This is a genomic window from Carboxylicivirga sediminis (genome assembly GCF_018156225.1).
In the GTDB taxonomy this organism is placed as follows: Bacteria; Bacteroidota; Bacteroidia; order Bacteroidales; family Marinilabiliaceae; genus Carboxylicivirga; species Carboxylicivirga sediminis.
Genome location: NZ_JAGTAR010000036.1, coordinates 1 through 55,452 on the forward strand (window position 1 = coordinate 1; position 55,452 = coordinate 55,452).

Genomic DNA, 55,452 nt, shown 5'->3' on the forward strand with positions numbered 1-55,452 from the left:
TTGTCTTCCCATTGCACTTCCTCTCCGCCTAACTGCAATGATGTTAATTTGTATCCGGCATCTGGTGTGATAGTAAATTCATCACTGCTTTCATTAATTAAGACTTCAGAAGTAGGTGGTGTTATAGCTCCTCCGGTACCTGCCGTCGCAGTTACAGTAAAGTACTCTGTAAACGCTGCAACTAAAGATGCATCTGCTGTAACCGTAGAAATGGTATAAGTTAAAACACCTGCATTGTCTTCCCATTGCACTTCCTCTCCATCCAATAGCAAGGATGTTAATTTATAGCCAGCATCTGGTGTGATAGTGAATTCATCACTACTTCTTCCTTCAAGAATAACCGATGTTAACGGAGAAATACTACCACCATCTACAGCCGTAGCAGTCACTGTATAATAGGGCAAGAATGTTACATTAACAGCCTTATCTTCCCCAATGGCACTAATAGTATAACTAAATGTTCCATCACCATTGTCAATCATTTGGTCGTAAACACTTTCGCTATTTACAACTACATCAGAAACTCCGTTCCCTTCAACCGGCGTCATAATAATCTCTAAATCATCACCTGGCAAAACTGATAAATCAGTTGCAGGAGAAGTTGCCCCCAAACCAGTGGACGCTATTGTCACATCATAATAAACGTTTTCAATTGCCCCCATATCAACACGTGTCTTATAAACCCTGCCATTGCCAAGTAAATCATTCTCTGGCAGTTCAAGACCTGTAATATCAGGCGTACCTCCATTAAAACATGGTGATAATAGAGTTAATCGCCAATCTGCCGTTTCAAACTCAGCTTCTTCTTCAGGCGTTGAAGCTGCACCAGCAAACGTGGTTGGCATTACAAATACCTCTGCAGACGGATCTAACTCAACATTACTTTCTCCGCTGTTTGCATTACTTTCAACAGCTGTGTATTGAAATGTTGCTGTCACATCAGGAGCATAATCAATCTCGGTGCCTGAAGGATTACTTCCCTCATTGCTGCATATAATTGAATTAACAAATTCACCAGATCCAGATGGGGTACTTGGTGCATTACACAAAACACCTTGACCTAACCCAGTAACGCTAAGCACTTTGTTGCGGGTTACTGTTGTATTAATAACAGCAACTACTCCATTAATATATAATCCACCTCCGCTTAACTCAGCAGTATTGTTATTTATTAATGAGTTAACTATTAAAGCGCCATCATTGGCATACACTCCCCCGCCTCTCTCGCTCTCATTATCATAAACGTGACAAGTATTCAGTTCTGCAGCCCCAGACATAAGCACACCAGATCCGGTACTGGCACCATAGTTACCTTTGATTATTGTCTTTTTAGCTACTCCTCCATCCAAAAACACTCCAGTACCGTTGTTATTTTCTATTGTACAGCCATCAATAAGACCTCCCACATTATAAACCCCGGCATGCGAGGTAACTACAGTATTTTCAAATATGGTAGAACTTAATAGAGAAGCACCAGTATTTAAATAAACACCACCACCTCTGTTGGCATTGTTTTCACTAATCATACAGTCATCAAAAGAGCCACCTCCTGGCAATGCATAAATAGCACCTCCATTACCATCGGCTGAATTATTGATAAACGTACAAGTCGTATAAACACCTCCATTATAAGTTGCACCATCAGCATAGGTACAGATAGCTCCCCCATTATTACCTGCTGTATTTCCACTAAAAGTAATATTTGTAAAACTACTTCCACTGGAGAATATGCCTCCACCATCGTTATCGGCAAGGTTACCAATAAATTCACAATTAGTTATTAGCGACTCTTCATGCACATAAAGACCACCTCCTTTACCATTGTATTCAGATGATGAGTACCATCCTCGGTTATTGACAAAGTTGCATTTATCAAATACCGAAGAAACACAATAAGCACCTCCACCTAAACCACCTCGATTGTCGATCAAAGTACATTCAATAAAGGTTCCTCCATTTCTGGCGTATATACCTCCACCAAAATAATTAGAATCCTCGAAACCGACCTCGGCGCTTGCTGCATTTGCAATTCCGTTGCGGACTATAACACCTTCCAGTACGGCAGTTTCATTCGACAGGTTACCCAAAAACACAACATGATAAGAACGCTCTGAGCCCAAATCTCCATCAAGAATAGTTGCATTCTCTCCAATGGTCTCTCCAACCAGATCATATGTAAAATTAGAACGCTGATCTTCATCTGTTTCTGTACCAGCAAAACCACCAACAACTCTAACATTGTTTTTTAGGATAAACGACTTGTTTCGATTATCTGATGCATCTCCATTGAATATCTCTGTTGGAAAATAAATGCCTTTAGCTACCCAAACCTCTCGTATATCTTCAGTACCCTCGGCTGCTAATGCATTTATAGCTGCTTGCAAATCGTGCGTAGCTACATTCCAATCAGCGTGTTCTGCGATTGAACTATAAGGAACACCGTCAGTTTTTACATAAATGCGCTGAGCAAATGCGCTGGTTGAAAGCAATAGTAGACCAACTACTGCTGTTGATTTAATAATGTGTAAAAGTTTAATCATGGCTAGTAAGTTAAAATGTGTTAATGAAGATAACACAATTCTAAGTGCCTGAAGAATTCTTTACACCAACAGTAGATTATTAATGATAAAAGTAAGTAATTGATTAATAAACGATACACCTAAGTTAGACAAAAGGCTTCTAGACTGATAAAGTGCGATAATCAGCATTTACTTTACCATTTTGCAGGTTAAGCAGCTGCCGCTTCAACATTACTTTTGTCAGCCAATTGAGTTCATCAATAAATAGCTTCCCTTCCAGATGGTCGTATTCATGTTGAATAACGCGCGCTGCAAAACCGGCATACTCCTCTGTTATATGATTAAAAGCCTCATCCTGGTAGTGGATGCAAATCCTGTCTGGACGCTTTACTTTCTTATGAATACCAGGCAGGCTTAGACACCCCTCAGATAACTTGATTTTTTTTGAGCTGTAAAATTCTATGCGAGGATTGATAAAGGTTTTTTTAAAACCTTTCAATTCGGGATGTTCATCCTTAAACACATCTAAATCGATGACGAATACTCTAATAGAATGCGCAACCTGAGGAGCTGCTAATCCAATCCCATCCGTACGATACATCGTAGCCCATAAATCATTAATAAACTGCTGCAGATTTGGATAATCAGGCTCAATGGTATTAGCAACCTGCCTCAAAACCGGGTGGCCATACACAGCTATAGGTAAAATCATATATGCTTCTGTTCAAGGTATGTTTGCAAAATGATGGTGGCACTCACCTTATCAATCAAAGCTTTATTCTGACGAGCTTTTTTCTTCAATCCGCCATCAATCATCGCCTGGAAGGCTATTTTAGAAGTGAAACGCTCATCGACCCACTCCACCGGTAATTCCGGAAAATTCTTCTTCAATCGATTCACAAAGGGTTCAATGTACTTCATGGACTCAGATACCTCTCCGGTTGTTTGCGTCGGATAGCCCATCACAATTTTTTCAACCTCTTCATCTTGCATATATTTAACTATAAAATCAAATAGTTCATGCGAAGATACTGTGGTCAACCCATTGGCTATAATTTGCATTGGATCTGTTACTGCTACACCACTTTTCTTTCGACCATAATCGATTGCCAGAATTCTGCCCACGCTTTTTTTTCTACAAAGATAGAATTTACATTATAATTGCAGTCATCCAATTATACGAGACGAGCTATTAAGCAGTGATCAAAAAAAACAAAACTATTTTGTAACTAATTCATCGTTTGGCTTACTAATAGATAGAACAAACTAACAAAACATTGAAAAAGGAAGAACTATTTAACACCATTGTAGATGCTAACCAGAATCGGATACGGCGAATCTGTGCATATTACAATGAGAATGAAAATGACCAGCAAGATATGTTTCAGGAAATACTGATCAACATATGGAAGAGCCTGGACAACTTTAAAAACAAATCATCGATTAATACATGGGTCTATCGCGTTGCTGTCAATACAGCTTTAAGCTTTAACGGCAAATCATATAAATACATGCGGCTCATTGTGACTGCTGATATGGAAAACCTAAACGTCATAACTGATGACTCGGGCAAAGAAAAAAAGCTTCTTGAAGAACAACAATTAGAGCAATTACAAAATGAGTTGAACATCTTATCTGTAATTGACAAAGCACTTGTTTCATTAATGCTTGAAGGACTTAGCATGAAAGAAATCAGCGACATTATTGGCATTACCGAAGCCAATGTAAAGGTGAAAATACACCGCATTAAAGACGCCTTAAAAAGCAAACTAAATACCAAAAGATGAAAGAACATACAAATACAAGCGACAACAAAATATCGGGTTTAATAAAGCAACTTAAAGCAAAAGACACCAACTACTCTGCGATAAGTAAACGAATGCAATTGATATATTGGACGTTATGCCCATTATATCTTTTTATAATTATCATGCAAATTGTGGAGCATAGCCCATCAAAAGAGATTATCAGCAGTTTCTGCTTCTTATTCGCCATGGTTACTTTTGCCTTACTTTTTAGGAAATACCAAAAGGAATACGCCGAAGTTGATTATTCACAACCAACCCTGCTCATGCTAAAAAAAGCAGTGAACCGCTACGAACCATTCTCTTCCAGAACAATAGGCATAATACCCGGTATTCTGCTGGTTGATATTGGCTTGACCATTAAAGTAAGTGACCAAACAGATGCTCTTTTGACTCAATTGGTATTTATTGGTGCAGTTGGGATTGGTCTAGTTGCAGGTATGATATGGTGGTATATTCAATACAAACCACTAAGAGACCATGCGCAGCAACTCATTGATGATATAGAATCTGCCTGAGCATAAACACTTATTTTACTACTTGAGTAAAAACTTAGAAAGGTCGCCCAAATGAGCGACCTTTCTTATATTAATTCGTTATTGTATATAATTAACGAAGATTAGCTTGTGCTGCAGCCAAACGTGCGATAGGCACACGGAAAGGCGAACATGACACATAGTCTAAACCGGTACGGTGACAGAACTCAACTGACGATGGTTCACCACCGTGCTCACCACAGATACCTAACTTCAACTCAGGACGAGCTGCACGACCCTTCTGACAACCCATTTCCACTAACTGGCCAACACCTGTTTGGTCAAGCGCCTGGAATGGATCTTGCTTCAGGATACCTTTTTCGATGTAGATAGGTAAGAATTTACCAGCATCATCACGAGAGTATCCGAAAGTCATCTGAGTCAAGTCATTTGTACCGAATGAGAAGAATTCTGCTACTTCAGCTACTTCATTAGCAGTTAATGCAGCACGAGGAATCTCAATCATTGTACCTACCATGTAGTCAACTTCAACTCCTTTCTCTTCGAATACTTTAGCAGCAGTTGAACGAATCAACTCTTCCTGCATCTTAAGCTCTTTTACAGTACCAATTAATGGAACCATAATTTCGGGCTTCGGATCTAAACCTTCTTTCTTCAAATCACAAGCAGCTTCGATGATAGCACGAGCCTGCATTACAGTAATTTCAGGATAAGTGTTACCTAAACGACAACCACGGTGACCTAACATTGGGTTGAATTCGTGTAAGCCTTCTACTTTTTCAGTAACAACTTTTACATCAACACCCAATTTCTCAGCCATCTCTTTTTGAGATTCCAAATCGTTAGGAGTAAACTCATGTAATGGAGGATCCAGTAGACGAATAGTTACGCCAAATCCGTCCATCGCTTTCAAAATACCGTAGAAATCTTCACGCTGAATAGGTAATAACTTAGCTAAAGCTTCTTCACGACCTTCAACTGTTTCAGCCAAGATCATTTCACGCATTTTCCAGATACGGTCGCCTTCGAAGAACATGTGCTCTGTACGGCAAAGACCAATACCTTTAGCACCAAACTCACGAGCAGTTTGTGCATCAGCTGGAGAATCAGCGTTTGTACGAACGTACATACGAGTATTCTTCTCAGCTAAATCCATCATCTTACCGAAGTCACCGTCTAATGAAGGCGTGATAGTAGCAACTTTACCTTCATAAACAATACCTGTAGTACCGTTCAATGAAATAAAGTCACCTTCTTTATATTCAACACCATTGATAGACATTGATGAGCCTGTTACAGTTAAGCCTGCAGCAGAAGAAATACAACATTTACCCATACCACGAGCTACAACAGCAGCGTGAGACGTCATACCACCACGCTCAGTTAAGATACCCTCAGCCGCGTACATACCTTTTAAGTCTTCTGGAGATGTTTCGCGACGAACAAGAATTACTTTCTTACCATCAGCAGCCCACTTTTCAGCAGCATCAGCCGAGAATACAACCTGACCTGTTGCAGCACCCGGAGATGCAGGAAGACCTTTAGACAATTCTTTAGCAGCATCTAAAGCAGCCTGGTCGAATACAGGGTGTAATAACTCATCTAATTTGTTTGGCTCCTGACGTAAGATAGCTGTTTTCTCATCGATACGTCCTTCCTCCAACATATCGATAGCCATCTTAACCATAGCAGCACCTGTACGCTTACCGCTACGAGTTTGCAACATCCAAAGCTTACCATCCTGAACGGTGAACTCCATATCCTGCATATCACTGTAGTGATCTTCAAGCTTCTGCTGCACCTCATTTAATTCAGCATATAGCTCAGGCATAGCTTCTTCCATAGACAAGAAGTTTTTCTGACGCTCTTCTTCCGAAGTACCATTACGCTCTGCCCAACGCTGAGAACCAATTTTTGTAATTTCAAGAGGTGTACGTACACCAGCTACAACGTCTTCACCCTGAGCATTGATTAGGTATTCACCGTTGAATAAGTCTTCACCAGTAGCTGCATCACGTGAGAAACATACTCCTGTTGCAGAAGTCTCGCCCATGTTACCGTATACCATTGCCTGCACGTTTACTGCTGTTCCCCACTCGTCAGGAATCTGCTCCATACGACGGTAAAGAATAGCACGCTCAGTGTTCCAAGAATCAAATACTGCACAAACAGCACCCCATAGCTGATCCCAAGGATTTGTTGGGAAATCAACACCAGCATGCTCACGTACAACAGCTTTATACTTTTCTACAAGCTCTTTAAGATCTTCAGCTGTTAATTCTGTATCTAATTTATATCCTTTTGCTTCTTTTAACTCATCTAATACAACTTCAAAAGGGTTGTGCTCACCTTCTTCAGCCTCAACACCCATTACAACATCGCCATACATGTGGATGAAACGACGGTATGAGTCATATGCAAATTTCTCGTTTCCTGATTTCTCAGCAACAATTTTTACTGCATCGTCGTTCATACCCAAGTTAAGTACAGTGTTCATCATACCTGGCATAGAAGCACGCGCGCCTGAACGAACAGATAATAACAATGGGAAAGCCTCACCTGTAGAACCAAACTTAGCATTCATTACTTTTTCAGTAGCAGCTACACCAGCTTCTACTTCAGCTCTCATTAATTCAACAACAGCTTCTTTTCCTTTTAGATTGTACTCTGTACACACCTCAGTTGTAATGGTAAAACCGGCTGGTACAGGAACCCCGATAAGGTTCATTTCAGCAAGGTTAGCACCTTTACCACCAAGTAGATTTCTCATATCAGCCTTACCCTCAGCTTGTCCGTTACCGAAGGTATAAACGCGTTTATTGCTCATACTTAGATTATTAAGAATTTATTATAAAATAGTAGTTATCAATGCATTCTAGATGTTCTGAAGCAAAACTTCAAAAACCATACAAATAAACAAAAAATTTGGGAAAGTCACTAGTTTATGGGGTTTTCGTATGCGTTAATAAATAATAAATTACCTATGAGCCAGATACAAAAAAAAGCAGTCTAAAACAGACTGCTTTCATCATATTAATATCAAAAATTTTCGTTAACCAACGGGATACTTTTTCAGGTATTCTTTAGCATTCATTAAGTAATCAACATACTGTCCACGACGGTATGCATGCGGATCGTCCACATTCTTTTTACACAGTTTGCCTTTAAAATCATCTATTTTATCATAGCCCTTTTCTTTCATCCAGGCTGAAATATCCTCCAGCATTCGGGTGATTTGCACCACACCATTTTTATATACGGTACTCACTACCTGAACAGCATTGGCACCTGCCAACAGCATAGTTATTACATCTTCTCCATCATGTATACCAGTATTGCTGCAAATACTGCCATTAAGGTTACATGATAATAAGCCTGCAAAACGCAGTGCCAACCGGTTATCGCCTTTATGGCTTAAGTTATATGGCACACGCAGCTTTTCCTCTTTAATATCAATATCAGGCTGGAAAAGTCTGTTAAACAAAACAAAACCATCAGCGCCATTGTGATCCATCCGGTATACCACATTCATCATATTGGTATAAAACGGGCTAAGTTTAACACTTACTGGTATTTTCACAGCCGCCTTTACCTTTTTCAACACCTCAATTCTTTCATTCTCCACATCTGCAGGCGATTTCTCCACATCCGAAATGGTTGAGTAAAAGTTTAGTTCCAAACCATCTACTCCTGTTTCCTCAAGATACTTGGCATATTCCACCCAACTTACATCGTAGGTGCAATTTAAGCTGGCAAAAACCGGAATTGAAACAGTCTCCTTCAGTTTCTTCAAAGCCAAGAGATGCGCTTTGGGCCCTGAATGCTCAATATTTGGAAAAAGCGTCGTCATTTCGGCATGAATGTCATCAAACTCATGCAATTCCTCTTCCAGCTCGGCTGCTTCGAGATGAAGCTGTTCCTCAAATAGCGATTTATAGACAATCGCAGCTGCACCAGCCTCTTCTAACTTCTTGGCCATGTTCAAATCCAGTACCAAGTTGCTGGCTCCGATAATAATGGGGTTCTTAAGTTCAATCCCCATGTAAGTTGTTTTTAAATCCATATTAAAGGTGATATTAAAGGGTTATTTAATTTCTTTCATATTAACAACAAGCAGCTGAAATCAATTGTTTTACATTAAAGATAAATTAGTCTTTTTAAAAGAGCACGCACATATCAATGTACGTCCTTTATCTGGCAAAAGCAATTCTGTGAATAGCTATATAAAAGTGAAATAAGGGCATAAAAAAGCCGCTCCCAAACGGAAGCGGCTCTCATTATATCTGAAATTGAACAATTATTATTCAATCACTTCATATTCCAAATCATTCAAACGCTTATAAGAGCTGTAACGCCATTTAGCATTCTTTTCTGATTCTGCAAACAACACTTTTGCATCCTCAGGGAATGACTTAGCAAGAGCTGTATAACGAACTTCGTTCATTAAGAAGCTCTGGAATTTATCCCATTGTGGAGGCTTAGAATCTAAAGTAAATGGATTTTTACCTTCGTTCTCCAACATTGGGTTATAACGATACAAATGCCAGTATCCGCACTCAACTGCAGCCTTACCTTCGGCTTGTGTTTTACCCATACCAGTCTTTAATCCGTGAGCAATACATGGTGAGTAAGCAATGATTAATGATGGACCTGGGTAAGCTTCAGCCTCTTTAAGTGCTTTGAAGTACTGCGCCTGGTTAGCTCCAATAGCTACCTGAGCAACGTATACATAACCATAAGTAGTAGCCATCAGACCAAGGTCTTTTTTGCGAATACGCTTACCTGAAGCAGCAAACTTAGCTACAGCACCAACTGGTGTTGATTTAGATGACTGACCTCCTGTGTTAGAGTATACCTCAGTATCCATTACTAAGATGTTTACATCTTCACCAGAAGCAATTACGTGATCCAAACCACCGTAACCGATGTCATAAGCCCATCCGTCACCACCAAAGATCCAAACTGACTTCTTAGATAAGTAGTCTTTAAGCGCAAGAATTTCTTTAGCAACAGCATGGGACTCGTTTCCAAGAGCTACAACAACAGCTTTAGAAGCAGCAACATTTTCGTTACCATTATCCTTGGTTTCCAACCACTTTTCGAAAGCAGCTTTAGTCTCAGCATTAACTTCGGCCATTGACTCATTCATCTTACGCTCGATACGCTCGCGTAGTTTCTTCACACCAGTAGCCATACCTAAACCATACTCAGCGTTATCTTCGAACAATGAGTTAGCCCATGCAGGACCTTTACCTTCTTTGTTGGCACAATAAGGAGTAGCAGGAGCCGAACCACCATAGATTGAAGAACAACCTGTAGCGTTGGCAATCATCATGCGATCACCGTATAATTGAGTGATTAGCTTGATATATGGTGTTTCTCCACAACCAGCACAAGCACCTGAAAACTCGAATAATGGCTGAGCGAACTGAGAAGCTTTCACATTCATATCCTTAGGCATGATGCTGTCCTTAATAGACACTTCTTCTACCATATAGTCCCAACGTGTAATTTCAGCCTGTTGAGTTTCAAGAGGCTTCATCTCAAGAGCTTTTGTCTTAGCCGGACAAACATCCGCACAGTTACCACAACCGGTACAATCTAATGCACTTACCTGGATCCGGTACTGTAATCCGTCAAACCCTTTACCGTTAGCTTTCTTAGTAGCCGTTCCTTCAGGAGCTCCAGCTAATTCTTTTTCGTCTAATAAGTAAGGACGAATAGCAGCGTGAGGACAAACATAAGCACACTGGTTACACTGGATACAGTTATCTGAAATCCACTCAGGAACATCCACAGCAATACCACGCTTCTCGTAAGCCGTAGTACCAGCAGGCAATGTACCATCTTCGCGACCTTTAAAGATACTTACAGGCAGGTCATCACCTTTTTGTCCGTTAACCGGGAATACAAAGTCTTTGATGAACTGAGGTGCTTTCTCGTTGGTTGGAAGAACCACTTCAGCTCCTTCATTAGCCCAAGATGCAGGAATAGTGATTTCGTTTACTTCACCACCTTTATCAACAGCCTGGTAGTTCATATTAACGATGTTTTCACCTTTCATACCAAACGACTTTACAATTGCTTTCTTCATCTGCTCAACAGCTTGCTCGTAAGGTATTACGTTAGCAATCTTGAAGAAAGCAGACTGCATAATGGTGTTGGTGCGGTTACCTAAACCAATTTCCTTGGCAATGTGCGTTGCATCAATAGTATAGAATTTAATCTTGTGGTCGGCAATGTAACGCTTCACATGAGCTGGCAGATGCTCTTCTAACTCGGCCTCGCTCCATGAACAGTTTAATAAGAAGGTACCACCATCTTTCAAGCCCTTAAGCATGTCGTACATGTTCAAATAAGCAGGTACGTGACAAGCTACAAAATCAGGCGTATTTACCAAATATGGCGAACGGATTGGCGTATCACCAAAGCGTAAGTGTGAAATAGTGATACCACCCGACTTCTTAGAGTCATAAGCAAAGTAAGCCTGAGCATACTTATCTGTATTATCACCAATAATCTTAATCGAGTTCTTGTTGGCACCAACAGTACCGTCAGAACCTAAACCGTAGAATTTACCTTCAAAAGTACCTTCAGCAGCCAATGAAAATTCAGGTAATAAAGGAAGTGATGTATGAGTTACATCATCAACAATACCTACAGTAAACTGATTCTTAGGCTCTTCTTGCTTTAGATTTTCGAATACGCTCAACATCATAGCTGGCGTAGTATCTTTTGAAGATAAACCATAACGACCACCCACCACAATAGGGGCATTTTCTTTTCCATAGAACAGGTCGCGGATATCCAGGTATAAAGGATCGCCGTTTGCTCCTGGTTCTTTTGTACGGTCAAGTACTGCAATTTTCTTAACTGAAGTTGGGAATGCCTCGAAGAAATATTTAGCTGAGAAAGGACGATACAAATGTACCGCAATCAAACCAACTTTTTCACCTTTTGCAACCAAGTCATCAATTACCTCGCGGATGGTTTCTGTGATAGAACCCATAGCTACAATAATATTCTCAGCATCAGCAGCTCCGTAGTAATCAAATGGACGATACTTACGACCAGTGATTTCACTAATCTTATCCATGTAATCAGCCACCATATCAGGTAATGCAGCGTAGAATGGATTAGCAGCCTCACGCGCCTGGAAATATACATCAGGATTTTGAGCTGTACCACGAGTAACAGGATGCTCTGGGTTCAGTGAATTATCACGGAAAGCCTGCAACGCTTCCTGATCTACTAATGGTGCTAAGTCATCATTGTCTAATACTTCAATCTTCTGAATCTCGTGTGATGTACGGAAACCATCGAAGAAATGAAGGAAAGGAACGCGTGACTTAATTGAAGTTAAGTGAGCCACACCAGCCAGGTCCATTACTTCCTGTACCGAACCGGTTGCCAACATAGCAAAACCAGATTGGCGTGTTGACATCACATCAGAGTGGTCACCAAAAATAGATAATGCCTGAGCAGCCAAACTACGTGCACTTACGTGGAATACACCAGGCAGCAGCTCACCGGCAATTTTATACATGTTAGGAATCATTAATAACAATCCCTGAGAAGCTGTAAATGTTGAAGTCAATGCTCCAGCCTGTAACGAACCGTGAACAGCACCAGCTGCACCAGCTTCTGACTGCATCTCCTCTACCTTAACTGTCTCACCGAAGATATTTTTTCTTCCGGCCGCAGCCCATTCATCCACATTTTCCGCCATGTTCGACGATGGCGTAATTGGATAGATAGCAGCCACTTCACTGAACATATACGCGATATGAGCAGCGGCATGATTACCATCACATGTAATAAACTTTTTTTCTTTAGCCATTTTATATACTCCTAATAATTAATTGGTTATTTTAATTATATCGTTTCAAAATTAAAACTCTTAATACAGAAACCCGAACAACCACAATGGTATCCGATTGCCTTCGCCTACTTCAAGCATGTGATGTGCCAGGTACTCATTGGCGCCTAAAGGCTTTTTCAACATCGCATCATCACCTATATAAAATTCGAGTGCATTATTCACCTTAAAATCACTCACCTTCGACACATTAACTTCGTGACGATAACCTAACTGGTTAAGAAAGAACGTGCGATTCATGTTCAACTGACTCACATTACCATGCGTTACTGAATGGTACACATTCGGATTCTGAATATAAATCCTCGATGGCTTCTTGGTTGATTCATTATCCTCATACAGCATATTAATCAAACGCCCGTTCTTCAGGTAGTTCAGATAATTCATCACAGTAGCCCTTGACGTTTCAATCTCCTGGCTCAAACGGCTGACATTGGGTTGCAATGGAGCCGTTTTGGCAATGGAGTAGAGTAATTTACGCAATTTGGGCAAATACTTCAATTCAATTTGTTCAAGGTACGATATATCAATCTCAAGAATCAAATTGACATTCTTCACTACATTTTCAAGATAATTGCGTTTTTCCAAAAAGAATGGATAGTATCCATGCTCAAGGTAATCGTTGAAATAAGCCAGAGGACGTACCTGCGAAGTTATTTCAGTACTAATTGCTTCATGATTAGCTAATATTTCATCAAGCGAATAGGTTTGAAATTTATTTTTTGTAGCCAGGTTCAGGTTTTCACGAAACGAAAAACCATCCAATCGATACACAGCTACACAGCCCTTCAGGTCAGGATTCTGATCCACCAGTCGCATAACAGCCGAGCCACTGAAAACTATCTTCAGATCGTCAAAATTATCATAACAGTAACGCAATTCCTTTGACCATTCAGGGTATTTATACACCTGGTCAAGAATTAGTGTCTTACCTCCTTTCTTTCGAAACTCATCGGCGAATGAAATAATTGAGCGCTCGGTAAAGTAGAGATTATTGAGGTTGACATATAAACAACTCTTATCGTAACCAAAGTGCGCCTTAGCAAAATCAAGTAGAAAAGTTGTTTTACCAACACCACGGGCTCCTTTGATTCCAATCAGCCGGTGATTCCAATCAATTTCATTCATTAGCTCACGGCGAACTGGGCTACCAAGATGCTCTAAAAGATATCGATGTGTTTCAAAAAATGATTGCATTCCTTAAGATTATACCTACAAATCTAAAAGGATATTGCGGAAGATTGCAAACTCTACATTACAATTTTGACTAACTCCTGCTATTTATAATTATTAAAAATAATAAAGACAACACTTTCATTTTCAATAATAAATTGAAGAATTTTTTCCACATTAAAAGTTGAAATTTTTCTCTAATTATACTTCCTGATTTATTTTCCAACTCATAATCTATATCTTACGACCCCTTCAAATTTCTCTTTCTCTTAAAAAGATGAGCAAAAGCAGCTTTTAATTTCACCTTGGTAAAATGAAAAAAAGCTGCCCACAAAGAAGCAGCTCTATACAGTCTCAATTGTTGCCATTAAAATTGCAAGCGGTAACTAAAAAAAGGATAAACCATCGTCATCCCGTGTGATACCACTTTCTGCTTCTCGAAATCGTATGCCCAACCGAACATCTCTTCAGTCATCAGGGCATTTTTCGCCTGTAAAATAAGCACGTGTGATACTTTAGTTCGATTGATGCGATAGTTTACAGCTATATCCACAAACAGTTTATTCTCCTCCTGCCACTCAAAAGCTCTGCTTTCGTCAAGGATGACCATCTCAGATTGACGTGACAATTCCTGTTCAGGCGGTGTGAAACGGTTACCTCCCATGTATGCAACTTTTCCATTGAGACTTAAGAGGTTATTATCGCGAACCTTCCATTCCTTACCACCCAGCACATTGATAACCATATTGCGGTTGTAGGAAGTATTGCGCTCTATACCGTCGCCCCCTTTGTATTTCGAATCAAAAAAAGAACCTGTTACCATATAATAATAGCCATCTTTCATATAGCGTTCGATGGTTACATCAATACCAACATTACTACCGGTGCCATCATTCACCAATGGCTCATTAAAATACATGTTCCACTCGTAGTTGATAAGCGATTCCGAACTACCTGCTATCACCGGCACATCATAAAGCCGTTGGTAATAGGGCTCCAGTTTGATACTCATATTATCAGATACCCGCCAGTCATAAGACAATACAAAATGCTCGGCTTTGGTAACATTCAAATCCGGGTTGAGATAGTCCCCTGCATCGTTTTGAGCCAGATAAAAGCGCAATGGCTCCAAGCGACTGTGCTTACCATAGGCCAAACTGACCGAATGCTTTGGAATAAATCGCCAGGTGAGGCCGAGCCTTAGTTCAGGCATCAGCTCCTGATTCAGGCCGAAATAGCTAAAGTTAATTCCGGCATTAACATCAAATGTAGGGGCTATCCGGAACTTACTTTGCGTATAAGCCTGCATCATATATGAGTTATCTTTTTGATTGGCAATACGGATAAGATCATCCTCTACCCCGGGATTAGGATTCCCCTGAATATCAAGATCAAAACTGAGGTTAGTATAGGTCACACCTGTGCGGTTCGTGTGACGGTTACCAAACTTATGATTGAAGTAGGAGCTGGCAATCAAGCGGTAGTTTTGCTCATTGTGATTGGCAATGGGTATGATGCTGCCATCGCGCTGTAGCTGGTCGCTCACGTTGGTAAAGCCATCGTAGGCCCCGGCAATGCTTGAAAACAAATAGCTTTTCTGCCCGATATTGAGGCGATGATTCATCCCCATGGCAGCTATCTCGGAGCCAGTATCGTATTCATGATTATCCCATGATGTGGTCCATTCATTGGGATCCTCATCAGGATCAAAGGCCACACTACTCTTGCCGCCAATGCCCCAAACAGAGAATGTACCGGCATTGCTTGTTGGCAGGTGCAGCTTAAAACTCAAATCCTGATAAGTTGGCAGGCCCACATCCATATCAGCCAGCTGCCCAACAAGGCCCATGCTGGAGTAACGATAGTTAAACAGGTAGGAGGCCGCTCCACCTGCCTTAAAAGGTCCTTCAGAACCGATATCAATCCCCTGGCTCCCCACCTGAAAAGCCGATTCTCGCTTGTTGCTATTCCCCTTTCGCAGCTTCATATCAAACACCCCAGACATGGCATTACTGTAATCTGCAGGAAAAGCTCCGGTAAAGAAATCAGAGTTATCCAGCATATTAACACTGAATATGGTTTCAATACCACCGCCATTATTCACACCATTCAGGTGATTAGGAGCAGGAATCTCCACTCCCTCCAGGCGCCACAGAAGTCCTTTAGGCGCATTTCCTCGCACCACAATGGCATTGTCATTCACACCTTCGGCCATGGTAACTCCGGCAAATGAGCCCGCAAGCCTTGATGGATCGTTCCAGCCACCGGCAAATCGCCCGGCCTCTTCCACCGTAAAGGAGCGCGCCGACAGGGTGGCCATGCTATTCTGTGCCTTGTCCTTTCGTTGCTGCGGTTTAACAACCACCTCATTTAACTGCTGAAAAGTTTCTTTGAGCCCTACATTTAATACCACTTCCTTGCCTGAGCCAACCAACACTTCCGGCATTACAACAGGCTCGTAGCCCATAAAGCTTATCTGTATACTAAAGCGACCTACAGGCACCTTTTCTATTATAAAATTGCCATCCATGTCGGTGATGGTGCCTTGCTGTGGATCGGTATCCAATATCACCACATTAACACCCGGAATAGTCATCTCCGAATCAGCATCGTACACTTTACCTTTGATCGTTTGAAAAGGCTCCTGAGCAAAAATTACTCCACTAAAAACAATACCGAGTAGTAAAACAATCACTCCCCTAATTTTTACCATCTTGAATCAATTATAAAATTTTGAATTATTTAGAAAACTTAACAATGCAGACTGCACTGCTAAATCAGTATTCAACAAAGGCAAAAATAGAGTACTTTCAGGCATTCAATGTTCAGATTTATAAACCAGAACCACAAAGCATAATATTGATAGAGTGTTAATTACATCAAATCAAAACATATTTTACAAAGTCGAACCTGCTTTTTTATACTCAGAAGGGGTTTGGCCGGTCATTTTCTTGAACGTAGTATTAAAGGAAGTCTTGGAGCTGAAACCGGATTCAAAAGCCACACCTAAAATAGAGAGTTTATCATTCTGACTATCGATGAGCATCACCTTCGCTTTCTCAACCCTGAACTTATTTACAAACTGGAAAAAATTCTCGTTATAGCCCTTGTTGATAACATGCGATAGCTGATGCGATGTTATTTCGAGCATATCAGCCAGCTTCACCAGATTTAAATCACTGTCCAGGTAAGGCTTTTGTTCGCTCATCAGTCCTTCAAGCCGGCCTTTGATCTCATCAAGCCTATCCTCTTCCATCAGCTGTTTTTTAGGTTCCTGCTCATTGACATCGGCAGTTGCCTTGTTTTTAGGAAAAATCTGATGTTGCTTAAGCGAATTATACACGATAAAAAACACCACACCCAACACGGTGGCATTCATAAACAGGTTCAGTGGCAGCTCATAAAACAATAGGTTAAACACCGCCACAGCAAAGGTCATAAACAAAGTAGCGATGATGATATAAACCAACCATCTCAGATTAATTTCCTGTGTAGAAGATGCAAATTGCTCAATTCCCTTTTGGTGCTGATGAATTCGCAGTAATGAATACCCTAAGTAAAAGATAGCGTGGCCCAAAACAAACAACAGCTGTACAAACTGGTATTTATCATCCAGTTCACGGTTGAGGAATAATAGGGTCAGGTAAAAAGCCGGGATAATCATATACTTCCCAACATTCTTGCTCAACGAATAGCTTGAATTAGTAAAATAGGATACACTTACAAAAAATGCTATTGGTGTTAAAAACTGAAGGAAGTTGACAACCAGAAAGTTGTTCAATTCAACCTTAACCCCTACTATATTATACCATAACTCTTCGAACCAAAACGAAGCCCAGAAAATAAGAGAAACCCCCAACCACCTATTGGCCCTGATATTAACTTTCATCGGATTCGAAATAAGAATAAAAGCGAGCATTATTAATGCATAAAAGATGAGTGTTTCAATCAGTTTTACCACCATACCTACATCCTGACTATATTTATAAGCCTGCTAAATATAGAAAAATATAGCATGACAATTTGTGCCAAATTCGCTATCAAGTGAGAATATGTTTATCTTTTTAAACAATTGTCGCCATAGTCTTAATTTAACAGATATTAGTTTTACCCTCAAAACAAGACATAAATATGAAGCTAATTTCAAACGTACTTTTATTGATTATCCTATCGGGGTTGGTGGCTTGCAGCCCTCAAATAAAAAAGCAGTCGGCCACCACCATTGAATTGAACTCGGGATGGCAGTTTAGCGAAGCTGACCAGAACGAATGGCGCACGGCCAGTGTACCGGGATGTGTTCATACCGATCTATTAAACCACGAACTGATTGAAGATCCGTTCTACCGCCTGAACGAGCACAACATGCAATGGATCGATAAGAAGGACTGGGAATACAAAACCACCTTTACCATTGACAAGTCGACCTACAGCAAGGAGCAAATTGCCCTTAACTTTGAGGGTCTTGACACCTATGCCGATGTTTATCTGAATGACCAGCTCATTCTGAAAGCCGATAACATGTTCAGAGGCTGGGAGGTTGATTGCAAAAACGTATTGAACGAAGGCGAAAACACTTTACGCGTCTATTTTCATTCACCCATCAAAGTAGGTTTAGATATATACGACAACTACCCCTATGTGGTGCAATCGTCGGCCAACGATTTGGCAAAGATTGGCCAGGTGCCAGGTGAGAAATGGGTGAGCCCACACGTGCGCAAAGCGCCTTACCAGTTTGGCTGGGACTGGGGACCTCGACTGGTTACTTCCGGTATCTGGGAGCCGGTGACACTGAAAGCCTGGGACAATGCTCAACTGGTAACGATTCATACACAACAAAAGGTACTCAACGACAGCGAAGCTAAGCTGACCTCTACCTTTGAGATTGAAGCCACAGCCGATGAAACTGCCCAACTGGCTATTAATATTGATGGACAGCAGCTGGCCAATAAAAAAGTGCATCTAAAAAAAGGTACACATACCTATCCGATTGACTTCACGATTGAAAACCCACAACGCTGGTGGAGCAATGGCCTTGGTGAAGCACATTTGTATCAGCTCGAAGGTGAGCTAAGCACCAGTGCAGGCACCGAGAGCTTTGAGCACACATTAGGACTGAGAACCATTGAACTGGTGCGCGAAGACGACGAGGTAGGTCGCTCATTCTATTTTAAGCTAAATGGCCAGCCGGTGTTTATGAAAGGGGCCAACTACATTCCTAATGATGTATTCCTCGACCGCGTATCGCCAGAAAAATACGAGCACATCATTAAATCGGCTGCCGATTGTCATTTTAACATGCTGCGCGTATGGGGCGGCGGTATCTACGAGAAAGAGATTTTCTATGACCTGTGTGATAAGTACGGTATTCTGGTGTGGCAAGACTTTATGTTTGCCTGCAACATGTACCCGGGCCATCCTGAGTTTCTGGAAAGCGTCAAGCACGAAGCCGATTACAACGTGCGCCGTCTGAGAAACCATCCGAGTATTGCACTTTGGTGTGGTAACAATGAGATTTTAGCGGCCTGGTTTGGCTGGGGCTGGAAGGAAGATAATGAGAAGACGCAGCCAGAAGGCGCCAAAGCGATGTGGCAGGCCTACAAAGATATTTTCCTCGATGTACTGCCATCAGCAGTTAACGAATTCGATCCTGACAGACAATACTGGGCATCGAGCCCACAGGCCGGCGACACCATCCGCACCAATAAAATTGACGGCGATGAGCACGACTGGCGCATCTGGTTCCAGGATGTACCATTTATCACCTACCACGATGGCGCGGCCCGTTTTGTAAGCGAATATGGCTTCCAATCGTTCCCTGAGCTAAAAACGGTGAAAAAATATGCCTTGCCGGAGGATTACGACATCAACTCGGAGGTGATGAAGTCGCACCAGCGCTCATTTATTGGCAATGGCGCCATTAAGCGATACATGGATAATTACTATCGCAATCCTAAAGATTTCGAATCGTTCCTGTATGTTGGTCTTTTGCTTCAGGCCGAAGGTATCCGCACGGGTATTGAAGGGCACCGCATTAACATGCCAACAACCATGGGAAGCCTGTACTGGCAGTTGAACGATGTGTGGCCGGTAGCATCGTGGTCGAGCATCGACTACTATGGCAACTGGAAAGCGCTACAGTATTTCACACGTAAAGCCTTTGCACCCATTATGGCTGTGCCCGATACCAAAACAGACGATTTACTGATTTATGCTGTATCCGATAAGTTTGAAGACACACCCGCGCAACTGAATTTGGAGATACTTGATTTTGAAGGCAAGCAACTGTGGTCTCATAGTGCTGATGTCAACATCAAAGCAAACACCTCTACCATCGTTTTTAAAGAGGCACTTAAATCGCTGCTGAAAAACATTAACACCAGCCAGGTGGTACTATCGACCAAACTATCTGTTGATAATAAACTGGTTTACGAAACTACCAGCTACTTTAAAGAAGCCAAGGATTTAATACTGCCCAAGCCAAACATCAACACCAAAGTTGAAAAAGTAGCCAAAGGCTATCAGATAACCGTTTCGACCGATAAGCTGGCCAAAAACCTATACCTCAGCTACGACGAGGCAGAAGGCTGGTTCTCTGATAACTATTTCGATCTGTTGCCGGGCGAGTCGAAGACCATTGTATTCGAAACAAAAGAAGACATTAACAACCTGCAAAAACAGCTTTTAATACGCACGATACAAGACACTTATTAAAATTTCATATTCCAATCCATCAACGAACGGTTCTTTCTTGCCACCTGGTAATAAGGAACCGTTCTTTTTTTTGTTTTATCTGGCGATAAAAAAGCTGCTAGCTAATGGCTGCTAGCCGCTAGCAATTCCTATGGCGCATAACACTCTTCCTTCATCGGTCACTTGTCACCTGCCATCTGCCACCTGTGTTCTGTCTTCTGTCTATCTACAATCTACTGACCACTGACTAATAATCACTACCGACAGGAAACTCAGCTTTGGCGACGGGGAGCCCTACTTTCGTGACGGGAGGCCCAGCTTGTACGATGGGAGAGCTCACCATAGCAATGGGAAGCACAAACTTACCGATGGGAAGGCCCATTTTGGCGATGGGAAGCTTTACTTTTGCGATGGGAAGACTCTCCATGGTGATGGAAACATAAACCTGCCGTCTGGCTTACTAAAGCGAAAAACAAGAGAGTGAGCTCAATAGTGGAATAATTAACAATATCACCCTAAATTGCTGATGATTGTTAATCAAACACTTAAATCATGAAGAAATTAGTAGCAGAATTTTTCGGAACCTGGTGGCTCGTATTGGGCGGTTGCGGCAGCGCCGTATTAGCAGCCGGTTATCCCGAACTGGGCATTGGCTTTGTGGGCGTATCAATCGCTTTTGGCCTAACCGTTCTGACCATGGCGTATGCAATTGGTCACATCTCGGGCTGTCATCTCAACCCGGCCGTTACCATTGGCTTATGGGCCGGCGGGCGCTTTGATGCCAAAGACATTATTCCCTACATTATTGCTCAAGTGCTTGGTGCCACAGCAGGAGCCTTAATCATTTACCTGATAGCCAGCGGCAAGGCAGGATTCGAATTGGGTGGTTTTGCAGCCAATGGCTATGGCGAGCACTCGCCTGATGGCTATGGATTGATAGCCGCCTTAATATGCGAGGTGGTAATGACCTTTATGTTTTTGATGGTGATACTTGGTGCCACGCATTCCAAAGCCCCTAAAGGTTTTGCCGGTGTGGCCATCGGACTGGCTTTAACACTTATTCACCTCATCAGTATCCCGGTGACCAATACCTCGGTTAACCCCGCAAGGAGTACTTCGCAAGCTATTTTTGTGGGCGACTGGGCAATGGGACAACTATGGCTGTTTTGGGTAGCACCCATCGTTGGTGCCATACTGGCCGGCATTGTTTACAAATACTTATCACCAGAAGAAGAAGAGTAAAGTCCAAGTCCGATTTACGGAGTCCCGATAGGTTCAAGCAATAAATATTTCATTAAAAAGCCTTAAGACGCATGCGCATGCGTCTTAAGGCTATCAATACATCCTTCGTTAGAAGGCATACTACTAACTATTTTTCTACAACCTGAATTCGGTTTAAATACTGAAATTCAGATTAGATATAAACTTCCAGTAACTTAGCTGAATCACCTGCTGCTAATTCTACTTTAGCAACAGACGCAGGTATCAGAGCAGCCTCCATCTCATTCAGCTCAATGCTTACATCAGCTGCTTTAATGGTGCATTGCCCACCTACATTCATCAAAATTACAAACGAATCGAGCTGGCTGTAATCCTTGCTAACGCTATCCGTCACATTCAGCACATTCGTGGTAAAATACTGACACGAAGCCAGCTCAACCGATTCATTAGCTTTGGCCACATAGGCAACTTTTCCCGACTCATCATCACTATAATTCATGGCATCTTTAGCCAGTTCGTGATGCAGCTCGCGTGGGTTGCCAAACTTATCGCGACGATCAAAATCGTAGATACGGTAGGTAATATCTGAGGTCTGCTGAATTTCAGCAATCAGGTTACCGGCACCAATCGAGTGCACCTTACCTGCCGGAATAAAAAAAGTATCGCCGGCAGTCGTTGAGTGCTTCTGCATCAACTCCATCAGCTTACCTGATGAATGGTACTGCTCAAACTCATCGACGCTTGTCTTTTTAGAGAAACCCGACACCAGCCCAGCACCTGCTTCGGCATCCACTACATACCACATCTCTGTTTTACCAAACGAGTTGTGCTTTATTTTAGCCTGCTCATCATTAGGATGCACCTGGATGGACAAATCATCATTCGCATCGATGTACTTTATCAGTAAGGGAAAGTTGGTTCCAAACTGCTGATACACCTTAGCTCCCAATAAATCCTCCTTATAGGTCTCAATCAGTTCAGTCATATTCTTGCCGGCTAAAGTACCATTGCTTACCACCGACTGATCATTCTTAAGGCCCGAAACGGCAAAGTTTTCACCAATTTTCACATCCTCAGCAACTTCAACATTTAACTTCTGAGGAAGCTTCTTTCCACCCCAAATCATTTCTTTCAAGATGGGATTAAATTTTAATGGATACAACATATTATTTTCTGCTTATTCGTTTATTTTATAAATCGTTAATTCATTGCTAACGCCTACCCTGCTTTATAGGGCAACAACACAAATCATCCTAATTACTCAGCTGACTTAAGGCATATGCATAAGCACCAATTGCAATGGCCTCGCTGGCATCCAGCTTACTGGTTGCAACGGCCACCTTCTGCTCAGGCGAATAATTTACTTTCTGGTTGGTAAAAGGTACTTCAATTTGATGAGTTTGGGTATTTAAAAATGCCTCTTTCTCATCTGCATTATCCAGACAATAGACTTTTTGTACCAATCGGTCCTGCCCATTACCAAACTGTCCTTTCAACACTTCCATTACGGCCGGCATATAAAATTGACTGGCGCCTGTTAAGCCTCCTCCAATCACTACCAAGCCATCAAACAGGTTAACAAGGTTAGCCACAGCATCGCCAATGTGCTTTCCAAACGTGCTAAATGCTGTGATAGCCGCTTCTTTGTTTCCTTCCTTATTACCCGATGCAATGTCAAAAATATCCTTTGGCATCAAGGCTTCGGTATTGCCCGATAGCTCATTATACACATTAATAATAGCACGAGTGCTCACACCTTCCTCAGCATTGCGCTCTGGCGAAACCGAGTTACTGATGTTCCACACCTCAGCAGCAATGCTGTTGTCACCGCCAATCAAAATATCATTGTGCACCAATCCGGCACCAAAACCTGTGCCAAGTGTCAGGCCAATCAGGTTCTTGTATCGCTTCGGATTGTTCTGTGCCTCCAGCTGCTCATTAATTTCGGGCAAAAGACCGCCAAGCGCCTCCCCATAGGCATATAAATCGCCATCGTTTTGAATAAACACAGGGATATTAAAATGATGCTCCAACATTGGGCCTAAGGCCACACCACCCCTGAAGGCCGGCAGGTTACCCAAATCACCGATAATGCCATTAGGATAATCTGCAGGGCCAGGAAACGCAAAACTAATAGCAACCGGCTCTGCACCTAACTGCTGCTTCACTTCCTTAAAGCCATCCAGCATGGTTTGCAGACACAACTCCAGATTGTCGCCATTGGCATCTTTCTTAATTGGCTCAATCAGGGTTTTACCGCCCTGCATGGCATTAAACACAAAATTGGTTCCTCCCGCATCGAGGGTTAACACCACTCTGTTGTCAAAATAAATACTACTCATATCTTCTAGTTAACCGTTTTAGTAAATGATTAAAATTTTTTACCTGTCAATTATTGTAGTTGAAAAACACACCCCGTTCATTGCGTGCCTGTGTTCAATCTGATGCATTAGCATTTTCACGCTCTCCTGAGCAATGCGTTCGCTTGGCTGCAAGGCAGATGTTACCTTAGGCAAGGCAAAATCAAACAAATCCAGGTTATCAAATGAAGCAAAATGCAGGCTATCGGCCAAGTGCGGAAATAGTTGGTTGATTGTCCAGATGCCTTGTGCAGCCAGCACATTATTTAAGAACAAAAATCCAGTTGGAGGCTCTTCCATAGCCAGTAATTCGCTTACTGCTGCTACTACATCCCGATTCTTTTCCTTTTCATCAATGTCTTTTATCAAACGCTCATCCAGGTTCAGGTTATTTTTTTCAAGCGCTTCCTGATAGCCTTTGATGCGCGCTGCAATATTGGGCAGAAAAGAGCTTAACGAAATTAGAGCTATCCGCCTGTGTCCTTTATTTATCAGTCGCTCTGTCAATAAAAATGCCGTCTCCTGGTTATTAACATCTACCGTGTTACCGGTTTCTTTTGAAAATACTCTGTCAAAACAAACAAGCGGCATATCACTGGTATATTTGATCGATTCGCCTGAAGACGGAGCCAGCACGACACCATCAATCTGTCTGTTTTTAAAGGCTTCGAGTATCATACGCTCTTTATCAGCCCTTTCGCCAGTGCTTGCCACCATTACCGAATACCCCAACTCCTCTGCATAAGCTTCCACTAACCGGGCGATTTTTCCAAAAAAAGGATTGGAGATATCTGGCACCACAAAACCAATGGTATAGGAACGCCCCGTACTTAAACTGCGGGCCAGATGATTGGGCTGGTAGTTCAGACGATGTGCCGTTTCCAGAATACGCCTCTGGGTTTCGGTGCTGATGTGCTTTTCTTCTCCCCGTCCGTTTAACACAAACGACACGGTTGTTTTCGACACGCCTGCTTGCTCTGCTATGGTTTTTAATGAAGGCTTCACTTATCTTTTACTAAACCGGTTAGATGACAAAGATAGAGAAGATTTATAAGTTCTCAAAACAAGCATTATAAAGTAGTTCTAGCCCTTTTTTTTTTTTTTGCCCACGATTTCAGCTCCCTCAGGGCCATATTTAATCTGTCGCGATGGAATTAAATTATAATGCTTACAAAAGTCCATTGATTTTTGTCCGATTTTATTAATTTACTTTGCCTTTCAGATACTATCTTTATTCCCTCAAAGAAAGGAAACAACAAAATAAGCAAAAGCTCCGCTTCGTTAATGCTAAAAAATAAAATCATGCATCTCAAATTACCTACACCAAAGAGAAAGTATAGACAATTACTGGTTGGAGCAATGCTTCTTCTCAGCTTACTTCCCACACTTTTAACAAGCTGTCAGCCTATCAAAGAAAAGGAACTGAAAGTGCTTCAGTTTAATATCTGGCAAGAAGGCACCGTTGTTCCCAATGGCTATACGGCAATATTAGATGAAATTATCCGCCTCGATGCGGATCTGATTGCCTTAAGTGAAGTGCGCAACTACAACAACCAAAGTCTGGCCGAACGTCTGGTCAGGGACCTGAAAGAGCGCGGGCACACCTTCTACTCTGAAACCAGTTACGACAGCGGCATCTTGTCGCGCTACCCAATTATTTCGCAAAAGATGTTATTTCCAGCCGTTGACGACCATGGTTCAGTCACAAAAGCCATCATCAATATGGATGGAATAGAAGTGGCTTTATACAGCGCCCACCTCGATTACCGCAACTGCAGCCTGTACCTTCCTCGCGGCTACGATGGCTCTACCTGGGAAAAACTGGATTCCATTATAACGGATACCGAAATTATAGCCTCTGACAATCTTCAATCGCAACGCGATGAAGCCATCCAGGCCGTTATCGCTGATGCCCGAATAGAACATGAGAAAGGTCGACTCACCCTACTGGGAGGCGATTTTAATGAGCCTTCGCACCTGGACTGGACTGAAACCACAAAGGATTTATTTGATCACAATGGCGTGGTGATGGAATGGCACAACACGAAACGACTCGAACAGGCCGGATTTATTGATGTCTACCGACAGATGTACCCTAATCCCGTAAGCCATCCTGGCTTTACTTTTCCGGCAGACAACCCACTGGTGGACATTAAGAAACTAGCCTGGGCACCTGAAGCTGATGACCGCGACCGCATCGACTTCATTTTTTACCAGCCTCATCCCCATTTGCAACTAATCGATGCAGCAATTGTTGGTCCACGCGGCTCCATCGTGCGCAACGAACGCGTACAGGAACAATCGAGTGATTCAATCATACCCCCGGCGACCATTTGGCCCACAGACCACAAAGCTATTCTGGCAACATTCAAACTAAGTTCTAAATGATGAAAATACACAAACTACACTTCCTCCTATCCTTTTTTGCAGTTGCGCTCCTATCAGGATGTACTCCAACAAAAGAGCAATCACCCAATATCATCCTGTTTATGGTGGATGACATGGGATGGCAGGATACTTCGGTACCTTTCTGGCACAAGAAAACACCCTACAACAAACGCTACCACACCCCCGGCATGGAACGCCTGGCCTCTGAGGGCATGATTTTCACGCAAGCCTATGCCAGCTCTGTGTGCTCTCCCACACGCGTGAGCTTAATGAGTGGGATGAATGCTGCCCGCCACCGGGTGACCAACTGGACCCTCCGTCGTAATGCTTCGGTTGATGCTACCGACTCCATATTGAGCTATCCTGACTGGAATGTGAATGGTTTGCAACCCGTTGACAGCATTGAACGGTCGACTTATGCCACCATGCTGCCACAGATACTGAAAGACAATGGCTATTTCACCATCCATTGTGGCAAAGCGCACTTTGGAGCCATGACCACACCATCGGCCAATCCGCTCAATTGCGGCTTCGACATCAATATAGCCGGTCACGCTGCAGGTGGACTTGGCAGTTACTTAGGAGAGCAAAACTTTGGCAACAAAGAGAAAGGATTCCACTCTGAACCATGGGGCGTACCAGGCCTGGAAAAATACCATGGCGACTCTATCTTTATCACTGAAGCATTGACCATTGAAGCAAAAAAGGCGCTTGATTCGGCACGCATCAGTAACAAGCCGTTTTTTCTGTATATGGCGCATTATGCGGTTCACATACCTTTAAATGCAGATAAACGATTCTACCAGAAATACCTTGAGATGGGCCTACCTGAATCAGAAGCTAAATATGCTTCGATGATTGAAGCTATGGATAAAAGCCTGGTTGACCTGATGGATTATTTGGACGAGAATAAGCTGACTGACAACACTATCATCTTGTTTATGTCAGATAATGGTGGCTTTAGTCTTCGCCCACGTGCCGGCGAGCTTCACACGCACAACAGTCCGCTCCAAAGTGGCAAAGGTTCAGCCTACGAAGGCGGTATCCGGGAGCCAATGATCGTAAAATGGCCTGGTAAGGTTAGTCAAAAATCTATCTGTGATGATTATCTGATTATTGAAGACTTTTACCCAAGCATCATAGAGATGGCTGGTATTGACAACTTCTCAACACCACAAACAATAGATGGAAAGAGCTTTGTTCCTATGCTACTAGAGCAAAACAACAAAAAACAAGAACGCGACTTATTTTGGCACTTCCCCAACAACTGGGGCCCAACAGGACCAGGCATTGGTGCCACCAGTACCATACGAAGTGGCGAATGGAAACTTATATACTACTATGCCAACCAACAATGCGAACTGTTTAATATACCTGAAGACATTGGAGAACACACTGACCTGGCTGCCTCAATGCCAGATAAAGTGAATGAATTAGCCTTAAAACTCGGCAACTACTTAAGAAGCGTTGACGCACAAAGACCAACATCTAAAACAACAGGCAAATTAGTTCCATGGCCTGATGAAGCGGGTGACATTCACCAATAACAACTTTCTATACCTGAGACATTATTAAACGACAAGAGGAGGCCATTCAACCAGAATACCTCCTCTTGTTATTACTTCCAGCCTCAAGCCAGGTTTTCGAATAATATTAATGCCCTACTTCAGACTCAATAGCCTTAAAGCCTTCACCGTGTATCTGGCTACTATCAATCACATTCACAAAGGCCTTAGGATCAATTTTCGCAATATGATTTAATAAGATGGTTGACTCGCGACGTGTAATAGTGGTGTAAATCACTTTGCGCTCAACACCCTCATACATGCCCATAGCCGAAAACATGGTCCCGCCACGCTTAATATTGTGCAAAAGTTTCTCTTGTATCTCATCATGTTTTTCTGAAATGATGAATAAGGTTTTATTCACTTTCAATCCATCAATCACCATATCAATAATCTTGCCTTCAATAAAGATAACTAACCATGAATAGATAGGAAGTGTCCAGTCAATTCCATTATCACCAGGCATAAACAGGGTTAACATGGTAATGGTACCGTCAACAATAATCACCAGTTTACCCAATGACATACGCGTGTATTTATTCAGAATCATGGAAATGATGTCTGAACCACCTGATGTAGCACGTGATTTGAAGATCAGACCAATGGCAACACCATATATAATACCGGCTACCAATGCATTTAACATGGGATCATTGGGCAAAAATGCCTCGTAGCCCCACCAGTAGGTTTCGAACATATAGGCAAAACCCATTATTAAGAAAGTACTAATTAGTGTTTTAATACCAAATCGAGGACCCAAAATAATGGTACCAATGATTAACAGTGGCACTTCCATGAACAGGACAGAAACACTAATTTTAAAACCAAAGGTATGGTACAAAAAGTTACCAATACCGTAAACACCACCAGGTGCCAGCTTGTATGGGTTCACAAACAGCACATCACCCATGGCGAACAAGAAACTACCCAGCAATATATAAGCATAGGTAATAAACCAATCTTTGGATAAAAACTTCTCCTTTGTAACAAAAGCCATAATTCAATTTAAATTTTTGTGTTCATGCAAAAAATCGCGCAAAGGTCGTCTCTTCTGCTACAGTGGGAAATGACAAATTTCATATTCACAAAAAAAGCTCACCCTTAATGCAGGCGAGCTTTGTATTTTTATTTCACACGTACTTGCTATTCCTCCCAGGTAAGGAAGGCTGACACCAGCCAGTGATTTAGCTCGTCGCCATCTATCTCCTGCGCTTCAGGAATACTGAAAGTAAACTGATGTTCGCCTGGTTGAATAGCCAAATCAACCACCAATGGCTCCACATCGGAACCCGGACACCAGTTAGAACGCGACAAGTCGGATGATGCCAATCGCTCTTCAATCACTTTTTCTTTATATTTCCAGGTTTCCCAATCGATATAGGTGGCTGTATCTTCGATCAACCACACTCCCGATCCTGGGTTAAAACGACGGAAAGCGGCACAATCATCACGCCAGGGAATAAAATTAATCACCTCCTGATTATCTACCTTAACAATATTGGTTTTCTTCACAAACTCATCGCCACCAGAGTGACCACCGTGACCTGTGGTGATATAGTGCAAGCGCACATTTTTAGCCCCTTCAGGCACCGCTGCACTCACCAGCAAATCCTTTCGCGCAAATAAATCGACATGCCTCTGGCCTTTGTAATATGGTATTGTATTGAGCAGTGATAGCACTTTAGTTTGAGGCTTTGGTGCATATAAATAGTCCGTTTCATCAAAGTTAATCTCAGCTGATACAGTATAGCCCTCCTTGGTCCATGTATCCACCCAGATACCAACCCAAACCTCGCCTTCGATAAGCGAGAGACGGTCGGTTACATCCTGCTCCCAAACAACCTTATCTTCCCAATGAGGAATATAAACCGGTTTCCGCAAATCCATCTTATCATTATAGAAACCAACCCCAAAAGGCGTCATAAAACGCATCAGCTCCACCACTGGCATGTAATCAGCATCGGGTACAATTCCTTTCAGGCTTTCCTGTTCAGCCGTCAACTCAGGCAGTTCACCTTCCGCTTGCAACGACACAAAATTGGTAATTGAACTGTTTGGGATAATAAAGAATGAACCAGACTTATCCCAACGGTCACCAGCCGATGCCACTGTCACTTTAACAGAAGCGGCAACTTCGCGACTATATTCAGGGAATGTTACTTTTTTAAGCAGGATACGGCCATCCATAATCCGATATACCTTATCAGCTTCTGTTAGTTCATCGGTAAAAGCACCACCATCAAAGTACAAATGCTCGTTATCGAAAATAACCATTTGCTTATCTCCAACCGACTGAATCACTTTCGGCCCGCAGCTCCATAGCGCAAGCATACTGATTAATAGTACTATATTCTTCATCATTGCTCTATTTATATTATTAATTTTTAACCTTAAACGTGCCAGCAAACACAGACAATACTAATAATAATACAGACAAAACACCAATTCCCCACCCCACTCCTGATAAATCAACAAGAATTCCCAATAACAATGCCAGCAGAGCTGATATCAAAGTCTCGCTTTGCGATTCAACCGACATGATACTGGCCATCATTTTTTCATCAAATTGCTTGGTTATATAATTAACCGCCAATGGCCGGCGTAAGTTTTGAACAATAAAAATGGATGCAAATGCCAGTAAAGCCACTAAAGGATAGTCGAAGACAAAAAACAAGGATGCCACTACCCCCAGTAAATAACCCGACCGCTGCAAATTTATGAGTCCTATGCGCAGTGTTGCACTCATTTGCTCAATCTTGTAGGCATTTCTTGATGCTACAGAATTGAGCATAAACAGAGCAAAGTAGGTCAATCCGATGTAAATAGCAATATGCTGTTCATTATTTACATGAGGTATAATAATAAACTTTGCTGCCAGTCCGGTAATAATTATTTGTATATAATCCTTTACTGCTTTATAGTACCCCGTAAAGCTACTTGTTAAAATCACCACCCTAACTGATGAGAGTTTTTTCATGGCCACCACAACTTCTATAAAGTGCGCTTTCACCTTCAGCCACAAACCACTCTTACTCATCCCTTTTGCTCCATTCAGATAAGATGGGTAGCTGCTTAATAACACTAAATCGAACACATAAGGCACTGCAGTTAATAAAAATAAGAAATCGTACCGCCCGGTATAAAAAAGCAAGAAAGCACTTAATAGGGAAGATATAGCCGAACCCCTCTGCGACCAACTACGGGTGCGCCCATAATACCTGACTTTTTCATCCTGCCAGTTGTTTCGCAGCAAATAAGCATTAATCATTGCCTTATGAGTGCCGGTGCGAAACGAATCACCAATACCATAGAAGAAAAAGGCCAATAAAAATCCGGTAAAGCCAGAAAAGCTATAGAACAAAAGAAAACTCACAATATAACTGACAAAAGCAGCAATCATGGCATTTTTACGACCAACTACATCGGCTATAACACCTGAAATAATTTCAAAGAGATTAATAATCACCTCGCGGAAAGCATACAGAATACCGATTTGAGAATATGAAATACCCTCATCAACAAAGTAAAGGAGCAAGAAAGGATCAAAAAGGCGCAGGTTTTTAAAAAAACCATAAAAACAGAACTTATAATACTGTTTATCCTTATAGAAATGCCGCTCTGAAATAGATTGTCGCATCATGTATATCACAACAAGAATACCGGACGATGGTTGTTTGAAGACCTCATAAAAAAAAGAAAGCCGCCTTAAAGCATTCTTTAAGACGACTTTCAACTTTTAACCAAACCTAACCCTAAACTATGAGAAAACTTACTCAATATTTTTATTGACACATCTGTGTCTAACTTTCAAATTTTAATACGTAAGAAGTAGATTTTTGTTTCAACCTTTTCCCTTATTCTCACATTGCAAATGTAATTGGTTTTATCACTAACGCATAATAACGAACGTTAAAAGAAGTTAAAATCAATATCGCCAATATATTACTTTTTGAATATCAATTCTTTTTAAAAATTATAACTAAATGTTATATTAAAATTTTCCCGAATCTGCACTTTTTTAGACTCGTTTGTAAAATACCTCAGGTGTGCTAATATCCTCGTCGACAGGAAGCGGTTGATTCGCAAATCAGCAATAACCTCCCAGTCTACCTGTACTTGTCTGTCTTTTCCCTCATCAACCTTACCCAAGTATTGATAAAACGCATCGAGTCGTGATGTTAATTTAACTTCCCGTGATAATTCATAGGATAGATTATTAACAACCGAGAGACCATTAACCACATGGCTCATCCTATTTTTTGACACGCCAAATTTGGTTTGATCAAACTTGGTTGTATCGGCTACCAATGTTAAACGCGAGGTAATAGGCGATAAAAGGAGCGTAAAGTTACTATTGGGTTTGTAGTCCATACCAACTGCAAATGACATGTATGCCGGTGCCATAAATCCGGATACCGGATCTTCTTCATCATTATCGTAACCGTAAAACAGCTGTGTTTTAAAGTTGTACAGAAAACTATAATACCATTTCTTCGATGCTTTATGACCGTATTTGGTATTGATCTCTATCAAGTCGGTATTTACTCGTCCTTTTTCTGTTTCGGTAGAGATAATGCCAACTTTATGAATAATGTAGTTATCCCAATCGTGTTTCCCTTTCTTATAGTTTGCCGTCAAACGCAAGTCACTCCCCAGACTTATACTACTCTCACCTCCTTTGACCCAATTCTCAACATAGCCTTGAGAGAAGAGGATATTTTCGGTTCCCTTAAATGTCCATGGGCCTGCTGTAACCTTAATCTTTTCAAGACTCGGACGAGCTTCTACCGAATTATCACGCAACAAAAGACTGATACCTTCACGCGCCGAACGACGTTTTAAATTACGCCCAATCTTAGGCGGATCAGGAATGGAATCCCATGACAAGCCAACCTGATCAAGGTGGCTAAATATATAATCCTCATGCACCTCTTTAATGAAGTATTGCTTCTCAAACACCTCTTCACTCTGATTGGAAAAGGTCTTAGAGTTCATCAACTCTTGAAACTCCGCAATGGCTTCTTTACTATAATTTGTAGGTTTAAAATCAATTATAGGATACTCTGGCACCTTAAATTTTGCACTAAACTTATAGGTTTTAACAGGATAGTCATGTAAAGGCGGAAATAAATTAGTATCGAACAGCTGCTCCTTATCTATCTGCTTTTTGAAAAATTCTGCCAAAAACAGCTGATCAAAAGCCGGGTATCTGGAAGTATTATTTTTATACAGCTCTTTCTGCCAATGTGCGGTTCTCTCATTATTTGCCCAATAGCTCCAATCCACCATACTCATTTGTCCGTTCATTGACTGCATACTAAGCCCAAATAAGCTCAACGCAAATAAATGAAATAAGTATGTCCTAATACATCCCGTCATATAAAAGCGGCTGTTTTGAGAATCGTTGATATTTAATTTAAACGCAAAAATAACAGGATATCTTTTAAACCCGAAAATGAATGGTGTTGTAAATAGTTTAAAAGACGCTTGAAATGTTCATATCAAAGCTCTAAAACAACCATTAATGCAACTAACCCATAAGCCCTGACAACAAACAACTTACAATCACCACCCCACACCATAACCAGCTAAACCACTCATCAGTTGCACTTTACACTACGCCAAGATGTAAGCAGCAGACGATTAAAACATGACTTATTACAAATTATCACTTGTTGTTTTTATCAAATGCAATAGTTTTTTACATTTGCAACATGAATTATTTTTTGATGGCAAATATTAACATACAATCTGCATTGTCTGTTCGGGTTTTCATCAATATTAAAAACCGCGACGAGTTTACCTGCTAAAGTTGGCCACCTGCCAGTGCCTCTATTTTTCTTTTTTTACGTAATTCATTTGTTCATCGCTACACCTACAGGCTGATGCCGGGTATTAAGCGATTTGAACAACCGATATATTATAACATATCTAAAAAAATATACAATGGAACTTCCTTTTTCAGAATCGTTTAAGATTAAGATGGTTGAACCAATCCGCAAAAGCACTCGCGAAGAGAGAGAAACATGGATTAAAGCAGCCAAATACAACTTATTCAACCTTCGTAGCGACCAGGTATTCATCGACCTGCTAACCGACAGTGGTACCGGCGCGATGAGCGATCGTCAATGGGCAGCAATGATGCTGGGTGATGAGAGCTATGCTGGTGCCTCATCGTACTACAACCTGAAGAATGCCATTAAAAACATCCTTGGCTTTGAGTACTTTTTGCCTACTCACCAGGGACGGGCTGCCGAAAACGTATTATTCTCTGCCTTAGTAAAAGAAGGAGATGTTGTACCTGGCAACTCCCATTTCGATACCACCAAGGGACATATTGAATTTAGGAAAGCAACAGCAATTGATTGTACCATCGATGAAGCTTTTGATACTACTATTGATCACCCATTTAAAGGTAACCTCGATTTAAACAAATTGGAGCACGTGTTGCAATCTCATCCGAAAGAAAACATCCCGATGATTATTGTAACGGTGACGTGTAATTCATCAGGCGGACAACCTGTATCGATGCAGAACATGCGCGATGTGTATGCCATGGCTAAAGAGTATGGCATCCGTGTATTATTTGATTCTGCCCGCTTTGCCGAAAATGCCTACTTTATCAAACTGCGCGAAGAAGGCTATGCTGACAAAAGCATCAAAGAGATTGTTAGGGAGATGTATACCTATGCTGATGGCATGACCATGAGCAGTAAAAAAGATGCCATTGTTAACATGGGCGGTTTCATTGCTTTACGCGAAGAAGAGCTATTCAAAAAAGCCAGTCAGTTTAACATCATCTACGAAGGATTTGTTACCTACGGTGGCATGTCGGGCCGTGATATGAATGCATTAGCTCAAGGTTTAGATGAAGGTACCGAATTTGATTATCTGGAGACACGCATTAAACAGGTTGCCTACTTAGGTAACAAGCTGAAGGAATTTGGTGTACCGGTACAGGAACCATTTGGTGGCCATGCTATTTTTGTAGATGCCAAACGTTTTTTACCACACATCCCAAAAGAAGAATACATTGCTCAAACATTGGCCATTGAGCTATATAAGGAAGCTGGTATCCGAGGCGTTGAAATAGGCACCCTATTGGCCGATCGTGATCCGGGGACACGTGAGAACCGATACCCTGCACTGGAACTGCTGCGACTGGCTATTCCACGACGCGTATACACCAATAACCACATGGATGTGATTGCTGTAGCACTTAAGAACGTATTCGAACGTCGCAATGAAATTAAACGTGGTTATGCTATCCTGGAGGAAGCTCCAATTATGCGCCACTTCACGGTTGAATTAGCTCCTACAGTTAAAGAAACCGTCTAATTAATACTCAATCACACACTTAAGGTTGACTCATTCGTGGGTCAACCTTTTTTTTATTCGAAGCTTTGCATGCCCCTGATTTTTTGGCTTGTTTTGTATTCCGTTAAAATAGCGGTAAACCAAAGCAGCCTGCTAATGGTTGTACTTGTCAATAAACGAATCAACACCAATGAAAGACCTCACTATAGGTAATGAAGCGAAGCTTATATTCAAATTTGCCCTACCTATGGTATTTGGCAACCTGCTTCAGCAGCTATACCATTTGGTCGACAGCATTATTGTTGGTAATTACTTGGGCAAAGAGGCTCTGGCTGCATTAGGTGCTTCATCCCCTATCTTTTATGCGCTAATTGCCTTTGTTATTGGTATTGGCAGTGGGGCTACTATTATTATCAGCCAGTATTTTGGCGCCAAAAATATTGATAAGGTCAAAAGAGCCATTGACACCACCTATATCTTCCTGTTTGTTGCATCCATAATAATTACAAGCATAGGCATTTTCTTCAGTGAAGAGATTTTCAGACTATTGCACGTTGAAGAAAAAGTAATACCCCTGGCCACCGAATACTTTAACGTGTTTATGATTGGGATGATTGCCTTCTTCGGGTTTAGCGGCACCTCCTCCATACTGCGTGGACTTGGTGATTCAATGACTCCACTCTATTTTATGGTAATCGCCACTTTTGTTAATATCGCACTCGACATTATATTTATTGTGGTGTTTAACTGGGGCATTAGCGGTGTGGCATATGCAACAGTAATAGCACAGGCAGGTGCTTTTATTTCAGGAGCCATCTATCTGAATAAAAAGCATCAGATTATCTCCTTCAATGTATTTAAGTTCCGCTTTGATAAGGAACTATTTCTTCAGAGCATACGCATTGGCTTACCAACCGGTTTTCAGCAAACATTTGTAGCATTGGGAATAATGGCACTTATCCGCATTGTGAACAACTTCGATACGGATGTACTTGCAGCTTTTTCGGTTGCCAGCCGCATTGATGCCTTAGCCGCCATGCCAGCTCTCAACCTGGCAAGTGCACTATCTGCTTTTGTGGGGCAAAACCTGGGAGCACAAAGAGTTGATCGCATTAAAAAGGGACTGCGGGCCACATTATTTATGGCTTGGGGCATGTCGCTAATAGTTATGCTGACAGTAATTTTCTTTGGCGAACATATGATGGGAGCTTTTACAAAAGATCAATCGGTCATTGACCATGGCGCCAATTACCTGGTTATAGTGAGTTCATTCTACATGATATTCTCCACCATGTTTGTAATGCATGGCGTACTGCGTGGCGCCGGCGATACGCTTATACCCATGTTTATAACCCTTTTTTCTCTTTGGGTTATACGCATTCCGTTTGCATTGGTACTGTCCAAACACTTTGGCGTTAACGGTATCTGGTGGGCCATACCTATTGGATGGAGCATGGGACTACTAGGCTCCTTATTTTACTACTTTACGGGTCGCTGGAAATACAAAGGTGTGGTAAAGCAACAGGCTAAATAACTACATAGCATTTAGCCTCGCTTTAAAATCTTTAGCAGTTGTTATTACTTCAAACTGCTTCGGCAAGGCTGGCTTCAATTCCCTTACCTGCAATCCGGTTACAAAAGACGTAACAGCAGGTACACTCTCTTCAATCCCTTTCAGAATGGCTTCTATATCCTCTTTTTTACCCGCAGATACAAAAGAAGTAAACATGGCATCAGCCTTACGAACATCAAAAACAACCTTAAGGTCTTCAACAGGAACAGACGCTCCCAAATAAATGACACTAAATCCTTCTTTACGGGCAATTAAACTGTAGAAAAGTAAGCCAATTTCATGCAGTTCATTCTCGGGCAAAAAGAAAACAATTGTTTTATCAGCTTTGGGAATAAAATTCTGCATCTCATTATCTATGGCTACAATCAGTTTTTGCCTGATGAGATTAGATATAAAATGCTCCTGCGCCGGATTAATGGTGCCTGCCTGCCAAAGTATGCCAATTCTATCGAGGAATGGAAATAAGATGACCTCTACAGTTGCTTCAAAGCCTAGTTTTATGATGGAGTTGGTCAATACATTTGTAAATTTACTTTCATCCATCTCAAGCATGGCTACCAGCAAGCTTTCGATTTGAACATCTGTATTACGGGTATCCAGGCACAGATCAATCACACGCTCGCGCAGCTGCTCCTCAGTCATATCGGCTATCTTCGATATTTTATACCCGTTCTGATTCAGAATCGACACATTTAATATACGTTTTAAGTCATCGTCATCGTAATAACGAATATTAGTAGACGTACGTTGTGGCTCAATAAGATTATACCGGCGTTCCCATATTCTTATTGTATGTGCCTTAATACCTGAAATTTTTTCTAAATCTTTTATCGAATAAAATGCCATACCTGGTTACAATAATTTTAGATGTTACTCTATCGTTGGATCTTTAACGCTTAGTCATTAAATAATGTTCATGGTTGCTATTTAAACTACGAACAAAAAACAAGGGGGTATTGCTACCCCCTATCACGCTCGATTAAAAATCGACAATTAAGGAATAATCACCTTATCAATTACGTGTACTATTCCGTTCTTACCTTGAATATCTGCAGCAACCACATTAACAACTTCATCAATGGTAACACCACCATCAACAGCAACTGCTAAGGTCTTTTGATCATTAAGGGTTGGCACAGTACCATTGCTTAAATCCGTTGATTTAACGTTACCACTAACTACATGAGCTAATAGAATAGGTGTTAAGTCTTCTTTCGTCAGGTCATCAATACCAGTGATGTTTAGCTCGGTAAACAATGCATCAAATGCAGCATTAGTTGGAGCAAACACTGTAAATGGACCATCGCCTGACAGAGCATCGACCAACTCAGCCTTAACAACTGCCTGCACTAATGTGCTGAAATTTGAATTATCAATGGCAATGTCAACAACACTAGGTGGCATAATCACTTTGTTGATGGCATGAATAATACCGTTGGTGGCTACTACATCCGTAGCTATAACCTCACTATCGGAATTCAAAAATACACCACCTTCTGTATCCACCTTTAAGCTAATGGCATTATCAAAAGCAGTACTTAGGGTTGGAAAATACCCTGCTTCCACCATTGACGCTGGTATAACACCCCCCATAGCATGATAAAGAATTACTGAGCTAAGTGTTTCTTTCGAAAGATCATCCAGGGTAACTCCAAGATCCGTAAAAAACATCTCGAAAGCGACGTTTGTTGGTGCAAACACAGTATACATTGCTGACTCATCATCTAAAGCACCAGCTAGTTCAGCTTTGGTTACACCAGCTACTAATGATGAAAATGCAGGATTGGCCACCGCATGGTCTGTAATGGTCATTGGCAACATCACCTTATCAATCACGTGGATAATACCATTATCAGCCTTAATGTCGGTAGCGGTTATTTTAGCTCGGCCATTAATCGTGGCTGAACTCATATCTACATAAAATGACAGACCATATCCATCTTTTGGGCCGTCGCTTAAAGAACTATAGTAGCCCGTTTCGATCATATTCGCCATTTTTGACCCTGACACAACGTGATATAGTAATACACTCGTCAGCACATCATTAGGAATATCATCTAACCCTGCAACATTTAATTCTGTCAGCAAAGCCGTAAAAGCATCATTAGTTGGCGCGAACACTGTAAATTCATTGTTCTCTGACGCTAAATCATCATCTAAACCTACTTTCTGAAGTGCAGCAACCAAAATACTGAAATCTGCATTACTGGCAGCAATATCAGTTATGGTCATCGGATTTTCCGGCATAGGATCATCATTCCCTGAATCATCATCGTCTTCACACGATACATTTGCAAAAGCTAGTCCTAACATTAATATTAGTACCCAAATGTTTTTTCCAAAATTGTCAATTACTCGTTTCATGTCCTTAATATTTAGATTATTTAATTGGTGATTTGTAAGGTAAACTGGACACTAAAATTTTTGTTTAATCTTTTATTATTTTTCTTAGTCATTTTCCGCTATTCTAAATAAATCATTCTGATTGTTTGATGTTTATGAAAATAATTTAGACAAAAATAAATCCTCACTTTTAACTGTTATCGATTTACATAGTCAAGTAGTGGAAAAAGATTACCTTTGCGCTTTACTTGAAATAATTGAGACCTATGATTCAATCAATGACCGGTTATGGGAAAGCCGTTTGTGAGCTTCCTAACAAAAAGATTAGCATTGAGATTAAATCACTAAACAGCAAGCAGCTTGATTTAAATACACGGCTGCCAAACCTTTACCGGGAGAAAGAAATTGAAGTAAGAAGCCTTTTGGGCAAGCAGCTTTCGCGCGGAAAAATAGACCTTAGTTTTTATGTAGAAGCGGCTACCTCTGATAAGATTACCAAAATTAATCAACAGGTTATCGCTAATTATCATGCTCAGCTAAAGTCTATAGCCACTGATCTTGGACTGGAGCAATCAACCGATTACCTGAAAGTGATTATGCCTCTTCCGGATACCGTTAAGGTTGAACTGGCCGAGCTGGACGAACAGGAATGGAAAGCGATTACTGAAACCCTTCGTGCTGCCATTGCCGACATTATAGATTTCAGAAGAAGAGAAGGAGCCGCCCTGGAAGCCGACATTAAAGAACGCATACAGCTGATTGGCGAATTACTGACAGAAGTACCCAAGTATGAAACTCAGCGGATTGAGAAAATAAAAACACGCATACGCGAAAACCTTGAAGAACTGGGACAAAACAATAAGATTGATGAAAATCGTTTTGAGCAGGAAATCATCTTCTACCTTGAGAAGCTTGATGTAACTGAGGAAAAAGTACGCTTGAGCAACCACCTGGAGTATTTCATGGAAACCATTGATAGCAAAGAACCTGTTGGTAAAAAATTGGGATTCATCACCCAGGAGATCGGCCGTGAAATAAACACGCTGGGTTCAAAAGCCAATGATGCAGACCTGCAAAAAATAGTCATCAGAATGAAGGACGAGTTAGAGAAAATTAAGGAACAAATTCTGAACGTTTTATAAATATAAGCACATTCTCCCCATTTTAATGAAGGACTTTTGTTATCACACCACTGTCAACAAAATGAATAAACAAGGTAAGCTCATCATATTTTCAGCCCCGTCTGGTGCTGGCAAAAGCACTATTGTACAAGCACTACTGAATAAAGGATTTGATCTCGAATTCTCTATTTCAGCCACCAGTCGCGCTCCACGTGGCAATGAAAAACACGGCGTGGAATATTACTTTCTGTCGCCTGAGGAGTTTAAGAAGCGAATTAATCAGGATGATTTCTTAGAGTGGGAAGAGGTGTATGAAAATACCTTTTATGGTACCCTCAAGAGTGAAGTAGAGCGCATCTGTTCCAAAGGCCAGAACATTGTTTTTGATGTAGATGTAGTTGGTGGTGTTAATATCAAAAAGATGTATGGCGACAAGGCGCTGAGCCTGTTTATTCAGCCCCCATCGGTTGAAGAGCTGCGTAACCGGCTACAGAACAGAGGTACTGACTCAGCCGAAAAGATAGCTATGCGAATAGCCAAAGCTGAAAAGGAACTTGCCTTTGCACCTGATTTTGACAAAGTCATTGTCAATGATAACCTTGAGCATGCCTTACAAGCAACAGAAGCAGCACTAAATGACTTTTTAAATAAATAGTACATGAAGCAAGTAGGTCTCTTCTTTGGTTCATTCAATCCCATTCACATAGGCCATTTGGCGCTGGCCAATTATATGCTGGAATTTGAAAACATTGAAGAGATCTGGTTTGTGGTTAGCCCGCAAAACCCTTTTAAAAATGCTGATGAGCTGTTAAGTGCCGAACAAAGATTGGAGATGGTGTGCATTGCCACCCAAAAAGAGCCAAAGTACCGGGCTGAAGATATTGAGTTAAGTTTACCAATACCATCTTATACTATTGACACGCTTAAGGCCCTGGAAAAGAAATACACGGATTGTTGTTTTAGTATCATCATGGGCGCCGACAACATTGCGCGCTTTGAGCATTGGAAATCGGCTGAGGAAATAATAGCCAACCACCGTATATACGTGTATCCACGCCATGGCACCAACCTGCATAGTCACACACTTACCCACAACTGCAAAATAACAGCTGCCCCCCTCATTGAAATTGCGTCATCAGATATTCGACAGTGGATAAAAGAAGGTAAGCAAACCCCATTCTTTTTACCTGCCAAGGTGTTTGAGTATATCCAAAGCAAAGGATTATACCTTGATGATAAAAACTAAAAAAGGCCGGCAGCACGTTAGCTCACCGACCTTTTTCATAACTAAAGGTATAAACTAATACTTATTAAGTACGATATAAACAGGGAAGTGATCGCTATAGCCACCATCGTATCGCTTACCTACATAAGTGCGGTAAGGGTAGCCTTTATACTTACCATCTGCCACCTTCAGGCGATCATGATTATAGATGTATGCTTTCTCAAAACTCAGTCCCTTTTCTGCTTCCATCATGCCCTGAGTTAGAACAATCTGATCAAACATATTCCAAAAGCCACGGTAACAAAGCGTTCCTACTCCTTCAATATGCATATCGGCATAGGGATTATATAAATCTTTTGCTTCATTCAACTCAGCTGCCTTAACGGCTTTCAACACTTCCTTAACACTAATATTATCCGGATCATCATTCAAGTCGCCCATCAAAATTACGTTTGCTGCATTATCAATGGCTTGTAACGAATCAACAATGGCTCGGCTTAGCTCCGCCGCCGCTCTGCGCGAAGGTCGACTACGCTCCTCACCTCCGTAACGCGAAGGCCAGTGATTAACAACTACGTGCACCTTTTCACCCAATAGCAATCCTGACACCAATAGCTGATCGCGCGTATAAATGCGCTCGCCGTCTACCTGATCGTATATATAAAGTGGCCGTGCTGTTACATTTTCCACCTGAAAAAGCTCTGGACGATAAAGCAGAGCCACATCAATGCCTCTCTTATCAGGCGACTCCTGATGAACCACCTGATAGCCCAAATCAACAAGGTGTTTATTCGCAATGAGATCATTGACTACATCAACATTTTCCACCTCACACAGCCCCATAATAGCCGGACCGCCCTTGCCAATGGTATCACCCAAACTGGCTATTACTTCTGCCATATTATTCAACTTGGCTGCATAGCGAGCTGATGTCCACTGCTTAACACTCTGCGGAGTAAATTCCTCATCATTAACACCAGATGCGTCAATGGTATCAAACAAATTCTCCAGATTATAAAAACCAATGACGGCTTGCTGGTCATGCCTTCCATCAGCGCGCTTTCCGATGTTACAACCAGAAACAAGCACCAGAAGGACCATAAAAACAACAGAATGCTTAATTGTTAACATATACAAATCAGGTTTAGGGCCGAAAATTAGTAATTTAAGCAGAAACATCACAGCTTCAATAGCTAATTTTCAACATTTTAATAATCAAATAACTTTGGAAATAAAATCACAAACAGACCTATTGGTCTATCCGATAAATGTTTAAATAACAATTTTAGACACAAAAAATAATCAATAACAAAGATGATAAGAGTATTGCCAGTTATCCTTTTTTTTTGTCAATTTGCAATGATGACCTCAATGACGAGGCAGAGTTATATGCATTAGTAAAAACGAAACATTAGGTTTTTTATTACAACTTATCAAATGGGTAAAGTTTTAATTATTGGAGCAGGTGGTGTTGGCACCGTTGTAGCTCACAAAATGGCGTCATTGCCAGATGTATTTTCTGAAATAATGTTGGCCAGCCGTACCAAAAGTAAATGCGATGCAATAGCAGAGCGCATTGGTAAGGATCGCATTCAAACCGCTCAGGTAGATGCAGATAATGTACCTGAATTGGTAGAGTTAATTAATTCATTTCAGCCCGACATTGTGGTTAATGTGGCATTACCCTATCAGGATCTGACTATAATGGATGCCTGTTTAGAAACAAAAACAGCTTATTTAGATACGGCCAACTACGAACCTATTGATGAGGCTAAGTTTGAATACAAATGGCAATGGGCCTACCAGGAACGCTTCAAAGAGGCGGGCATCACTGCTATTCTGGGATGTGGATTTGACCCGGGCGTTACCAGTATTTTTACGGCGCATGCAGCGAAGCACCACTTTGATGAGATTCAATATTTGGATATAGTTGACTGTAATGGCGGCGATCATGGTAAGGCTTTCGCCACCAACTTCAATCCGGAAATCAACATTCGTGAAGTCACCCAAAAAGGGAAGTATTGGGAGAATGGTCAGTGGGTGGAGACTGAACCACACGAAATTCATAGGCCATTAAACTATCCGAATATTGGCGCACGCGAATCATACGTTATTTACCACGAAGAGCTGGAATCGCTTACCAAGAATTTCCCAAGTCTGAAGCGTGCCCGTTTCTGGATGACCTTTGGACAGGAGTATTTAACACACCTGAGAGTAATCCAAAACATTGGTATGGCAGGCATTGAACCAATTATGTATGAAGGCAAAGAGATTATACCGATTCAGTTCCTGAAAGCTGTATTACCTGATCCTGGTGATTTGGGTGAAAACTACACCGGTGAAACATCAATTGGCTGTCGTATACGTGGTTTAAAAGATGGTAAGGAAAAGACCTACTACGTGTATAACAATTGCAAGCACCAGGATGCCTATAATGAAACAGGCGCACAGGGTGTGAGCTACACGACAGGTGTACCTGCCACTATTGGTGCCATGATGTACCTGCAGGGACTATGGAAAAAACCAGGCGTATTTAATGTGGAAGAGTTTAATCCGGATCCGTTTATGGAGCAACTCAACAAGCTGGGCTTACCTTGGATTGAGCAGCACGATGTGGATATTGAATTGTAATCCAATTAATAATAATAATAGAAGCTGTCACTTGTGGCAGCTTTTTTTATGCCACCCTCAGCCACCTGCCAGTCACCCTCACTTCCATTGGTAAAAAGTGTCATCAACATTGGTGTAAATTTGCAACAACATACCTGCACAATTGTCTGCGCCATTGCTGCAACTTTGCAGCAGCATACTTAACCAAATGTCTGGTTCATTGCTGCAAGTTTGCAGCAACGTGGCTACAAACTTGCAGCAGGACATTTCTCCCCCGCATTGAATAATTTGATTTTTAAGAAAGATGTGGTCAATACCAGATTAAAACGCAATAACTTCATAAATGCCACGTAGCGACATTTTAATACTTAATTAACTCCTAACGTTACTGTTTAATATTTTTAATTTACTTTTTTCAACTATTTATCATTTTTCAATTAACTAATGACAACCCCAATTTCATCTTGTTTTCGTCTTAAAAAATCACAATTCCCACTTACAAGCTATGTTTTTAAGAGCTTTACGAGCTTTATTCGATGTTTTTTCAGGACATCCTCACATACGCACAAAGTATCAATATGGCACTTCAGGATACTTTTTACTTATTTTTTGTAAGTTTTTCTTGTTTTTAAATAATGATTCATTACTTTTGAATCAGAAATAAAAACAATTACTCCATTACAAATTAAAAAATTAAATGTCATGTGTGGATTTGCAGTTTATACAGGAAGCGACAAAATGGACAAACTAAAGTTTGCCCGCGAGTTTAAGAAGATCCAATACAGAGGTCCGGATAACTCAATAACCAGAGATTTTGATGACGAAGGATGGATGGGATTCCACCGCCTAAGTATTATGGACGTGTCTGCAAATGGTAATCAGCCCTTAGTTTATAAGCACATTAATTTGGTATGTAATGGAGAAGTATACAATTACAATGCGCTTAGAACTAATTACGAGGAGTCATTTGAGTTTAAGTCGAGCAGCGACTGCGAAGTCATCATTCCTTTATTCTTAGAGAAAGGCATTGAAGAAACAGCCAAAGCACTGGATGCCGAATTTGTGTTTGTGATCTACGACTCTGTAGCTAAAAAATATTTTGCAGCACGCGATCCAATCGGTATCCGTCCACTATTCTATGGTTACTCCAAAGAAGGTGATATCATGTTTGCCAGTGAAATGAAAACCCTGCATGAACTTTGTGCAGAAGTGAAACCATTTCCTCCGGGACATTATTACGATGGTGAAACCATCAAACAATACCGTGACATTTCGAAAGTTGAAAAATTCGTTGACCATGAGCAGGATGAGATATTTATGCACATCAACCACTACCTTACCAAAGGTATTGAGAAACGTTTGCACGCCGATGTACCGGTTGGCTTCCTGCTAAGCGGCGGCCTCGATTCGAGCCTGGTATGTGCAGTCGGTGCACGCATGCTCGACAAGCCTATAAGAACCTTTGCTGTGGGCATTGAAGACGACCCGATTGACACAAAATATGCACGTATTGTAGCAGATTACCTGGGTGCCGATCACACTGAGGTACTGTTTAAGAAACAGGATATTTTTGATTCACTCAGTCACTTAATTTATTGTATCGAAACCTACGATATAACCACCATCAGAGCATCAATGGGCATGTACATGGTTTGTAAATACGTGGCAGAGAATACTGATATTAAGGTACTGATGACCGGTGAAATAAGCGATGAGATATTCGGTTACAAATACACCGATTTTGCACCATCGCCTGCAGCCTTCCAGAAAGAGGCCGAGAAGCGCTTGAAAGAGATTTACATGTACGACGTTCTGCGTGCTGACAGAAGTATCTCCTGCAACGGATTGGAAGCTCGTGTGCCTTTTGGTGACCTTGACTTTGTTGAATATGTGATGAGCATTCGTCCTGAGAAGAAAATGAACTTTACCGGCATTGGCAAGTACCTGCTGCGCAAAGCTTTTGAAGGCGACTACCTGCCAAAGGATATTCTGTACCGCGAGAAAGCAGCATTCTCTGATGCCGTTGGACACAGTGTGGTAGATTATCTGAAGGCCTATGCCGAAGACATGTACAGCGATGAAGAATTTGAGGCCAGAAAAGCGAAGTATACACATGCCACTCCTATCTCCAAAGAATCATTGATGTACCGTGAGTTGTTTGAAGAACACTTCCCTGGCCGAAATCAATCAGTAAAAGACTTCTGGATGCCTAATAAGGAATGGGAAAACTGTGACGTGAACGATCCAAGTGCTCGTGTATTGCCCAACTATGGTAAGAGTGGCGAATAAGTATCAATTTATCATTAGATGTAACACTTGATACATTATTAAATAAGCAAAGCATACCACAATTATTGAATAAACGTTAGCCATAAAAACAAAAGTCTGCATAAGGTCGGGGTCCAATAGGGTTTCGGCCTTTGTAGTATATCAGCTGCAGATTCATTACTTTTACAGCAAAAAGATAAATCAATGGCAATTGACTATACCAAAGTTCCAACCCCAAGCTATGTGCTGGATGAACAGTTGCTTCGCAATAATCTAAAACTCATAAAATCGGTGAAGGAGAAAGCCGGCATTGAAATCATCATGGCCTTTAAAGCCTTTTCAATGTGGAGCGCCTTCCCAATTGTTACTGAATACATTCCTAAGGCTACCGCCAGCTCAATACACGAAGCTCAACTGGCCTACGAAGAAATGGGTGCCAAAGCACACACCTATTCACCTGCATACAAAAAGGATGATTTTGAAACCCTGATGCGCTACAGCAGTCATATTACTTTCAACTCCCTGTCGCAGTTTGAACTTTTTAAGGAGGATATCAAACAATACCCCGAGGAAATATCAGCGGGCATTCGTATTAACCCACAATACAGCGATGTAGAAACTGACTTATACAATCCATGTGCACCCGGATCGCGTCTGGGAGTTATTGCCAGCCAGCTACCCGGGCAGTTACCCGAAGGTATTGAAGGACTGCATTTTCATACCCTTTGCGAATCCACCTCCTACGATCTGGAAAAAACACTTAAAGCAGTTGAAGAGCGTTTCTCCAATTACCTGCCACAGGTAAAATGGATCAATATGGGAGGCGGTCATTTAATGACCCGCAAAGGCTATGACACCGAACATCTGGTGGAGCTACTCAAACGATTTAAAGAAAAGTGGAATCTGGACATCATATTAGAACCAGGCAGTGCTTTTGCATGGGAAACAGGCGATTTAGTTGCATCAGTAGTAGATGTAGTTGAGAACCAAGGCGTAAAAACAGCCATTATGGATGTTTCATTTACAGCACATATGCCCGATTGCCTTGAGATGCCCTATCAACCAAGGGTTAAAAACAGCAAACAGGGGGCCATTGAAGGCATGCACATCTATCGACTGGGAGGTAATAGCTGCCTGGCTGGTGACTATATGGAGTATTGGTCATTTGAGCAGGAGCTTAAGCCCGGTGATAAATTGATATTTGAAGATATGATTCACTACACCATGGTTAAAACCACCATGTTCAACGGGGTGCCACATCCAAACATTGCCATTTGGAATGATGCAGCAGGCCTAAAGATAGTTAAGAAGTTCACCTATGAGGATTACAAAAACAGGTTAAGCTAAAAAGTAAAGAGCGCTTCAAAACAGAGGCGCTCTTCGTTTATCTTTAACCAGTACTATTATTTAATCGGGTACTTCCAGAATAAACGTTCAATCATTTCGTCCATCGCCTTAGTGCGTTTTTCTCCACCCGACGGAGGCGCTATTCCTTCAGCCCGACCTTCCCATATCATTTGCTTCTTTCGCACATCTATCAGGCTAACAATCAGCGTTCCCTCGCGGTAATTATTAACATCGGTGGAAGTATACCAGCCACCCCAACCATAAAAATAGGGGCCATAACCTCCATAGTGCGTATTGGTTACCACGGTTTTTTCTACTGATGTCACATAGCCATTAATAAGCAAGTCTGGCTGAGTTGATAAAACATACCCCCTCTTCTCCATCTCTGTCTGAACAGCATTTTTAACTCGACGCTTATCTAAATCATTCAGCTTAATTTCTTCAAAACTCTCACTAAAATTAAAGGATTGGTAGCCCCTGAAATCTGCTGATGGATCCCAATCTGCAGTTGTCCTTACTGATGAACAAGCTGAAAACAACCATACACTTAGAATAAAAAATACTATCCGTTTCATAACAAACAGTTTAACGTTATACACTCCTATTATTACAAACTAAAAATCATCGCCTTTTAAAACCTCCGGCTGGACGAGCAGCAGGGCGTGTAGCCGGTGTTGAAGGCCGACTCCAGTTCTGCCTGAAACTTTCGTTGGAACGATAGTTATTATAATTTACCGGTGGACTTGCAGGTCGTGTGGCCGGACGAGTTGATGGCTGAGCCGGTGGTGTAGCGGGCCTGGTGGACGGGCGTTGCGTCTCAGGCCTTGTTTCCGGCCTTGTTCCTGGTCGCTGTGTTGGCTGCGTAGGCCGGGTAGACGGACGCGTAGCAGGCCTTGTTTCTGGCCGCTGCACCGGGCGTTCGCCAGGGCGTACATCCGGACGGGTAGCTGGTCGTTCTGCAGGCCACTGCTTTGGAATAATCTTTGATCGATTGTTGTCTATCCTCGCTAAATTTGACCTATCGAGGTAAATATTGTTGTTAATATTCACATTTACTGTACGATTAAAATTATAGTACGAACGCGGATGACGGTGCGCATGACGATAATAGTGATACGACAAATGAGGATATCTGTTTGGGTAATAGCGATGATGCCAGCCAACATACCAATACGAAGGCATGCCAATATAGATAATGCGCCCCCCTGAACCGTAGTAAAAACCTGTATGGTAATACCATGGGTATGGTCGCCAATACGGATAGCTGTACCAGTATGGATAGCCATACCAGTATGAATAATGATTGACATTTACCACCTCCACCTGTTGAGTCACAGGATCGGTTATGCTTTTATTGTTCATCTCCTCCGATGCAAATTGCTCCGCTGCTGCCAGCATTTCCTGGTAAGCCTCTTCATCCTCCTCCATTTTCTGTTGATAATCTTCCAGCTCTTTAGCCTTCTGCACCTTAATCTGATTATGCATTTCTTCCAGCTTAGCTGACATATCTGCCGGATACTGATTATAGACACTTCCGGCCAACCTGGTAAATTCAAGATTATCAGCCATGGTTGCCAACACTTCAGGTGTATCAATTAATCGCTTAATAGCCTCCTGGAATGAACTATCATATTTGCCAATTAGCGTTTCAAAATCATCTTTATTTTTCTGATTTAAGCGACCTATGGCTGTCAATATTTTATGCTGAGAACGTCCATACTTCAATGCTGCCTCATGAATATCCTGAGGATACGCGATTATGATATTCTCAACATCACTTTTTTTCGTCTTTCCATTAATTGTTAATTCCTGAATCAGATCGGGATATCGACTCAACTCATAAATACCAAATTGCTTCTCCCTGTCAAGTCCTTCTATTAAAGCCCTGAACGAGTTTTGCGAGGCCTGCTGCATATCTTTAATCTGCTGCACCACTTCTGGATGCTGGGCAACAGTCAATATATCATTGCGCACAGCTTTGTCATAGCCTGCTAAACCATAAATGAGGGTACTATCCTCCTCAACCACTTTTTTAAACTGTTTCAAATCAGTTTGCGCAAAAGTAGTATTGGCAAAGTTAATTAGCATAACCATGGTAAGTATCATGGTAGCGGTCAAAATATTTAAGTGGCTTCTCATAGCAGTATTTTTTCGAGTTACAAAGTTTTAGATTCAAATAACATGCCATGATGAATATAACAATAATATCACCTGATACAAAACTCCTTACAGTTCTTATAACAATACTGTAAGCAAATTTGCGTTTAAAGCAAAACAAATGCAGAAACTAGTCCATGAAAGCTATTATGATTAACTTTGTCATGGCATCATACTAATACACTAACCATGACCGCACCAAATAAGAAGATAGCCATTATTACGGGTCCAACAAGTGGAATCGGACAGGCCTTTGCCATTAAGCTGGCAGAGCAAGGCTTTGAATTATTGCTTATTGCCAGACGCAAGGAAAAACTCGTTGAGTTATCCAGCTTTCTTTCTGCCAATTACAACACAACGATTAATTACATGGTAGCTGATCTATCGAAAGAAAGCGATATCCAACAGGTAGAACAACGCATTCATTCTCTCCAAAACATTCATTTATTAATCAATAATGCAGGCTTTGGTGTTGCTGGTTATTTCATGGAAGTGTCAATGGAAGAGCAATTGCGCATGATAAACGTGCACCTGACCAGCACTGTGAGGTTCAGCAAAGCTGTATTGCCAGAGATGATTAAGCAACAAACTGGCTATATAATCAACCTGGCATCCTTTGCTGCATTTATGGAGTTACCAGGAAGTGTGATGTATGCAACTACCAAGGCGGCCATCATCAAGTTCAGTCAAACTTTGCAGAGTGAGGTGGGGCGATACGGCATAAAAATTCAGGCGCTAAGTCCTGGTTTTACTCCAACCTCCTTTCATTCCGCCATTGACCGGAAAGCTGAATTCGTCAATCGTGTACCAGATTTTCTATGGACACCTGTTGAACAGGTAGTAGAAGCCTCACTGGCCAACCTGAATAGTAATAAAGTTATCTGCATACCCGGCACTATCAATACCCTTCTGTTCTGGCTTAACAAGTCTCCCCTATTGTCTCGCTGGATTCAACATGTTGCCACTAAAAGGCAAAAGCCTCCCAAAAACTCGGTGCTTACAACTAAAATCTAACTATTGGGCACAAAAAAGCGACAAAAGCCTAATCATGTTTTGACCTTTGTCGCTTTTGATATGCGATACTATTATTTTCTTTCCAGAAGCACTACATTTTCAACATGGTGCGTGTGCGGGAACATGTCCACGGGCTGCACTTTGGTTACTTTATAACGAACATCCAGCATATTAAGATCGCGAGCCTGTGTAGCTGAGTTACAACTTACATAAACAATACGATCCGGTGCCGTGGTCAAAATTGTTTCAACTACATCGGCGTGCATACCCGCTCTTGGCGGATCAACGATCATGACATCAGGATGCCCTTGTTTCTTTATAAAATCAAAGTTGAGTACATCCTTCATATCACCTGCAAAGAAGCTGGTATTATCGATGCCATTAATGGTTGAATTCACCTTTGCATCTTCGATGGCCTCAGGTACATATTCTACGCCAATCACTTTTTTAGCCTGGCGGGCAACAAAATTAGCAATGGTGCCTGTGCCTGTATACAAATCGTAAACGACTTCATGACTTTTAATATTAGCAAAATCACGTGTCACCTTATAAAGCTCATAGGCTTGCTCCGAATTTGTTTGATAGAAAGATTTTGGGCCAATTTTAAATTTCAAGCCTTCCATCTCTTCAAAAATATGATCCTGACCTGCGAAAAGAACAATGTCCTGATCGGCAATGGTATCATTCTTCTTTGAGTTGATAACATACATCAATGATGTTATTTCAGGGAACTTTGCTTGAATAAAATTCAGAAGACCTTCCCGCCATTCTTTATTCTCATGAAATAAAGTAAGAATAACCATTAATTCGCCGGTAGAACTTGTACGAATAATCAGTGTTCTTAAAAAACCTTCCTGCTTCTTAAGGTCGAAAAAGCTTAAGCCATGCTCAAGCGCATAGTCCTTAATAGCCAAACGAACAGCATTGGACGGATCCTTTTGCAAATAGCACTTCTTCACATCTTCAACCTTATCAAACATACCAGGAATGTGGAATCCAACTCCATTACGATGCTCAACAGGCTCATCGGTCTTCAATTCTTCCTCAGATAACCAGCGATTATTCGAGAACGTAAATTCCAATTTATTGCGGTAAAACTCAGTTTTTTCAGAACGCAAGATAGGTGTAACATCCGGCAAAGCTACCTTACCAATCCTGCTTAAGTTATTAACCACTTCACGTTCTTTGTATTTTAACTGATGCTCATAAGGCAATGCCTGCCATTTACAGCCACCACATACACCGAAATGCTCACACATAGGCTCCTGTCGAATACTGCTGTACTCATGAAAAAATACCGGAAAACCTTCGTAGTAGTTACGTCGTTTCTTAGTTACCTGCACATCCACTACATCGCCAGGCACAGTGCGCTGTACAAATACCACCCTGTCCTCAACTCGACACATAGCTTTGCCTTCAGCTGCCACATCTGTTATGGTTACCTTTTTTAATAAAGGTTTACTTTTTCGTGATCGTCCCACTTTCTATCTGTTTTTCGGGCGCAAAATTAGTTAAAAAAGTCCGAAGTCCGAAAAACGAAGTCCAAAGAGAACATAGAACACATTGCTCCCTTCTCATCTTGGTCTTCCATCCTTCGCCTTCTAACTTAAAAAACTAACATTTATCACCATTCCTCTCATCATCTATTATAAATCATTATTTTTGTTCTTCATAAAGCAAAACAAAAACCGAAATTATTTAATCAATGGAACAGCAAGTTTTAACGTACAAAGACATTGACCAGTCTATACTAAAATCACTGCCTAACCCCACGGGACAGGCTTATGAGATTAAGATTAAGATTCCTGAATTCACCTTTCTGGGGGTTAAGAATCAGCCCGACTTTGCGGATGTATTCATCACGTTTTATCCTAAAAAACGCATCATCGAGCTGAAGTCACTTAAAGAATACGTGCATCATCTGCGCAATATCACGGTATCATACGAGCGCCTGATTAACGTATTTTACGACCATCTGGTGGAGGTATACGAGCCGGAGCGCATACGTGTTACCATGATTTGCAACCCTCGCGGAGGCATCAGTTCTAAGTTGACGGTTGACTCAGACTGGAAAGTGCGCGGTGGTGATGAAAAGTTCAGCGATTGGAAGAATAATCTGGAAGATACCTGGCAAGTAACCATGTAATAAATGCTAGCAATCATATAACAATAAAGGCGACCGATGGTCGCCTTTCTGTTTTTATCTATTTTAAATTGTTCTCTTCAAACGGATTATCCTGCAAGGAAGATGAAGACTGTTGAGCTGCCGTACCTCTTGGCGGATCTGGTGGTTCTGTTTCACCAGTCATCAAGATCAGCGATATATCATTATCAACATGATACTCTTCCAAATTGGGACTGCAATATTTCCTCTTTTCTACTTTCATTTTAATTCAGCAGCAAATATAATTACTTTATCAATAACTTATGTGTAAAAACGCCTTCTTTTGAAACAACTTTAATTATTAGTATACCTGTTGCAGGTGCAAATATTTTATTTGTAACATCAGCATTCAACTCTTGCTTAAGCAACTGTTTACCTCCAACATCGAATACTTCTACCATTGGTTCCGACAACATTGGAAGTTTAATATAGATTTCTTTATTTGAATTATATATACGAATGCCATCTCCAATTGTTGCGTCACCAATTGAGGTTGCTTCAGAAGGCATTACATGAATAACAAAGCGATTTTCAAATTGACCAGCTGCTGTGCTAAACTCATATTGCTCACCTGGCAACATAGAGACGGTTTCATTGGTATTCAGATCTTCCAACTTAACTTCAACATCATCAGAGAAATTCTCAATCCCGGATAGCTCAATAAAATATGTTCCACCAACTCCAACCTTATAACCAGTTCTTACTGCTATTCCTTCTACATAATCCTCATATGCATCAATTGCCAACTTCTCATTTGAATTAATAGTATATAATTGCAGTACAGGACTCACATCATTTGATATAAAAAGCTTCTCAGAACGGTAAGTATCATCTCCACTATTAACGCCAGATGCAAAGGCAATTAACATTTCATCCTTCTGACTTAAAGAATTTATTCCACTTAAACGCACACCTGGAATTTTCTTCTGAGACTTTAAATAAGTATATCGTGAGTCTCTCTGCGCTGACTTAGGAACAGTAATACTACCACTCACTTCGTTAATATTAACCTGCACCCATACAGCATGCATACTAGGAATATATCCTGGGTTAGTTGGATCAAGATTAACACTACCCACCCCGTTATAAACACCATACTGTCCGGTATCATTAAGTCTGATATAGAAGTGATTATTCATCTCAGGAGATAGAGATAGTGCATCCCAGTCAATTGCTGCAGGATACGGATTGCCAAATAAGTTCCAGCCATAATTGACATATGATGGCGCAACTGTTCTTTCACAGTTAAAACTATACGATGCTGCATTGTTAATTTGACCACTGAATACCAAATCAGTACCTGATGAACTCCAAACCGAATATCCTTCGGCGGCATTAAACTGATCAGTAGCTCCCATAACCACCCATTTGGTATCTGGCACAAAACGATAAGCACCTCCATTAATTCCTATGCTTAATGGCGTTGCTCCTTGAACCGGACTGGACACATAATAATTGTATGGCTCTGAACTTATTTGTTGATGGATTCTAACCTCTGCATCAACACCCAAATTCAACGTGCCATTATTGATAAAGGTGGCATTACCAACTGCGGATTCGTTGGATGATTGTAACTCAAATATTCCATTTACCCCCAATGTCCCACCTGAAGCAATTGAAACATGTGCTCCAGGCTCAACTATCAGGTGTTCTAAATCTGCAAACCCAGAAACAACAGGCATATTGGCAGCACTGGCAGGTATAATTGTACTGAAGCTCCCAACAATTGTAGCATCCCAGTTGTTTGGATCTGTTGGGTCAGAGCTTACTGAACCATTCCACTTCACAAAGTTATCAGTAGTAAAAATGGTTGTCTGATCACTCGGTTGAGTTCCTGCATCGCCTTCTAATGCCTGAATAGTTACAGTATACTGTGTATTTGACAATAAATCACCTGAAGGAACTATTGTAATAATATCTTTAGAAGCATTAATTGAAGCTGTAAATGGCACAGAACCTCCGGAATAGGTAAAACTAATTAACGACGTTGGATCGGTTATTTCACCTCCGCCTACAAGTCTTACACCCTGATCGTAGGTTGCAACCACATTCGTTTGAATATTGATATCCGTCGCCCCATTAGATGGATTAAAAGTTGTGATTGGTATGATTGGTATAGTTGTAAATGTCCAGTCGCCATTAGTACTGAAACCTGCAAAATCAACGCCTGAGGTGGACTGGATAGCACCCGCATCAATCAAAATATAATACTGTGT

At 41.3% G+C, this 55,452-nt stretch carries 40 protein-coding genes; 16 read left to right on the top strand and 24 right to left on the bottom strand.

The genetic code is table 11. The features are described 5' to 3' along the window. From KDU71_RS18695 to ruvX, 3 genes are all read right to left on the bottom strand, one after another. Positions 1-2,540: right-handed parallel beta-helix repeat-containing protein (locus KDU71_RS18695; protein WP_212192631.1), on the bottom strand; the 2,540-nt coding region annotated here is incomplete at its 3' end. A gap of 139 nt (positions 2,541-2,679) precedes the next feature. Continuing rightward, positions 2,680-3,231 carry a peptide deformylase gene (gene def, locus KDU71_RS18700; RefSeq protein WP_212192632.1) on the bottom strand — a complete coding sequence of 184 codons (552 nt, stop codon included), beginning with the start codon at positions 3,229-3,231 and terminating at the stop codon, positions 2,680-2,682. Further along, positions 3,228-3,644, bottom strand: a complete 417-nt coding sequence (gene ruvX, locus KDU71_RS18705; RefSeq protein WP_212192633.1) for a Holliday junction resolvase RuvX — start codon at positions 3,642-3,644, stop codon at positions 3,228-3,230. Before ruvX ends, def begins: the two co-directional genes overlap by 4 nt. 152 nt (positions 3,645-3,796) lie before the next feature. Between ruvX and KDU71_RS18710 the strand changes: the two genes are divergently transcribed. Continuing rightward, positions 3,797-4,306 (top strand): RNA polymerase sigma factor, encoded by a 510-nt coding sequence (locus tag KDU71_RS18710; protein ID WP_212192634.1) that lies wholly within the window; start codon positions 3,797-3,799, stop codon positions 4,304-4,306. After that, a complete protein-coding gene (locus KDU71_RS18715) occupies positions 4,303-4,842 on the top strand; it encodes a hypothetical protein (RefSeq protein ID WP_212192635.1) in 540 nt (179 codons plus the stop codon). The genes KDU71_RS18710 and KDU71_RS18715 overlap by 4 nt, the downstream gene beginning before the upstream one ends. 91 nt (positions 4,843-4,933) lie before the next feature. Here the strand turns inward: KDU71_RS18715 and ppdK are convergent, their stop codons facing one another. The 6 genes from ppdK to KDU71_RS18745 form a co-directional block, all read right to left on the bottom strand. After that, positions 4,934-7,648 (bottom strand): pyruvate, phosphate dikinase, encoded by a 2,715-nt coding sequence (gene ppdK, locus KDU71_RS18720; protein WP_212192636.1) that lies wholly within the window; start codon positions 7,646-7,648, stop codon positions 4,934-4,936. A gap of 225 nt (positions 7,649-7,873) precedes the next feature. Continuing rightward, the gene (locus KDU71_RS18725) at positions 7,874-8,884 is read right to left on the bottom strand and encodes a dihydroorotate dehydrogenase-like protein (protein WP_212192637.1); all 1,011 of its coding nucleotides are present in this window, start codon (positions 8,882-8,884) and stop codon (positions 7,874-7,876) included. Between the two features lie 237 nt (positions 8,885-9,121). Then, on the bottom strand, positions 9,122-12,661 hold the full coding sequence (nifJ, locus tag KDU71_RS18730; RefSeq protein ID WP_212192638.1) for a pyruvate:ferredoxin (flavodoxin) oxidoreductase: 3,540 nt from the start codon (positions 12,659-12,661) through the stop codon (positions 9,122-9,124). A gap of 60 nt (positions 12,662-12,721) precedes the next feature. Continuing rightward, positions 12,722-13,897: an ATP-binding protein gene (locus KDU71_RS18735; RefSeq protein WP_212192639.1), complete on the bottom strand. Its 1,176-nt coding sequence runs from the start codon at positions 13,895-13,897 to the stop codon at positions 12,722-12,724. 343 nt (positions 13,898-14,240) lie between these two features. After that, the gene (locus tag KDU71_RS18740) at positions 14,241-16,586 is read right to left on the bottom strand and encodes a TonB-dependent receptor (RefSeq protein WP_212192640.1); all 2,346 of its coding nucleotides are present in this window, start codon (positions 16,584-16,586) and stop codon (positions 14,241-14,243) included. 183 nt (positions 16,587-16,769) lie between these two features. Beyond that, on the bottom strand, positions 16,770-17,762 hold the full coding sequence (locus KDU71_RS18745; RefSeq protein WP_212192641.1) for a helix-turn-helix domain-containing protein: 993 nt from the start codon (positions 17,760-17,762) through the stop codon (positions 16,770-16,772). Positions 17,763-18,004: 242 nt separating this feature from the next. Here KDU71_RS18745 and KDU71_RS18750 point away from each other — a divergent pair, with 242 nt between their 5' ends. Both KDU71_RS18750 and aqpZ read left to right on the top strand, forming a co-directional pair. Continuing rightward, positions 18,005-20,584: a beta-mannosidase gene (locus KDU71_RS18750; RefSeq protein ID WP_212192642.1), complete on the top strand. Its 2,580-nt coding sequence runs from the start codon at positions 18,005-18,007 to the stop codon at positions 20,582-20,584. Between the two features lie 531 nt (positions 20,585-21,115). After that, on the top strand, positions 21,116-21,805 hold the full coding sequence (aqpZ, locus tag KDU71_RS18755) for an aquaporin Z (protein ID WP_212192643.1): 690 nt from the start codon (positions 21,116-21,118) through the stop codon (positions 21,803-21,805). A gap of 172 nt (positions 21,806-21,977) precedes the next feature. Here the strand turns inward: aqpZ and KDU71_RS18760 are convergent, their stop codons facing one another. The 3 genes from KDU71_RS18760 to KDU71_RS18770 all read right to left on the bottom strand — a co-directional run bounded on the left by KDU71_RS18760 (position 21,978) and on the right by KDU71_RS18770 (position 25,149). After that, a complete protein-coding gene (locus KDU71_RS18760; RefSeq protein WP_212192644.1) occupies positions 21,978-22,949 on the bottom strand; it encodes a type I phosphomannose isomerase catalytic subunit in 972 nt (323 codons plus the stop codon). Positions 22,950-23,037: 88 nt separating this feature from the next. Then, positions 23,038-24,126: an ROK family protein gene (locus KDU71_RS18765; RefSeq protein WP_212192645.1), complete on the bottom strand. Its 1,089-nt coding sequence runs from the start codon at positions 24,124-24,126 to the stop codon at positions 23,038-23,040. A 39-nt stretch (positions 24,127-24,165) separates the two neighbouring features. Continuing rightward, a complete protein-coding gene (locus KDU71_RS18770) occupies positions 24,166-25,149 on the bottom strand; it encodes a LacI family DNA-binding transcriptional regulator (RefSeq protein WP_212192646.1) in 984 nt (327 codons plus the stop codon). A 297-nt stretch (positions 25,150-25,446) separates the two neighbouring features. Here KDU71_RS18770 and KDU71_RS18775 point away from each other — a divergent pair, with 297 nt between their 5' ends. Continuing rightward, positions 25,447-26,532, top strand: coding sequence for an endonuclease/exonuclease/phosphatase family protein (locus tag KDU71_RS18775; RefSeq protein ID WP_212192647.1), 1,086 nt, complete (start codon positions 25,447-25,449; stop codon positions 26,530-26,532). Beyond that, a complete protein-coding gene (locus KDU71_RS18780) occupies positions 26,529-28,079 on the top strand; it encodes a sulfatase (RefSeq protein WP_212192648.1) in 1,551 nt (516 codons plus the stop codon). The genes KDU71_RS18775 and KDU71_RS18780 overlap by 4 nt, the downstream gene beginning before the upstream one ends. A gap of 106 nt (positions 28,080-28,185) precedes the next feature. Here the strand turns inward: KDU71_RS18780 and KDU71_RS18785 are convergent, their stop codons facing one another. From KDU71_RS18785 to KDU71_RS18800, 4 genes are all read right to left on the bottom strand, one after another. Continuing rightward, complete coding sequence (locus KDU71_RS18785) at positions 28,186-29,094, bottom strand: YitT family protein (protein ID WP_212192649.1); 909 nt, start codon at positions 29,092-29,094, stop codon at positions 28,186-28,188. A 146-nt stretch (positions 29,095-29,240) separates the two neighbouring features. Next, entirely contained in the window at positions 29,241-30,458 is a 1,218-nt protein-coding gene (locus KDU71_RS18790; protein WP_212192650.1) for a PNGase F N-terminal domain-containing protein, read from the bottom strand. A 16-nt stretch (positions 30,459-30,474) separates the two neighbouring features. Next, entirely contained in the window at positions 30,475-31,737 is a 1,263-nt protein-coding gene (locus KDU71_RS18795) for an MFS transporter (protein WP_212192651.1), read from the bottom strand. A 326-nt stretch (positions 31,738-32,063) separates the two neighbouring features. Then, the gene (locus tag KDU71_RS18800; protein WP_212192652.1) at positions 32,064-33,413 is read right to left on the bottom strand and encodes a DUF3078 domain-containing protein; all 1,350 of its coding nucleotides are present in this window, start codon (positions 33,411-33,413) and stop codon (positions 32,064-32,066) included. Between the two features lie 630 nt (positions 33,414-34,043). Here KDU71_RS18800 and KDU71_RS18805 point away from each other — a divergent pair. Both KDU71_RS18805 and KDU71_RS18810 read left to right on the top strand, forming a co-directional pair. After that, a complete protein-coding gene (locus tag KDU71_RS18805; RefSeq protein WP_212192653.1) occupies positions 34,044-35,435 on the top strand; it encodes a tryptophanase in 1,392 nt (463 codons plus the stop codon). Between the two features lie 169 nt (positions 35,436-35,604). After that, positions 35,605-36,948, top strand: a complete 1,344-nt coding sequence (locus tag KDU71_RS18810; RefSeq protein WP_212192654.1) for an MATE family efflux transporter — start codon at positions 35,605-35,607, stop codon at positions 36,946-36,948. On the opposite strand, the gene KDU71_RS18815 is transcribed toward KDU71_RS18810, so the two are convergent. Together KDU71_RS18815 and KDU71_RS18820 are read right to left on the bottom strand one after the other, a co-directional pair. After that, positions 36,949-37,833, bottom strand: coding sequence for a MerR family transcriptional regulator (locus tag KDU71_RS18815; RefSeq protein WP_212192655.1), 885 nt, complete (start codon positions 37,831-37,833; stop codon positions 36,949-36,951). Between the two features lie 147 nt (positions 37,834-37,980). Then, positions 37,981-39,351 (bottom strand): fasciclin domain-containing protein, encoded by a 1,371-nt coding sequence (locus KDU71_RS18820; RefSeq protein WP_212192656.1) that lies wholly within the window; start codon positions 39,349-39,351, stop codon positions 37,981-37,983. A 245-nt stretch (positions 39,352-39,596) separates the two neighbouring features. On the opposite strand from KDU71_RS18820, the gene KDU71_RS18825 reads away from it, so the two are divergent. The 3 genes from KDU71_RS18825 (at position 39,597) to nadD (ending at position 41,697) form a co-directional block, all read left to right on the top strand. Next, a complete protein-coding gene (locus KDU71_RS18825; protein WP_212192657.1) occupies positions 39,597-40,472 on the top strand; it encodes a YicC/YloC family endoribonuclease in 876 nt (291 codons plus the stop codon). Between the two features lie 61 nt (positions 40,473-40,533). Then, positions 40,534-41,106 carry a guanylate kinase gene (gene gmk / locus KDU71_RS18830; protein ID WP_212192658.1) on the top strand — a complete coding sequence of 191 codons (573 nt, stop codon included), beginning with the start codon at positions 40,534-40,536 and terminating at the stop codon, positions 41,104-41,106. Between the two features lie 3 nt (positions 41,107-41,109). Then, positions 41,110-41,697, top strand: a complete 588-nt coding sequence (nadD, locus tag KDU71_RS18835) for a nicotinate (nicotinamide) nucleotide adenylyltransferase (RefSeq protein WP_212192659.1) — start codon at positions 41,110-41,112, stop codon at positions 41,695-41,697. A 54-nt stretch (positions 41,698-41,751) separates the two neighbouring features. On the opposite strand, the gene KDU71_RS18840 is transcribed toward nadD, so the two are convergent. Continuing rightward, complete coding sequence (locus KDU71_RS18840; protein ID WP_212192660.1) at positions 41,752-42,807, bottom strand: endonuclease/exonuclease/phosphatase family protein; 1,056 nt, start codon at positions 42,805-42,807, stop codon at positions 41,752-41,754. A 306-nt stretch (positions 42,808-43,113) separates the two neighbouring features. Here KDU71_RS18840 and KDU71_RS18845 point away from each other — a divergent pair, with 306 nt between their 5' ends. Continuing rightward, positions 43,114-44,307 carry a saccharopine dehydrogenase family protein gene (locus tag KDU71_RS18845; RefSeq protein WP_212192661.1) on the top strand — a complete coding sequence of 398 codons (1,194 nt, stop codon included), beginning with the start codon at positions 43,114-43,116 and terminating at the stop codon, positions 44,305-44,307. A gap of 5 nt (positions 44,308-44,312) precedes the next feature. On the opposite strand, the gene KDU71_RS18850 is transcribed toward KDU71_RS18845, so the two are convergent. Next, entirely contained in the window at positions 44,313-44,462 is a 150-nt protein-coding gene (locus KDU71_RS18850; protein ID WP_212192662.1) for a hypothetical protein, read from the bottom strand. 526 nt (positions 44,463-44,988) lie between these two features. Here KDU71_RS18850 and asnB point away from each other — a divergent pair. Then, the gene (gene asnB, locus KDU71_RS18855) at positions 44,989-46,575 is read left to right on the top strand and encodes an asparagine synthase B (protein WP_212192663.1); all 1,587 of its coding nucleotides are present in this window, start codon (positions 44,989-44,991) and stop codon (positions 46,573-46,575) included. A 183-nt stretch (positions 46,576-46,758) separates the two neighbouring features. Next, positions 46,759-47,901, top strand: coding sequence for a carboxynorspermidine decarboxylase (nspC, locus tag KDU71_RS18860; protein WP_212192664.1), 1,143 nt, complete (start codon positions 46,759-46,761; stop codon positions 47,899-47,901). Between the two features lie 56 nt (positions 47,902-47,957). Here nspC and KDU71_RS18865 read toward each other — a convergent pair whose 3' ends face one another. Both KDU71_RS18865 and KDU71_RS18870 read right to left on the bottom strand, forming a co-directional pair. Next, positions 47,958-48,476, bottom strand: a complete 519-nt coding sequence (locus KDU71_RS18865) for a DUF4136 domain-containing protein (protein ID WP_212192665.1) — start codon at positions 48,474-48,476, stop codon at positions 47,958-47,960. 46 nt (positions 48,477-48,522) lie between these two features. Continuing rightward, the gene (locus KDU71_RS18870; RefSeq protein WP_212192666.1) at positions 48,523-50,040 is read right to left on the bottom strand and encodes a DUF3300 domain-containing protein; all 1,518 of its coding nucleotides are present in this window, start codon (positions 50,038-50,040) and stop codon (positions 48,523-48,525) included. Positions 50,041-50,247: 207 nt separating this feature from the next. Between KDU71_RS18870 and KDU71_RS18875 the strand changes: the two genes are divergently transcribed. Beyond that, positions 50,248-51,072 carry an SDR family NAD(P)-dependent oxidoreductase gene (locus KDU71_RS18875; protein ID WP_212192667.1) on the top strand — a complete coding sequence of 275 codons (825 nt, stop codon included), beginning with the start codon at positions 50,248-50,250 and terminating at the stop codon, positions 51,070-51,072. A gap of 71 nt (positions 51,073-51,143) precedes the next feature. Here the strand turns inward: KDU71_RS18875 and rlmD are convergent, their stop codons facing one another. Then, positions 51,144-52,553, bottom strand: coding sequence for a 23S rRNA (uracil(1939)-C(5))-methyltransferase RlmD (gene rlmD / locus KDU71_RS18880; RefSeq protein WP_212192668.1), 1,410 nt, complete (start codon positions 52,551-52,553; stop codon positions 51,144-51,146). A gap of 224 nt (positions 52,554-52,777) precedes the next feature. Between rlmD and queF the strand changes: the two genes are divergently transcribed. Next, on the top strand, positions 52,778-53,218 hold the full coding sequence (gene queF, locus KDU71_RS18885; protein WP_212192669.1) for a preQ(1) synthase: 441 nt from the start codon (positions 52,778-52,780) through the stop codon (positions 53,216-53,218). A gap of 263 nt (positions 53,219-53,481) precedes the next feature. Here the strand turns inward: queF and KDU71_RS18890 are convergent. Continuing rightward, positions 53,482-55,452: Ig-like domain-containing protein (locus tag KDU71_RS18890; RefSeq protein WP_212192670.1), on the bottom strand; the 1,971-nt coding region annotated here is incomplete at its 5' end.

Bases quoted from the DNA above. Each gene is read 5' to 3' on its own strand.
- KDU71_RS18815 (WP_212192655.1), bottom strand. From the start codon at position 37,833: ATGGCATTTTATTCGATAAAAGATTTAGAAAAAATTTCAGGTATTAAG.
- KDU71_RS18750 (WP_212192642.1), top strand. From the start codon at position 18,005: ATGAAGCTAATTTCAAACGTACTTTTATTGATTATCCTATCGGGGTTG.
- queF (WP_212192669.1), top strand. From the start codon at position 52,778: ATGGAACAGCAAGTTTTAACGTACAAAGACATTGACCAGTCTATACTA.
- KDU71_RS18840 (WP_212192660.1), bottom strand. From the start codon at position 42,807: ATGTTAACAATTAAGCATTCTGTTGTTTTTATGGTCCTTCTGGTGCTT.
- def (WP_212192632.1), bottom strand. From the start codon at position 3,231: ATGATTTTACCTATAGCTGTGTATGGCCACCCGGTTTTGAGGCAGGTT.
- KDU71_RS18825 (WP_212192657.1), top strand. From the start codon at position 39,597: ATGATTCAATCAATGACCGGTTATGGGAAAGCCGTTTGTGAGCTTCCT.
- KDU71_RS18760 (WP_212192644.1), bottom strand. From the start codon at position 22,949: ATGTTGTATCCATTAAAATTTAATCCCATCTTGAAAGAAATGATTTGG.
- KDU71_RS18795 (WP_212192651.1), bottom strand. From the start codon at position 31,737: ATGATGCGACAATCTATTTCAGAGCGGCATTTCTATAAGGATAAACAG.
- aqpZ (WP_212192643.1), top strand. From the start codon at position 21,116: ATGAAGAAATTAGTAGCAGAATTTTTCGGAACCTGGTGGCTCGTATTG.
- KDU71_RS18865 (WP_212192665.1), bottom strand. From the start codon at position 48,476: ATGAAACGGATAGTATTTTTTATTCTAAGTGTATGGTTGTTTTCAGCT.
- KDU71_RS18715 (WP_212192635.1), top strand. From the start codon at position 4,303: ATGAAAGAACATACAAATACAAGCGACAACAAAATATCGGGTTTAATA.
- nifJ (WP_212192638.1), bottom strand. From the start codon at position 12,661: ATGGCTAAAGAAAAAAAGTTTATTACATGTGATGGTAATCATGCCGCT.
- KDU71_RS18725 (WP_212192637.1), bottom strand. From the start codon at position 8,884: ATGGATTTAAAAACAACTTACATGGGGATTGAACTTAAGAACCCCATT.
- KDU71_RS18875 (WP_212192667.1), top strand. From the start codon at position 50,248: ATGACCGCACCAAATAAGAAGATAGCCATTATTACGGGTCCAACAAGT.
- KDU71_RS18845 (WP_212192661.1), top strand. From the start codon at position 43,114: ATGGGTAAAGTTTTAATTATTGGAGCAGGTGGTGTTGGCACCGTTGTA.
- KDU71_RS18790 (WP_212192650.1), bottom strand. From the start codon at position 30,458: ATGATGAAGAATATAGTACTATTAATCAGTATGCTTGCGCTATGGAGC.
- KDU71_RS18735 (WP_212192639.1), bottom strand. From the start codon at position 13,897: ATGCAATCATTTTTTGAAACACATCGATATCTTTTAGAGCATCTTGGT.
- KDU71_RS18850 (WP_212192662.1), bottom strand. From the start codon at position 44,462: ATGGCGCAGACAATTGTGCAGGTATGTTGTTGCAAATTTACACCAATG.
- KDU71_RS18780 (WP_212192648.1), top strand. From the start codon at position 26,529: ATGATGAAAATACACAAACTACACTTCCTCCTATCCTTTTTTGCAGTT.
- gmk (WP_212192658.1), top strand. From the start codon at position 40,534: ATGAATAAACAAGGTAAGCTCATCATATTTTCAGCCCCGTCTGGTGCT.
- nspC (WP_212192664.1), top strand. From the start codon at position 46,759: ATGGCAATTGACTATACCAAAGTTCCAACCCCAAGCTATGTGCTGGAT.
- KDU71_RS18745 (WP_212192641.1), bottom strand. From the start codon at position 17,762: ATGAAAGTTAATATCAGGGCCAATAGGTGGTTGGGGGTTTCTCTTATT.
- KDU71_RS18740 (WP_212192640.1), bottom strand. From the start codon at position 16,586: ATGGTAAAAATTAGGGGAGTGATTGTTTTACTACTCGGTATTGTTTTT.
- KDU71_RS18810 (WP_212192654.1), top strand. From the start codon at position 35,605: ATGAAAGACCTCACTATAGGTAATGAAGCGAAGCTTATATTCAAATTT.
- KDU71_RS18805 (WP_212192653.1), top strand. From the start codon at position 34,044: ATGGAACTTCCTTTTTCAGAATCGTTTAAGATTAAGATGGTTGAACCA.
- KDU71_RS18775 (WP_212192647.1), top strand. From the start codon at position 25,447: ATGCATCTCAAATTACCTACACCAAAGAGAAAGTATAGACAATTACTG.
- ppdK (WP_212192636.1), bottom strand. From the start codon at position 7,648: ATGAGCAATAAACGCGTTTATACCTTCGGTAACGGACAAGCTGAGGGT.
- KDU71_RS18765 (WP_212192645.1), bottom strand. From the start codon at position 24,126: ATGAGTAGTATTTATTTTGACAACAGAGTGGTGTTAACCCTCGATGCG.
- KDU71_RS18870 (WP_212192666.1), bottom strand. From the start codon at position 50,040: ATGAGAAGCCACTTAAATATTTTGACCGCTACCATGATACTTACCATG.
- KDU71_RS18800 (WP_212192652.1), bottom strand. From the start codon at position 33,413: ATGCAGTCAATGAACGGACAAATGAGTATGGTGGATTGGAGCTATTGG.
- asnB (WP_212192663.1), top strand. From the start codon at position 44,989: ATGTGTGGATTTGCAGTTTATACAGGAAGCGACAAAATGGACAAACTA.
- KDU71_RS18820 (WP_212192656.1), bottom strand. From the start codon at position 39,351: ATGAAACGAGTAATTGACAATTTTGGAAAAAACATTTGGGTACTAATA.
- nadD (WP_212192659.1), top strand. From the start codon at position 41,110: ATGAAGCAAGTAGGTCTCTTCTTTGGTTCATTCAATCCCATTCACATA.
- KDU71_RS18785 (WP_212192649.1), bottom strand. From the start codon at position 29,094: ATGGCTTTTGTTACAAAGGAGAAGTTTTTATCCAAAGATTGGTTTATT.